The sequence below is a fragment of the Asticcacaulis sp. P4_H10 genome (genome assembly GCF_056400965.1).
Genome location: NZ_JBFUKH010000001.1, coordinates 400,133 through 455,205 on the forward strand (window position 1 = coordinate 400,133; position 55,073 = coordinate 455,205).

Below are 55,073 nucleotides of genomic sequence, written 5' to 3' on the forward strand. Positions count from 1 at the left end.
TCGAGATGCCCGTTGCATCAGCCGGGATGGTGATCGATGGTTGGACCTCGTAGCCATCGACGGTGACCAGGCGGCCCTGGTCGTCGCGGGCGAAATTGCCGGCGCGGGTATAGGCGGTTTCGCCAGACGGCATCAGGATTTGAAAGTAGCCCTTGCCTTCGACGGCGAGGTCGTAGGGGTTGCTGGTCAGGGTCGGCGTGCCCTGGCCCATGATACGGTAGACGCTGCCGGTCTTGACGCCGGCGCCGATCTGGATGCCGGTCGGCACGACCGTGCCCGAATCCGAAGACTGGGCGCCCATGCGTTCGATGTTTTCGTATAGCAGGTCCTGGAATTCGGCGCGCTGCTTCTTGAAGCCGATCGTATTCATGTTGGCGATGTTGTTCGAGATGACCTCGACGTTCATCTGCTGGGCGGCCATGCCGGTGGTGGCGGTGCGTAGAGCTCTCATGGATTACTTCCTCAAGCTACTTTTCCCAGACGCTCGACGGCGGTCCGGTTCAGTTCGTTTTGCTTCTCAATGATCGACGCGACGCTCGAATAGGCGCGGTTGATCTCGACGAGTTTGGTGATTTCGATCATCGGATTGACATTGGACGATTCCAGCATGCCCTGCTGGACGCGGGCGTCGGTCGCCGGAATCATACCGCCGGTGCGCAGCGTATAGGTGCCGTCGCCCTCTTTTTTCATGTTCGACAGGCTGTCCGGACGGACGACCTGCAGCTTGCCAACGCGCAAAGGCTGGCCCTGGACCATCTGGCTCAGGATGCCGTCGGCTGAGATGGTGACTTCGCCGTTCTTGGGGTCGATAGTGATCGGGCCGCCGTCGCCCTGAACCTGATAGCCCGACTGGGTTTGCAGCGTGCCATCGGGGCCCGGCAGGAAGGCGCCGTCACGGGTATAGGCAGTGCCGCGCGGCGTCTGGACAGTGAAGAAGGCGCCATCGCCGGCGATGGCAACGTCGAAGCTGCCGCCAGTCTGTGTCAGGGTGCCCTGGCGGAAGTCGCGGCCCAGGCCATTGTCATAGGCAAAATTGGCCGGGGTCTTGATCGGGTCGTTCTTGGCCGGTTCACCGTATTCGTTGGTGATCAGCAACTGTTCGAACTTGAAGCCGGTCGTGTTCATATTGGCCAGGTTGTTGGCCGACACGTCCAGCTCCCGTCGAAGGGTGATCTGGCGCGACAAGGCGATGTAGCTGGCATTGTCCATAGGGGCGGCCTGACGAAAGGGCGAATGGGTGGTCGTTAACCATACCGGTGCAATCGCCGTGCCAGTTGGCGTGAAATTCTTATCTAATTGAATAATCGATGTAAAAGTGGAAATCGCCTCAAACTTGAAACCGCCCGACGCGGCAAAAAATGCCGCCCTGACAAGCAATCGTTAACCATGTTTGCGGAATATGGCTCTTGAAGCGGCTGGCGCTCCATGCCCCCGTTAAGATTTGTTCAATATTTGCGCCTAGGCTCGATGGCCTCAGGTTGCGCAGCAGTCGTCAGGTGATAGGTTTTGGCCAAGACCAAGGACAAGAAGAAGGAGGCCGAAGCGCCTCCGGTGGATGGCGGCGGCGAGGGCGAAGGTGAAGCGCCCAAGAAGAAAGGCCTGCCCATCATGCTCATCGCCATTGCCGGCGGCGCAGTCCTGTTGCTGGGCGGTGGTGGGGCCGCGGCCTACTTCATGTTCCTGAAGCCAAAGCCGGCCGCCGAAGCCGGCGCGCATGGCGCAGAGGCGGGCAAGAAGGACGCCCACGGCAAGGACAAGAAAGACGCGCATGGCAAGGACAAGAAGGAAGGCGGCGGTCACGGTGGCGGCGGTGAAAAGGTCGATCCAAAGACCCAGCCGGTCATCGCCGAAGGTCCGGAGGGCGTCACCTACTTCACCCTGCCGGACGTCGTCGCCAATATCGAAAGCCCGGATGGGCGCGCTTCCTATCTCAAGATGAAGCTGACCTTCGAAGTGGGCGACGAGGAAACCGTCGAACTGCTCAAGGAAAGCATGCCGCGCATCAACGACATCCTGCAGGGCTTCATGGGTGAGCTGCGCCCCGAAGACCTGTCGTCGTCGGCCGGCGACTATCAACTGCGCCTGGAAATCCTGCGCCGCATCAACCTGATCCTCGCCCCGCACAAGATCAATGCGGTCCTGATCGAAGAAAAGCTGATCACTTAATGTTTGCAGGACGCGTTTTGTCATGACCGGAGAAGTCGATCAGGAAGCCATGATGGCTCAGTGGGAAGCGGAACTTGCCGCTGAAGCTGAGGCCGCGACGGGTGGGGGAGGACAGGACGGCGGTGATCTGGCGGCCGAATGGGAAGCCATGGTCGGCGGCGGGACCATGGGCGAGCGCTTCAACATGCCCCACGGGGCGGAGCGTATCCTCAACCAGGATGAAATCGACAGCCTGCTCGGCTTCGACCTGTCGGAAGACGACTACAATGAGCGCTCGGGCATCCGGGCGATCATCAACTCGGCCATGGTGTCCTATGAACGCCTGCCGATGCTGGAAATCGTCTTCGACCGCCTTGTGCGCCTGATGACGACCAGTTTGCGTAACTTCACGTCCGACAACGTCGAAGTCTCGCTCGACAACATCTCGTCGATCCGCTTCGGCGATTATCTGAACTCGATCCCGCTGCCGGCCATCCTGGCCGTGTTCCGTGCCGAAGAGCTGGATAACTATGGCCTGCTGACGGTCGATTCCAACCTGATCTATTCGATCGTCGACGTGCTGCTGGGCGGCCGTCGCGGCACGGCGGCGCTGCGCATCGAAGGCCGCCCCTACACGACGATCGAACGCGTGCTGGTGCAACGGATGGTCGAGGTCGTGCTCAATGACGCCAAGGCGGCGTTCGAGCCGCTGACCCCGGTCAATTTCAACCTCGACCGCCTGGAAACCAATCCGCGCTTTGCAGCCATCGCGCGTCCCGCCAACGCCGCGATCCTGGTCAAGCTGCGCATCGACATGGAAGACCGCGGCGGTCGCGTCGAACTGCTTCTGCCCTATGCGACGCTGGAACCGATCCGCAAGATGCTGCTGCAGCAGTTCATGGGTGAGAAGTTCGGCCGCGACAATATCTGGGAAAGCCACCTTGCGACCGAGCTGTGGACAACGCAGATGGAAGTCCGCGCCGTTCTCGACGAACAGCAGATGCCTTTGTCTCAGGTCTTGAATTTCAAGGTCGGAGAGACGATCCTGTTGAATGCAAACGCTGATTCTCCCGTGCAGTTGCGCTGCGGCGCGATTCCGCTGACAACGGGCCGCATGGGACGTAAGGGCCATTCGATCGCCGTGCGCGTCGAACAGCCTCTGGCGTCAACAACCAAACGCCGTCTGGCCCAGATGCGCAAGAAGTAGCGCCGGAAATCAAAGGGGAAGATGAACTTCACAGGCCTGATCATGGACGGTGTCCTCGTCGCGCTGCTGCTGGCAGCGCTGGCGTTTGGCATGCGCCTGAACACGCGCCTGAAAACCCTGCGTGCCGGCCAGGAGGAGTTCGCCCGCGCCGTCGCTGAACTCGATAGCGCCGCCATCCGCGCCTATCAGTCGTTGAAGGAACTGCGCTCAGAGGCCGACGACAGCCAGGAACTGCTGCACGGTCGTATCGTGGCGGCGCGCGACCTCATGCAAAAACTGGAAACCCAGGTCGGCCGCGCCGAACGGGCCGCGCGTGAGATCGACAGCGGCATGGACGCGCTGTCGGCCCTGCAAGGCCGCGCCGAACAGACGGCCAAGCGGCTGGAAAGCGCACCGAGGCCCACACCTGTGGTGCCGCCCCGTCCGGCACCGCCTGTCGAAGCGGCCAGAGACATTGCCAGAGATCCGGCGCGTGAACCCATCCGTCGCCAGCCGAAACTGGAAGAAGACGCCGACTATAATCCCGCCTGGTCGGCCGCGCCCAAGACGCCGACCGTGGCGCGCGGTGCCGCAACGCCGGAAAAACGCGATCCGTTCGAACGCGATGTCATCAGCTTCCGGTCACCGGCGGCATCGGCCTCCTCAGATAGGGGCGGACAACGCAAGAGCCTTCTTCCGGACCTGCCCGACGAGGACGAAGCCGAGATGCTCGACAAGGTCCAGATGTCCGAACTGGTCGTCGCCAATCTGAACGAAATGATCCGGACCCTGACCCTGCCGCCCCGGCGGGTTTTGTCGGTTGAAGATGATCTGTTCGGCGAAGAGAATTAAAGCGATATGCCAAAAAGTGCCGAGAAGCGTTTTTTGGGGTTTTGGGCTTGGATATCGCTGCAAAACAAAAACTAGATAACAGACATTAATCTCTGTTAACGCGATATTTAGCAAAAAGCCGCAAACAAGGGACACGCGTCACCTCTTACGCCCGGACCCGAGTTGAGTATGGCCAACCTTCCTCGCATTCTCCCGATTGTCTTCGTCGCCGTGGGCGGCGTGCTGGCCATGAAGGCCATCACCAGCCTGGAGCTGGTGCCCAGTGCGTTCCAGGCCGCCGAAGCGTTCGCGGCCGAGCAGAAGACGCCCGCCGAAAAGGCGAAGCCCAAGGCTGCGCCAGCCGCCAAGTCTAAGGGCGAAGCGGAAAACGCCGACGATCCGACCGAAAGCTACGCCATGGACTCGGTCCTGAAGGCCGCCGATGCCGGGACCAAGGCCAAGGATGCGGCGGTAGCTGCGCCCGCTGCACCGATCTGCGCCACGTCCGTCAAGGACCTTGCGGCGCAGGCCGGCATTTCGCCGAACGAACTCAACATTCTGCAAAGCCTCGGCACGCGCCGCGCCGAACTCGACCAGCGCGAGGCGCAGATCAATTCGCGCGGTCAACTGATCGACGCCGCCGACGCCAAACTCGACGCCCGTATTACCCAGCTGCAAAACCTCAAGGGCCAGATCCAGGGCCTGATCGACCAGGCCAACAAGACGTCGAGCGCAGACACGGTTCGCATGGTCAAGGTTTACGAGTCGATGAAGCCTAAGGACGCGGCCGCCGTTCTGACGGCCATGAGTGATCCGGTCCGCCTGCCGATCGCCGCCGGCATGAAGGACCGGTCGCTGGCAGCCATACTCGGCGCCATGTCGCCGGATGCCGCGCGCGACTTGACCGAAAAGCTGTCGCAGCGCATGAAGGCGGCGGACTCGCTCCAGGAGAAGCTGAACAAGGCGACCGCGAGCGGCGGCGTCACCAAGGGCGCAGAGGCTACGCCGCCAGCTGCGACACCCGTCAAAAAAGGGTAACGCAAAACCTCTATCTTGCCGGACTTGTGAATTGAGCGTGTAGACCTTTTAGGGCCATGTGACTCTTGATTGTCTATGGGGGGATCTCAACCGGCACGGAGGTCGCCATGGCATATCAGTTTACGGCGCGTGAAGAGTTTCTCGTCAATACGCAGACCGAAGGCTTTCAGAGCTACGGCGATGTCACAGCACTGAACAACGGCGGCTTTATTGGGGTCTGGGTGGACTGGAGTGACACCCCGGCTGGCACATATGCCAACGTCCGGGCGCAGATTTTCGACGCTTCGGGCGCGAAGACAGGCGGTGAATTCCTTGTCAACACCGGGACGCAGAACAGTCAGACCGAACCGCGGGTAACCGTTCTCAGCAACGGTAATTTCGTTGTCAGCTGGCAGGATGCCCTCGACCCATACGGACAAGACCTCGATGTCAAGGCACAGATATTTACGCGATCCGGCGCCAAGGTCGGGGGCGAGTTTCTGGTCAATTCCATAACCTATGAAGCACAGGCAGATCCAAGTATCACGGCATTGGCCAATGGCGGCTTCGTCGTCACCTGGCAGGATCTGAGCGAGACGCAGTTCGAGGAATACAACTGGATCATCAAGGCGCAGATATTCTCGGCCGACGGCGTCAAGGTCGGCGATGAGTTCAAGGTCAATACCTGGAACACATCCTTTGAGATCAATCCGGACGTCACTGCCCTTGAAGACGGTGGATTTGTCATAACGTGGAGCGACGACAGCGGTCCCGCAGAGGAGTACGGCGATATCCAGGCGCGGATATTTTCCGCAACCGGCGCGCCGGCCGGCAATCAATTCCGGCTCAACACTTCGGTATATGAAACACAAGCCACGCCCAGCATTGCCGGGCTGGCCGGCGGTGGCTTTGTCGCGATCTGGCAGGACTGGGGCGTGGAGACGGGCGGGGTTTATGGCCCCGGCATCGTAGCGGAAATGTTCGCTGCGGACGGGACCAGGGTCGGCGTACCGATCCTCGTAAGCGCCGATTTTCCCGGATATCAGGCGTTGTCCGACGTCGCCGCCTTGGAAAACGGCGGATTTGTCGTCACCTGGGAGGATTCCAGCGGCCAGGTCGGTGACACCGACGGATCCGCCATCCTTGCCAAGGTGTTCGACGTGGACGGCAACCCGGTCGGTGAGGAGTTCCTGGTCAACCAAACTGCCGGGGGCGGGCAGTTCGCCCCGGCCGTCACCGCTCTCAAGGGCGGAGGATTCGTCATCGAATGGACTGACTACAGCGGTAGTCTGGGCGACAGCAGCAATTCCTCGATCAAGGCGCGGATATTCGCACCGGACCCGACCGAAGACGCCGACTTTCTGACCGGCACGCCGGGCGCCGACTCGATCGAAGCCCTCGGCGGCGACGATACGGTCGATGGCGCCAATGGCCACGATATCCTTCGGGGCGGCGACGGAGCGGACAGTCTCTTTGGCGGCCTGCTCAATGACCTGCTGGTCGGTGATGACGGCAACGATTCGCTCTATGGCGGCGCGGATATCGACACGCTGCGCGGTGAAGACGGCGACGATCTCCTGTCAGGCGGTGCCGGGGGCGATTCCCTGAACGGCGGAACGGGCAACGATACGCTTCTTGGTGGAGAACGCTGGGACTCGCTGGTTGGCGGGCAGGGCAATGACTGGCTGGACGGCGGTCTCGACAACGACCAGATGTTCGGCTTGGCTGGTGACGACACCTATGTCGTCGATCATGTCGGCGACCGGGTCTACGAAGTGCCGGACGAAGGCAATGACACTGTGCGCTCTTCGATTGATTTTGCCCTCACGCCGAATGTCGAAACCCTGGTCCTGACGGGCACAGCAGACCTCAGTGGCACGGGCAATGGCCTGAATAACAACCTGAATGGCAACAGCGGCAACAATGTCCTGTCCGGCGGGCTTGGCAATGACAGCCTCTATGGCTGGGACAGCAATGACAGTCTGTCGGGCGGCAACGACCACGACCGCCTGTCCGGCGGCAATGGTAACGATACGCTGACAGGTGGCCACGGCCAGGACGTGCTGGGCGGCGGCGCGGGTGCGGATGCCTTCGTCTTCTCATCGGTCGCGGTCAATGGCCACGACCACGTCGTCGATTTCGTCCATGGCACGGACCGCCTGCTGTTTACTGGCGCAGATTACGGCTTCGCCGCCGGGCATGTCCTGACGGCGGCGGAGTTCATCGCAGGCAGCATGGCGGTCGGCGCATCGGCGCAGTTCGTCTGGGACGCCGCCGGACAGCGCCTTTACTGGGACGCTGACGGCGATGGCGCCGGTGCGGCTTTTGAACTGGCCCTCATCAGCAATGGCGCGGTCGTGACGAAAGATGATCTGGTCTTCACATAGTCGGTGGCGGGCCTGCCGGCTCTTCGAGCCGGATGTTACGCGATTGCGGCGTCAACAATTGGCAGCCCTATGCCGGCCGGGCTGGGCATCGTCGTCCCAGCCGGTCGGCTCAAGCCGCAAGTTCTAAGCCTGGCGGGCGGCCGTGTGGAACAGCCAGGCCGACAGCAGCCAGACGGCGATGAAACAGGCATCCAATGGCACGGTGAAATAGCCGGACAGGACAGCGGTTGCTGAAACCAGGCCTTGCGCGACCGCCATGACGACCAGGGTGATGGCCATGCCGTTTGGCCTCAACCGCGCCAGGAGCGCACCGGCGCCGCCGATCGCCAGCACGCCGGCGTACATCATGTTAGCGGGGTTGTCCTCGGATCCAATGATACCCACCGCCAGGTTCATCCAGACGAGTACGAAGCCCGCGGCCAGAGCCAGGCCGAAACCCAGCCGGTAGAAGAGGTTGCGCGACATCCGCGTCGCGACTTCCAGCAGGCCGCAGACCGTCAGCAGCATCACGCCGAACAGCATAAAGTCGAACAGGTCCCAGACGACTTCCTTCGTAAATTGCATGGCAATCAGTGGCGTCAGCCACAGTGCTGCTGCCGCTGCCCAGACCGCGATTTTCCAGCGGTCGCGTCCGTTTTTTACATTTTCCATTGTCATGGCCTCCAGCATGAATGAGGCCTTATCCCTAGCGCGGCGGCAAATGAGCGCCATGAGCGCCGTGTGAGCAATCGATGAAACCGTCACATACGGTTTTTATGCAATCCATTAACCTCCATTAAACGCCAATTAGGCATGTTCGGCGGTGATGAGTCGTGCCCGCAAACCCTCTTCGGACGGCAAGGTCCCCAAAACCGGTGAAGACTCCGGCGGGCTCGATGCTGCGCGTCACAAGTTCAAAAGCCCCCAACCGGCGCAGCATAAGTCGCTGGGACGGGCGCTTGGCGCGACGGCGGCGCTAGTCGCGGCCGCCAGTTTCAGTGTCGCCGGTTTGGCGATCGGTGATCCGCTCAATCTCAATATTGCGCCGCGCACCGAAGTCGATATCCGCACCGGCCGCAACGCCCAGTCGGGCCGCATCGAAATCTACGGCAGTGTCGGCTCAAAAGCGTCCGTCCGCCGCCAGGACGGCCAGATCGTCATCCGCCTGCCGGGCAACCTCAAGCCAGATCTCGGCGACATCCGCGCCAATCCGCCGATCGGCATTGCCGGTGTGGACGTCAAGAGCGATGCCCGCGCCACCGAGCTGTGGCTGAAGGTCGTCGATGGCTATGAGACGCGCTTTGGCCGGGCCGATGGCGCCGTCTTCGTGCAGATCGATCCGGACAAGGCAAAGCAGGACCTGCGCCAGCAGGCCAAGTCGGGCTCGGTCAGCGTCAGCTTGCAGGATATCCTGGCCGCCGACGCCAAAAAAGACGAAAAGCCCGCCGCCGAAGCCGCCAAGCCCGCCCCCCAGGTGCTGGTCGAGGTCGCCAATAACGAAGGCGGCCGTGACATCGCCTTCGGCTTCCCTGGCCCGGTTGCCGCAGCCGTCTTCCGGCGTGGCGAGTCGGTATGGATCGTTTTCGACGGCGAGGCCGATCTGCGCCTGCCGTCGGAGCTGAAGGACGGCGCCATCGTCCAGGACGTGCAGTGGACGCGCAATGACGGCTTTACGGCCATGCGGCTCAAGGCGCCTTCGACCGGAAGTCTGTCGGTCAACAGCGACGGCATGACCTGGCGCGTGCGGCTGGGCGGCAAGGCGCTGGAGAACCATGCGGCGCAAGGATCGATCATCCGCGATGATTCAACCGGTGTTTCCGGCCTGAATGTCAATATGGCCGGCGTGACACGCGTTGCCTGGATCCGCGACCCAAGTGTCGGCGACCGCATGGCCATCGTCACTGCTCGCGGTCCGGTCAAGAACATGGCGGTTGCGCGCCAGACCCTTCAGGCGACCCTGTCATCGACCGCCCAGGGCGTGATGGTCGAGCGCATGACACCCGACATCAAGGTGACGGTCGACGGCGACCTGGTTGAAATCTCGCGGCCCGACGGTCTGACCCTGTCGCCGCTCGACCCCAATGCCAAGCCCGACGATTCAAGGCTGGAATACAAGAACGCCCTGTTCGCCAGCCTGATGAACCCCGACTGGTCGGCAAAGCCCGAGGAAGGTTTCTTGCCGCGTTACAGCGCTCTTCAGGTTCTGGCTGCCGACGAGGCGCAACTGGGGGCGGCGGGTCCGAACACGGCGCGCCTGGCCCTGGCGCGTTTCCTGGTGGGGCAAGGACTGAACTACGAAGCCCAGGGTGTGCTCAACATGCTGACGCGGCAGAACCCGCGTTCGCTGGATGACCCGCAGGTCCGAGGCTTGCGCGTCGCCACCAAGATGCTGACCGGGCGCTATGACGACGCCAAGGCCGATCTCGGCTCGCCGCAACTGTCGGCCGATCCTGCGGCACGCCTGTGGGAAGCCTACGGTGAATACAAGGCCGGTAACTTCGCCGATGCCGTCAAGGATTTTCAGGCGGGCCTGAAGGCGATGGACCAGTTTCCGGTCGAATGGCGCATGAAATTCGGCGCCGCCTATGCTGACGCATCGATGCGCCAGAAGGACCTGAAGACCGCCGACAAGATGATCGTCTATGCCGTCAACCAGGCCGGCACGCCATTGCAGAAGCTGGACGCCTATGCGGTCTACGCCCGGATCATCGAGGCCTCGGGCGACAAGCGCCGCGCGCTCAATGTCTTCGATGCCGTGTCGCGTGCCTCGGACGACGCCATCGCTGCGCCGGCCATGATGAACGCCGCCCGGCTGAAGTACGAACTGGGCAAGGCCAGGGCGGATGAGACGCTCAAGGCGCTCGACTCGTTGCGCTTCCGCTGGCGCGGCGACGGCACCGAGCTTCAGGTCATCGGCAGTATGGGCCAGATCTATCTCAGCCAGGGACGCTACCGCGATGCGCTTCAGGTCCTGCGCACTGCCGGCAAGCAGTTCGGTAGCGACCCGCAGGCGGTGCAGATCCAGGACACGCTCAACCAGTCCTTCCGTAATCTCTTCCTGGGCGGCATGGCCGATGGCCTGCAGCCGGTCGAAGCCCTGGGCCTGTTCAACGACTTCCGCGAACTGACGCCCGTCGGCACCGACGGCGACCAGATGGTGCGCAAGATCGTGCGCCGGCTGGTCGATGTCGACCTGCTGACCCAGGCAGCCGACCTGCTGCAATACCAGATCGACAACCGCCTGGATGGCGTGGCGAAGTCGGCCGTTGCCGCCGACCTTGCCGCCATCCACCTGATGAACCGCACACCTGAGAAGGCGCTCCAGGCGCTGTGGAAGACGCGCACGACGCTGCTGCCCAAGACGATTGCGACCGAGCGCCGGGTGCTTGAGGCGCGCGCCTTGCTGCAACTGGGCAAACCCGGCGAGGCCCTGGAGGTGCTCGGCAAGGACGCATCACCTGATGCCGACGACGTGCGCGCCGATATTTACTGGGCGCAGCAGGACTGGACAAAGGCCGCCGCCATCCTTGAGCGTCGCCTGGGCGACCGGTTCAAGAAGGATGCGGCCCTGAGCCTGAGCGATGAAGGCAGGGTGATCCGTGCGGGTGTCGCCTACAGCCTGCTCAAGGACGAGAAGGGCCTGACCCGGATGTCGGACCGCTGGTTGAAGTTTGCCAGCACGGCCTCGTCGCCTGACGCGCTGCGCGTGGCGCTGGCGCCGCTCGATGGTGGCGACCTGACCGGTCGCGACTTTGCCGCCGCCGCTGCCGCAACCGACAGTTTCGCCGGATGGGTCTCGGGCATGAAAAAGCGTTTCCGTGAGAAGGGCGCGCCTGCGCCCGCCGCACCGGCTGCAACCAAGGCGTAATCACATCTTTGTTATCATTGTCCGGTTTCGCTTTAGGCGGGGCGCGGGTCGATGTATTATATCTTTGTTCCCAAGAGATACGACGGGAACTTTGAACAGAAAGACACTGATCGTTTAGTTGAATTGAGCATAGCCGCAAGAGAATGCGCGGCGTCCCAGTCGAAATCTCGGCTACAGCCCATATTTGCTTTACACGCGATCAAGCCTCCGGAAATCTGACCTTAAGACCCTCTCGTTAAGAGAGCGCGCATCTTCCTGCGTTATCTTCCACCCCAAACGCAAAGAGGAGCGGACCGCCAAACGGTCCGCGTGAGGGCATCTATGAATACCAATATGAAAATCCCGTTTCGCTTTCCGGCCAAGCTCGGCAGCATCGCCGTGACCGCCGGCATCCTGCTCGTCGCCGGCGTCGGCCTGATGTCGTGCGGCCAGACCATCCAGCCCGGCAATGTCGGCGTCAAGATACGCACGCTTGGCCCCAGCGCCGGCGTCGACCAGACGTCGCTGCCGTCCGGCTGGCACATCAATATGATCGGCGAACGTATTGTTGAATTTCCGGCCATCCAGCGCACGTACACTTACACAGCCGAAACGGATGAACGCGGCCGCGAGAATGAGGAAATCAAGTTCTCGGACAACAACGCCTTGCCGATGACGGCCGACGTGCAGTTGGTCATGCGCATCGATCCGTCGAAGGCGCCGGTGCTCTACAAGCGCTATCGCCTGACCTTCGACCAGATGTTCGAAGGTCCGATCCGCAATGATGTGCGCTCGGCGATTGCGGCGGAGACTGAACTGGTCAGTGTCGAATACCTCTACCGCGGTGGTCGCCAAACCGTGATCCAGAAAGCTCTGGCGCGCGTCAACCGCAAGTGGGAGCCGCAAGGCGTCAACATCAGCCAGCTCGACTGGATCGGCACCATCCGCTATCCGCAGGTTATCCTCGACTCGATCCAGGCCAAGACCAAGGCGGATGCTGATGCTTCCGCGGCTCAGGCCCAGGTCGCCGTCGCCAAGGCCCAGGCTGATGCCAAGATCGAAGAGGCACGAGGCCAGGCTGAGGCCAACCGGCTGCTGGCCCAGTCGATCGCGTCCAGCCCACAGGTCGTGCAGTTACGCGCCATCGAAAAGTGGGACGGCAAGCTGCCAACCACGACCGGCGGCGCGGTGCCGTTCATCGACGTCGGCAGCCGCTAACACTACGCGAAGAGGAGGGGCCTTGCGCCCCTCCTCTTTTGCGATAGTCTCCCTCAAAACGAACAAGGAGGGGATTTATGAAGCTGTCGATCGATTTTGCCTTTGCGGGCTTCGATATCATCAAGAAAAATCCGGTGGCGGTGCTGCTGTGGGGCGTCGCCGCCATGGTGTTCGGCCTGTTGGGTTCCGTGCTGATGGTCGCCATGGCCGGCCCGGCCATCATGGCGCTTCAGGCCCATGGACAGACGCCGGCAGCGGATCCGTCGCAAGTCTTTGGGCAGCTAGGGGCAATGGCGCCCGGCTGGCTCCTGGCGATGGTCATCGGGCTGTTGTCCGCCGCCATTATCCAGTGCGCCGTTTTCCGCAGCCAGTTGCGTCCCAGCGAGGGCGGCTTTGGTTTCATGAAGCTGGGGGGCGATGAAGTCCGGCAGGTCGTCGTGACGATTCTGTATTTCCTGGCCTTGATGGTGTTCTATTTGCTGTTTGCCATTGTGATCGGCATACTTGCCGTCATGACCCGTCTTCTCGGCCAGGCGAGTGGCATTGCCACGGTCATCGTTGTGATCGGCGCCATTGTGGCCTTCGCCTACATAGTAAGCCGCTGGTCGCTTGTCCTGGTGCAGAGTTATGATGAGAAGAAGATCAATGTTTTCGGCAGCTTGAAACTGACCAAGGGGGCCGGCTGGACGCTGTTTTTTGGCTATTTCCTGCTTGGTCTTGTCCTGATCATCGCAATGATCCTCATCTATGCCATTCTGTTCGGCATAACCATGGGCGCCAGCCTGGGCAATGGTGGAGACCTGGTCTCGGCTTTCCAGAAGATGACCCAGCCGGACATGAGTTCGGTCGCGTCGCTCTTCACCGCGTCATTTATCATCCAGACCCTGGTGAGCGGGCTGGTGTCCGGCATGGTCTATGCCTTGATGTACGGCGCTTCGGTCTCCGCCTACCAGACGCTGACAGCGAAAAATGCCAGCAAGGCGGACCTGTTCTAAGAGCGATATGGCGAAAAGTGTGAGCGCATGCTGGGCGCTCAAAAGAGCCGTGGCGGGGCAAACTGCCACGGCTTTTTTGTGCCTGCCATTCACGAAGCGTCAGTTGCACAGCCTGCCATTGGCGCAGAAACGCTGTGCATTCACGTAATCCGCCTGACGGTGCGGACAGCCTCTGACATCTCTCTCTCATCGCCGCGGCACACGCCGCTCGCCATCGGAGACTTTCAAGATGTTCAGATCCATCGCCATTGCCATAGCACTGACCTGCGCCGCCACTGCTGCCCATGCCGCCACCGCTGCAGAGGCTGCCAGGCTGACCGTCGCCTGTGACAACCTCCAGCCCAAGGGCGCGATTCTGGCCGCCCTCTACAGCAATGCCGACGACTATGCCGCCAATAAGAATGCCCGGTTCGCGCGCGCTGAGGTCACTGGCGCCCAGGCGACCCTGACCTTCGCCGACCTGCCCGAAGGCGAATACGCTATCAAGATGTTCCATGACTTGAACAACGACGGGCAGATGAACACCAACCCGTTCGGTATGCCGACCGAGCCGTTTGCCTTCTCCAACAATGCCGTCGGCAATATGGGACCGGCCAAGTGGGACGCAGCGCATTTTGCCGTGACCGCGCCGGTCACCACCCAAAACATCAAGTTCTGAGGCGCACGACCATGACCGACATGTCCCGCCGTAATGTCCTGAGCGCTGCCGCCGGCTTTGGCGCCTTGGCCTGCGCGCCGAAATCCTGGGCCGCCGCTGCCGCCGACTGGCGGCCCGCCTTTAGCAATGCCCCAGCCGAAGGTTACGCCGACAGCGCCATGACGCGCCTGCATGGCAGCATGCCGAAGGGGCTGACAGGCCAGCTTTATCGCAATGGTCCGTCGTGGTTCCGTTATGGCGACGACGTCACTGGCCACTGGTTCGACGGCGACGGCATGGTCCAGCGCTATGCCCTGACAGAGAACGGCGTCCGCCATAGCGGCCGCTTTGTCGATACGCTCAAGCGCCGGGTCGAGCAAAAGGCGCAGCGCATAATCATGCCGGGCTTCGGTACCAAAGGGGCGCCGGATGCACCGGTCACGGGGGCAGACGACGTCAATCCGGCCAACACTTCGGTCATGCGCGTCGGCGACGAACTATGGGCGCTGTGGGAAGCGGGCTCGCCCTATCGGCTGGACCCGGTCACGCTGGAAACGCGCGGACCGAAGACCTTCCGCGACGACCTGAAGGGTATGGCGTTTCTGGCACACCCCAAGGTCGAACCGTCGGGCAGGATCTGGAGCGCTGCATTTATGGGCGCCAAGGCCTGGGTCTGGCAACTGGACGCGCGCGGTGGCATGGAGCGCGGCGAACTTATCGACCTGCCACAGGCTGGCTATGCCCACGACTGGGCGGTGACCGAACGCCACCTGATCTTTCCAATGCAGCCGTGGGTACAAAACGGCAGGGGCGGGGCCTTTGCCGACAACATGACCTGGAAGCCCGAACAAGGGTTGCAGATACTGGTGGTCGACAAGGCGGATTTCAGCAGGCGCCGCATCTATGAACTGCCGGCGGCCTTCTATTTCCACACCGGCGACGCCTGGGAGGACGTCAATGGTACCATTCATTTCGATGTCTGCCTGAGCGACTCTCCGGTATTTGCCATCACCGGGGCGCGTGACATCGTCCATGGTCAGTATGGCAAAGATCCGTCGAGCGAACTGGTCCTCGTCAGCCTGCGCGTCGACGGCAAGGCCGACCTACACAGGACCGGCGCTTCGGCCGAGTTTCCGCAGACCGATCGCCGCCGCCAGGGCCTGCGCCGCGACAAGGTGGTCCACGTCCATGGGGAAGTCCCCGGCCGGCCGGGCGCGCGTGCCGTCGCGGTCACCGACTGGAAAACCGGCAAGCGGCAGGTGCACGATTTCGGCGTGGACGTCGTCGTCGAAGAGGCTCTGTTTGTCGCAAGGCCTGGCGGAACAGAAGAACTGGACGGCTGGCTGGTCGGCACGGCGCTCGATCTGAGGGCGGGCAGGACACAGTTGCATGTCTTCGACGCGCGCCATGTCGAGGATGGTCCGGTCGCCAGCTGGCAGGGGCAGCACGCCACGCCGCTCGGGTTCCACGGAACCTTTGTGCAGGGGTAGGGCGGGACGGCGGGCGTGACATTTGGCGTAATCGCGCATCCTTGCTAAGCTCGGCTGAGGGAGACAGCTATGACCATTATCGACCGCCGTTCAGTCATTGCCGGAACGCTTGCTCTGGCCGGGGGAGGCATGTCGTCCGCGGCTTCGGCCAGGTCGCCGGTCCCGGTCATTTTTCATACCGATATCGGCGGTGACGTCGATGACACCTGGGCCTTGCTGCTCCTGCTGCGCCGGCCAGAGCTCGATCTCAAGCTGGTCGTGACCGAAGGCAGCAATGCCGTCTATCGTGGCCGCCTGACGGCGAGGCTGCTGAGCCTGGCTGGGCGGACGGACGTCAAGCTGGCCATCGGCCCGGACGGGCGCGACGACAAGGCGGCACAAAGCGACTGGGTGGGCGGCTATCGGTTGAGCGACTACCCGCAGCCGGCCTCGACCGACGGCGCGCAGGCAATCATCGATGTGATTTCCACATCCAGAATACCCGTGACCGTCATCACGGTCGGGCCGGCGACGACCCTGGCGGATGCTTTGAGGCGCCGCCCCGACATCGCCCGCAAGGCCCGGTTTGTCGGCATGGAAGGTGCGGTTCGCGTCGGCTATGGCGGCGCGTTGAAGCCCGAGCCGGAATACAATGTCCGGGTCGATCCGGCGGCATTACAGACTGTTTTTGACGCCGACTGGCTGGACTGCGCCATCACGCCGCTCGATACCTGTGGCCTCGTCGTGCTCGATGGCGAGGATTATCGCCAGGTGTTCACCAGCCGCGATCCGTTTGCCATGGCTTGCGTCGACAACACGCGTGTCTGGCTACCGAACGCCCCGTGGATGCCGAAGGATTTCGATGTCGCACGGCGAAGCTCTACCCAGTTCGACGCTGTCGCCGTGGTCATGGCCTATGATGAAAGCGACCTGGTCATGGAGCGCTTGACGCTAACCGTGAAACCGGACGGCATGACTGTGATCGATCCCGCGGGCCGCCCGGTCCGGGTCGCGTCGGGATGGAAGGATCTTGGCGGTTTCAAACAAAGGATGGTTGACGACCTGACCCGCCACCCGGCCTAGGGTCTGCGCAGCACGCTTTCGACCACGGCCCGGTAGATCAGGATGACGATGGCGATAAAGATCAATTGTACGACGTCGCCAAGATAAAGCAGCCGGGGATCGAAGGTAAAGCCGTCGATCCCGCCTGGCGTTATCAGGATCAGCAGGGTGACACCGACCGCGTAGGAAAAGCCGCCGACCGCCATCACGCCGACGATCACCATCGTCACGGCGGTGGCAGTGCGCAGCTGTTCGACCTGCGACGGATTGACGGGATGGGGCCGCGCCTTGTTGCCCATGGGGTAGAAGATGACGCCTTGCTCGTTCTTGCCGAACAGCGGCTTCAAAAACGCATCCATGCCGCTACCCTCCTCCGATAGGCGCCCGGAAACTTTCGACCAGCGCTCCTACGACCAGATGCCAGCCGTCGATCAATACCCAGAAGATCAGCTTGAACGGCAAGGATACAACAACCGGCGGCAACATCATCATCCCCATACTCATCAGCACGCTGGCGACGACAAGGTCGATCACCAGGAAGGGGACAAAGAGCAGAAAGCCGATCTGGAAGGCTTTTTTAAGTTCGGAGATCATGAAGGCCGGCGTAACGACACGCACTGGCAGCTCCATCTGGTCCTTCGGCATATGCAACTTCGACAGGCGCACGAACAGGCCGAGGTCCTTCTGGTCGACCTGGGCCAGCATAAAGCCTTTCAGCGGAATGCTCGACGCCTCGAAGGCCTGCGGCAGCTCCATCTCCTGGTCCATCAAGGGCCGGATGCCTTCGTTGTAGGCGCGCTCATAGGTGGGCGCCATGACGACGGCCGACAGGAACAGCGATAGGGCGATGATGACCGCGTTAGGCGGGCTTTGCTGCAGGCCGAGCGCGGTCCGCAGCAGCGACAGGACGACGACGATGCGGATAAACGATGTCGTCATGATCATGATCGACGGCGCCAGCGACAGCACGGTCATCAGCCCGATCAGTTGCACGACGCGCGCCGACAGGCTGCCGCCGTTGCCGAGATTGACGTTCAGTTCCTGGGCGAAAACCTGATAGGGAAAGATCATCATTGCGAAGCCGACGATAAAGACCGCCAGGATGATCAGGTTCTGCTTTAAGGTTTTGGGGCGCTTCGTCGCCGTCTCAGAACAGGTCGTCATTGGCATCCTGTGCTTTAAGCGGGCGGGGTGAGGTGCGGGCGCGCGGCGTTTCGACAATCGGCTCTACCGCGACAGGCGGCTTGGCGCGCGGTTCGATCAGCTCACGGCCATCACCCAGCAGGATCAGCCGTTCTTCTTCGTCGAGCCGGACCAGCACCAGACGGCGGGCGGGGTCGAGCACCAGGGTCTCGACAACCTGAAGCCTGCGGCGGCCACGCGGCGCCTGCAGACGGCCCATAAGCTGCGGTGCATAGCGTCTCAGGCCCCAGGCAAGCGCGAGGATCATGCCCAGCACGATGGCCAGGGCAAAGACCGCCCGCAATAATCCCATCCAGTCCATCACGCCACCGAACCTGTTTCTATCGCATTAGTGCGCCTCTTGGTTAACGGCCCGTTTACCGGCAAGCCTTTGTTAACCAAAAGGTGGGCATTATTTGCCCCATACAGGCGAATTGTCCCTCTTAGCTTGAGTCGGGCGAACGCAAACAGAGAAAGGGCCGTCATGGCTTCGGGCTTGAATCTTCTCGACGCGCTCCAGAACCGCATGAGCTGGCTGAGCGGGCGGCAGAAGCTGGTGGCGGAAAACGTCGCCAACGCCTCGACGCCAGGCTACAAGCCGCGCGACCTGGCGGCCCAGAATTTCGATATCATGCTGAAAGGGCAGGTGGAAGGCGGCGGCCAGCTCGGTATGGCGACGACCAATGCTGGACACATGCAGATCGACGGTTTCAAGCCCAATTCGGCGCGCGAAGTGACGGCGCTCGACTCGGAAACCACCATGGACGGCAATTCCGTGGTGCTCGAAGAACAGATGTTGAAGATGGCCGAAAGCCGTATGCAGTTCGATGCTGCCGTGGGTTTCTATCAGAAGTCGATGGCCATGGTGCGCATGGCAATGAAGGCCCCGGGAAGATAGCACAGTAACTGCTCTCAACCGCGCGGCGCGCTTAGACGCCTGCTGCGCTCAAGGAGCTAAGCGTTAGCGCAAGGATAAATTATGGTAAAGCCGATTATCCATTCCGATCAGACCATGGCGGTCGCGGCCTCTGCGCTCAAGGCGCAGCAGGCGCGCATGCGCATCATCGCGGAAAACATCGCCAATTCGGACTCGACCAGCCGTGTGAAAGGGGGTGACCCTTACAGGCGTCAGCAGCCCGTCTTCACTGCCGCACCCGTCGATGGCGCGACCGGCGTGAAGTTGGCCCAGGTCGTGCCCGACAGGTCTGAATTCACCATGGAATACGATCCGGCGCATCCGGCGGCCAATGCCGAAGGCTACGTCAAGAAGCCGAACGTCAATTCGCTGATCGAAACCATGGACATGCGCGAGGCGCAGCGCGCCTATGAGGCCAACCTCAACGTCATCGATACGGCGCGCGCCATGAAGACCAAGACCTTAGACATTCTGCAAAAGTAAGAGCTAACCCATGGATGCCCTTATCGCCGCCCGCGCCTATGGCGCCGCCATCAAGCAACAGGCCGCCGCCATCAACGATGACGGCGCGCAAAGCACGCAAGGTCCCGACTTCGGCAAGATGCTGCAAGGGGCGCTGGAGCAGACCTACAAGTCGACCCAGGGCGCTGAAAGCATGATGGCCGGACAGCAGGCCGGCCGGGTCGAGCTGATCGACGCCGTCACAGCCGTGGCCTCCGCCGAGACGCAGTTGCAGAGCGTCATCGCCATTCGCGACCAAGTTATAAGTGCGTACCAGGAAATCATGCGTATGCCGATCTAGCTAACGCCTTGAAATTGGCGATCTGCGTCGCAGTCGTCGCTTGGCTGTATAAGAATACAGCCGGCGCTAGCCAGCTAGCATCTCATCCAATTTGAAGGCGCTAGGGCTTCCTAGATTTTTCCTTCCCCGTTCACGGGGAAGGTGGCGGAGCGAAGCGGCGACGGAAGGGGGGAGGCCCCCGATTGCCCCAAGCACAAGACGGCCCATCTTCACTCGCTTCCCGCAAAGAATCTCTCCATCCTTAATGCGGCATTAACCGTGCGCAGGGCATTTTTCGCCGGGTATGCCCGGCAGGTTTTGCCGGGTTCAGTAGACCAGGATTTTAAGTGATGATGAACGGTGGTGAGGTTCTGGCTTTCGGACGGGATGCTATCTGGCTAACGATCCAGCTGTGCACACCCATTCTCCTGGTCGGTCTTGTCGTCGGCGTGGCGATCGGCCTGTTCCAGGCCTTGACCCAGATCCAGGAACAGACCCTTGTCTATGCCCCGAAGATCATCGCCATCTTCGTCGCCCTGCTGCTCTTCCTGCCGATGATGGGCGCGCTGATGACGACCTTCATGCACCAGATCATGAACCGTATCGCGAGTATGTAGTTATGATGTTCGCGGCGCCCATGCTGCGTCTGGCGCCCCTGGCGGCTACGCCCGGCAGCGAGGTCGCGTCCGTTTTCGGAACGTCCGCCGAGCTGTGGGCCGTCGGCCTGACATTCCTGAGGCTGGCCAGCCTGATCATGCTGATGCCGGGGCTTGGCGACCAGGCCGTGTCGCCGCGTTACCGCCTGAGCTTCGCTGTGGTCATGGCCATCGTGGTTGCGCCCATTGTCCGCCACACCATGCCGCCCATGCCGCTGACCATAGGCGGCATGACGGGACAGGTCCTGCACGAAGTCATTATCGGCCTGATGCTGGGCACCCTAATGCGCGTGCTGATGTACTCGCTTGTGACCACCGGTGAAATCATGTCGTTGCAGACGACCCTGTCCTTCGCCCAGACCGCCAACCCGGCCCAGGCCCAGCCTTCCACCAGCATCGGCACCTTCATGGCAATGCTGGGACTGGTCCTGATCTACGCGACCAACCTGCACCACCTGTTCATCCGCGCCATGGTCGATTCCTTCACTGTCTTTCCGGCCACCAAGCCGGTCATGGTCGGCGACGCGGCCACGCTGATGATTCAGACCGTGTCGCGCAGCTTCGTCCTGTCGATGCAGATGGCGGCGCCGCTGATCGCCTTCGGACTGATCTTCAACGTCGCCGTCGGCTTTATTGGCCGCATGATGCCCAATTTTCCGATCTTCTTTGCCGCCACGCCGCTCAGCGTGCTGCTTGGCCTGTCGCTCATTGCGCTCAGCCTCGGCTCGATCGGCATGCTCTTCATCGACCACTATTCCGACTTCCTCTCCATATTCCTGAGGCGCGGTAATGGCTGAAGGTGGCGATCAGGAGGACAAAACAGAAGAAGCCTCGGGGCGCAAACTCCAGCAGGCGCGGGAAAAGGGTGACGTTGCCAAGTCGACGGACCTGCCGCAGGCGATGTCGCTGATCGGTGCGGTCGCGGTCCTGGCCTTCGCCGGTCCGTCGATATGCATGAACCTGGCGCGGGACCTGATCCCGTTCATCGCCCATCCGCAACAACTGTTGAACTCCCTGGAGGGCGACGGTGGCGTGACCATCATGCGCGACCTGCTGATAAGCGTGCTGCCCATCATCATCATGGTCATGAGCGGCGCCCTGTTCCTGGGGGTCGCCGGCAACGTCATGCAGACCGGCTTCATGTTCACGCCATCGAAGCTGAAGCCGAATTTCGCCATCCTCAACCCCCTGGGAGGGGTGGGTAAGCTGTTCGGGCCCGATGCCATGATCCAGTTCGGCAAGACCCTGCTGAAGCTGATCATTACCGGCGTCATCGTCTGGAATATTCTGAAGGACCGGCTGCTGGGCATCGTCAACCTGACGGGGGTGTCGCCGACCCTTTTGCTGCCCTACTGCCGCGACATTCTCTACACCCTGGCGATATCGGTGTGCATCTTCCTGTTTGTCGGCGGCGGCGCTGACTACATGCTGCAACGCTTCCGCTTCATGCAGAAAATGAAAATGTCGAAGGAAGAGCAGAAGGAAGAATACAAGCAGACCGAAGGCGATCCGCACATCAAGGGCAAGCTGCGCCAGCTGCGTATGGAAAAGGGCCGCCGGCGCATGATGGCCAATGTCGCCAGCGCCACCGTGGTCGTCACCAACCCGACCCACTACGCCGTCGCGCTGCGCTATGAGGCTAGCGAAACGGCTGCGCCGGTCTGCGTCGCCAAGGGCGTCGACGCCCTGGCCCTCAGGATCCGCGAAGAGGCCGGCAAGCACGAGGTGCCTATCGTCGAAGACCCGCCCCTGGCACGCGCGCTCTACGCCGCCATCGACGTCGACGAGGTTATTCCGGACGAACATTTCGCCGCGGTCGCCAAGCTGATTGGCTTCGTTATGACCCGGAAACGGCGAGGATTCTAACTAATCCTTTCTTGACGCGCGCGATTTCTCCAAATGCGCTAAACTCGTTAGCGATTCGCCGCGTCCTTGTACCGTGAGGTTAACCGTTTTGTCCGCACGACCGATCACCCCCATCGACCAGCCCGAGGTCGCTTCTGCCAACTGGCGCGACCGCTTTACCGTGGCGCGCTTCCGTGAAGCGGTGAATGTCTGGACACTGAGCATTGTCTCGGCCGTCGTCGTCTGTGCCTGCGCGGCCGTGTGGCTGGTCGCCGGTCATCTGCCCGCGGGCCTGCTGCTGGCCATCTTCCTGATGACCTTTGCGATCGTCATCTTCCTTAGCATGTTCGCCTTTTCGAGCGACACCGAGATGCTGACCAATGAAGGCTTCCGCGCCGCCGACCTGGTCGGCTCGCTGGAGGAAGCCGCTGCGGTTGCCGGCTACGATGGCCACATCATCGCTGCCAACACCGCCTGGACCGAAGCCGGCGGAGCTTTGAAACGCCTGCCGCAGGGCGACGAAGCCCCGTCGCTGTTTGTCGCGATGCGCGAGGCCAAGGCCAACGGCATGGGCCGCGCCCTGGTCAAGCTGGGCGGCTTCGATTTTGAAATGGTCGTGTCGCGCCTCGGCGACGACCTGGTGCTGGTGCGTGCCGGTTCGCAGGGCGTGCTGGGCCAGGGCGTCATGCTTAAGCACGAAGGCAGGATTGCCGCTGATGCGCCCCAGGATGAGCCGCCAGCCGAAGCCGCACAGGAATCGCTGGCCGAAGCCAGGCTCGATACCTTTGCCGAGGCGGCACCCTTTGGTGCGGCCCTGGTCATGGGGCCAGATGTCTTTTCGGCGACCATCAGCGAATTCAACCGTGTCTTCGCGCAACTGACAGAGCAAAATCCGGATAGCCTGACCGGCAGGAGCTTCGGCGAACTGGTCCACGACAATTCGCGCGCCGACCTGATCGAGCGCCTGGCTGTCAGCCGTGACGGCGGCAAGACCGGGCCGTTCGACGTGTCGTTGCGCACCAAGGCCGACCGCCCGATCCAGATCTACGTTTCGCCGGTGGCGGGTGGTTTTACCCTCTATCTCTTCGACGTCTCCGAACAGAAGAAGCTCGAGACCACCCTGATCCAGGCGCAGAAGATGCAGGCCATCGGCCAAGTCGCCGGCGGCATGGCGCACGATTTCAACAACCTCCTGACCGGCTTCAAGTTCCGCAACGACCAACTGCTGCTCAACCACCCGCTGGGTGATCCGTCCTATGAGGACCTGAACGGCATCCGCCAGATTATTGCCCGCGCCGAGGACCTGGTGCGCAATCTGCTGGCCTTCGCCCGCAAGCAGACCGTCAAGCGCGTGACGCTCAATGTCGGCGAAATGGTCTCTGAAGCCGAAGTCCTGCTGCGCCGCCTGGTGCGCGAAGACGTCAAGCTGGAGACCGAATACGGCCGCAACCTGCCCAATGTCCATGTCGACAAGGGGCAGATGGAAATGGTCATGATGAACCTGGTCGTCAACGCCCGTGACGCCATGCGCGCGCAGGGCGGCGGCAAGGTCATGATCCGCACGGCGCCGTTGAGCCAGGCCGAGGCCAAGTCGCGCGGCTGGCCCGAAGCGCCGGCGCAAGGGGCGGCCTTGATCGAGGTCAGCGACACCGGCCCGGGCATCCCGCCGGACATCATTGCGCAGGTTTTCGAGCCCTTCTTTACGACCAAGCCTTTAGGCGAAGGGACGGGCCTTGGTCTGTCGACCGTCCACGGCATTATCAACCAGGCCGGCGGCCATATCCTGATCGATTCCAAGATCGGTCAGGGCGCGACCTTCCGCATCTTCCTGCCGGTGTGGATCGAGACCGAAAAGGAACTGGCGACGCCGAAGCCGGTCGTCAATGCCAAGCCGGTGCCTAAAGACCTGTCGGGTGTCGGTCGCATCCTGTTTGTCGAGGACGAGCAGATCGTGCGCGGTATCGCTGCCCACCTGCTGCGTCAGCGCGGCTACGAGGTGCTGGAGGCCGAGGACGGTGAACAGGCGCTCGAGATTATCGAGGCGGAGAATGGCCGCTTCGACCTGCTGATCTCGGACGTCATCATGCCGGGCCTCGATGGGCCGTCGATGCTGAAACGCGCCCGGCCGCTGATCGGCAATGTGCCTGTGATGTTCATCTCGGGCTATGCCGAGTCGGAATTCTCGGACCTGCTGGAAGAAGAAAAGAACGTCTCGTTCCTGCCCAAGCCGCTCGACATAAAAACCTTAGCGGAGAGAGTCAAAGAGCAACTCGCCGCCTAGGAAAGCCTTGAAATTGGCGATCTGCGTCGCAGTCGTCGCTTGCGGGTATTTCATATACCCGCTGCGCTAGCCGGCTAGCATCTCATCCAATTTGAAGGCTTTCCCCGAGCCAGCACTGGTAGGTTGGAATATTTTCCTTCCTTGTTCACGGGGAAGGTGGACGCGAAGCGGACGGAAGGGGGAAAGCTATTTTTCAGCAATCGCCTGAAGTCGCCGGATCACGCTATCCTTCTCGACGCTTAAGCCCTTGTACTCCAGTTGCTCCGGCGTCAGCGCGTTGACCTGATCGATCAGCGCTTGCGCAATGGCTGGCCCCTCGGCGTGGCTGTCCAGCGCCTCGAGCGGATCTATGTAGATGCGGATGGTGAACAGGATCGCGCCGGACTGTGGCAGTTTGCGTAGGGTCTGGCGCTCGGTGCGCAGATAGACGTGCTCGGCGATCTCGCCCTCGCCGAAACGGCGGCCGCCATTGCCGGCTTCGGGGTGATGCAGCACATCATCGCCATACAGCGACCAGTTCCAGCGCATGACCGGCGTGTCAGCCTTCAGATTGTCGAACATGCGCTCGATCATCATGGCGTTGCGCGTGCCGGCGTTGAAGTCCGGCACCGGACCATGAACATCGTGCATAGGCTTCCCAAGCTTGTCCGACAGACGCCACGACGACGGAAAGGCAAGCGCCCCGGCCGTCACCGTCCAACCGTCGTCACGCTTTTGCAGGATGACCAGATCTTCCTGCACCAGTCCTGACGCCAGCAGCAGGCGCGGCATCAACGGATCATCCAGCCGGAGACGGCGAAAGGCCGGTACGACATCGATCTGCGGACCCATGCGGTGATAGATGTCGGGATAACGCTCTGGCAAATGGTCGGCCAGCAGCATCAACGCTTCGTCCTGCGCATCCTCGCTGCCGGGCAGGGCAGCGAAGACCTCACGCGGCACGCGCGTCATCAGCCGGTCTTTTTCGTCGAGATAGGCCCGCAGATTCCCGTCGCATTCGATCCAGTCAGCGAGATCGAGCGGTTTCAGGCCGATCGTGAACAGTTTGGACGAGCCGTCATAGGGCGTATGCATAGAGACCGACTAACACAGAATCAAACGATGCGCTCGCGGCGCGCCGCTTCGGCGACCAGAACGACGACAGCCCCCGCCGTATAGAAGAAGAGGTCCTTGACGTCGAATACACCGCCAAGCGTAAAGCGCACCAGTGCGCTGTCCGACAGGCCCAGCAGATCGCGGATGTGGAAGAATTGTCCAAGTTCGATGGCAAAGGCGATGCCGAGCGCGGTCAGCGCGGCGGGCAAGGGCCGCCACGGTAGGATGGTCCGCAAACCGAGGTAAACCAGGATGACCGCCAGGGCATCGCCGACATGCGGCCGGATCAGTGGATCATTGAGAAAGATGGCGATCGCTAACTCAATGCCGAACAGCACGGCAGTCGCCAGCGCATATCCCCAGCGAAACCTCATAGTCCCCCCTACAAACAAAAAATGCGGCGCCCGAGGACACCGCATTTTCCAATTTCGCTTGTCGCTTACTTCTTAAGGAAGCCACCGAACTTGTTGTTGAAGCGCGAAACGCGGCCAGCGCGGTCGAGCATCGTGCCCGTGCCGCCGGTCCAGGCCGGGTGCGTGCGCGGGTCGATATCGAGGTTCAGCACGGCGTTTTCCTTGCCGTAGGTCGAACGCGTCTTGTAGGTCGTGCCGTCGGTCAGGGTGACGGTGATCCAGTGATAATCGGGGTGGCCTTCTTTTTTCATTTTCGCGATCCTTCACGTCAGCCAGCAAGTGCGGACGCCGAATTGTAGGGGCTGTGGTCAGCGGAAGCGGCGCTATTACATGAAGGCGCGTTACCATGCAAGGGAATTGCACTGGAAGTCCTTTGCCGTGCGACGAAGAGACCGGTTTCAATTCCCGTGCTGATCCTCTAAAGCACGCCAATGTCCGACAATACCCCTTCAAACGATATCCAGGACCGCCCAAGCACAGGCGCCGAGCTGGCCGGCCAGATCCGTCACGCCGCCGGTCGCCGCGAAAAGACGCGTGACCTGCGCCCGCTGATCCGCCTGTGGCCGTACCTGAAGCGTCAGGCCGTCGACGGCGTCCTGATGCTGGTCTTCCTGGTCATTTCGGCGACAACCACACCGGCCATGACCTTCGTCGCGCGTGAGCTGATCGACAGTGGTTTCGGCTCCGGCAATATCGAGCAACTGAACAAGTGGTTTCTGATTCTCGGGGGCGTTGCGCTGCTGATGGCGGTCGCCACGGCACTGCGTTATTTCTTCATTACGCGCCTCGGTGAGCGTGTGGTCGCCGATATGCGCGAAGACGTTTTCGCCCATATTCTTAAGCTTGACCCGGCCTACTTCCTCAAGATCCGGACCGGTGAAGTGGTTTCGCGCCTGACTGCCGATATCCAGATCATCGAGTCGCTGGTGGCGGCCTCGATCTCCATCGCCCTGCGCAACCTTTTGATGTTCGTGCTGGGCCTGATCATGATGATGGTGGTCAGCCCGAAACTGACTATGATGGTGCTGGCCATTTTCCCGCTGGTGCTGGTGCCGCTGATCGTCTTTGGCCGCCAGGTGGGCAAGGTCACGCGCGAGACCCAGGACCGCTTTGCCCGTGCCGTAGGCTTCGCTACCGAGTCATTGGACGCCCTTGAGACCGTGCAGGCCTTTGTCCGCGAGCGCTTCACGCAGAACCGTTTCAACGAGAGCGTCGAGGACGCCTATAACAAGTCGGTGAGCCGCATCGCTACCCGCGCCACCATGACGGCGATGGTCATCTCGCTGGTTTTCGGCGGCACGGCGGTCGTGCTGTGGCTGGGGGCGCAGGACGTCATGGCCGGCAAGATGTCGAACGGCGTGCTGATCCAGTTCGTCATGCTGGCCGTCTTCACCGCCGGCTCGGTCGCCAACCTGAATGAAACCTGGGGCGACGTGCAAAAGGCCGCCGGCGCCATGAGCCGCATCGATGAACTGCTGGGCTCCGAGCCGCTGATCAAGGCGCCTGTGAGCCCCGCAATCCTGCCTGAACCGCGCGGCGAAATCACCTTTTCAGGCGTACAATTTGCCTATCCGTCGCGGCCGGACCAACTGGTGCTCAACGACTTTTCACTGCACGTCCGCCCTGGCGAGACGGTTGCCCTGGTCGGACCGTCAGGCGCCGGCAAGTCGACCGTCTTCAAGCTGTTGCTGCGCTACTATGATTTCGAAAACGGCGTGATTGCGCTGGACGGCGTCGATATCCGCACCGCCGATCCGAAAGACGTCCGGGACCGTCTGTCGCTGGTGGCACAGGATACGGCGCTGTTCTCCGGTTCGCCCGAAGACAATATCCGCTTTGGCCGTGAAGATGCCTCGGATACCGAGGTCCGCCTCGCCGCAGCCAAGGCGCAGGCGCTTCAGTTTATCGAAGCCCTGCCGGAAGGCTTCAAGCAGCCTCTGGGCGAACGCGCCAAATCGCTGTCCGGCGGCCAGAAGCAGCGCCTGTCGATCGCGCGGGCTTTGGTGCGCGATTCGGCTGTTCTCCTGCTCGATGAAGCGACCTCGGCGCTTGATGCCGAGAACGAACGGCTGGTGCAGGCGGCGCTCAACGAAGCCATGCGCGAACGCACGACCCTGGTCATCGCGCATCGCCTGGCGACTGTGCTCAAGGCCGACCGCATCGTCGTCATGGACGCAGGCCGCGTGGTCGACAGTGGCACCCACGCGGAATTGATGGCGCGGGACGGCTTGTATCAGCGGCTCGCATCGCTACAGTTTGATCATGGCACCATCGAAACGTGACGCAGAGTTTGAACGTGGTTGCGAGCTGATAGGGTCTATATTTGACGACGGCGCGCAGTTGGGCGCTCAGTTATTGCTGGACCTTTATCGTGCTGGTTATCGCAAAGCGGGATGGGAATTGGCGGAGTGGTATCACAGTCAGGTCTTGACGGGCTTGTCTGATGCGGAAGTCGTTAGACTGAAGATCGAAGATGTCGAGAAAAATCAAAACCCTGGCGCAGCTCTCGATCTGTACTACTATGGGTGGGATAAGAAATTTCCTGAATTGCTTTCGGTGACGCGCATGCGACAGCTTTTCGAGTCCCTGCGTGAAAACAGCACCGAAATTGGCGAGATATTGGACGGGGGCGAGTTCAGCTAGCGCCGTTCTGGTATCTTTGCGGTTTAAACGTTAGGTTGGCAGCAGCCGGAGCTGCGCCATGACCCATGCCTTGCCACCCCTGATCGAAGCCATCGTCGCCGATGATGAGGAGGCCGTCTCCGGTCTGCTTCGCGATCAGCCGGGGCTGACGAACCTGACGATCAGCGAGGAGATCTTTGTTCCCGCCATCGTCCATCAGCTTTACGCCGGGGACACCGCATTGCACGTTGCTGCGGCTGGTTTTCGTGACACGATAATCGCGCAATTGCTGGCCACAGGCGCCAGCGCCACGGTGCGCAACCGGCGTGGCGCGCAGCCGCTGCATTATGCCGCCGATACCAATCACCACGCGCCGGATGCCCAGGCTGCGACGATCACGGTCCTGCTGAAAGCGGGTGCGGATCCGAATGCCCTCGACAAGAGCGGGACAGCGCCGCTGCATCGTGCCGTGCGGACGCGTGGCAGCGCTGCTGTCAAATGCCTGCTGGACGGCGGCGCTGATCCGAACCTCAAAAATGGCAGCGAATCGACGCCGCTGCATCTGGCGTTGCACACCACAGGTCGGGGCGGCACCGGCACGCCGGACGCAAAAGCGCAGCAAGCCGAAATCATCCGGCTGCTGGTGCAGGCCGGGGCCAATCCCGATGCGCGCGACGCCAAGGGCGTAACGCCGCGCGATCTCAGTCTTTAACCGGCAAATAGCCCGGTCGGCAGGCCGGTATGGCCGCGCAGCAGGGCCTTGGGCACTTCGAACAACGTCCCGGCCTGCGGATCATCGGCGCCGACTGGCGGCTGGGCGGCGGTCGTGACGAACATGCGGTCGAGGTTCGGACCGGCAAAGGTCATGCTGGTGCTTTGTTTGGCCGGAATCGGAATGACGAAATCGACCGTACCGTCGGCCTTGAAGCGCGTTACCCGACCGCCATTATAATGTGAAATCCAGATGCCGCCCTGGGCATCTGTCGACACGCCGTCCGGCAGGCCGACGCCTGGGCCAAACTTCGTGAAGACGCGCTTGTTCGACAGCGATCCGTCCGCCGCAACATCGAACTGGTAGGAAATGCCTTCCGAGGTTTCGTTGTGGTACATGCGCGTGCCGTCGGCATTGAAGCCCGGGCCGTTGGTGCACAGATATGGCGCATCGACCTTGTGCAGGCTCAGGTCCGGATCGATACGATAGAGCGCCGCCGTCTTCTTGTTGAACGGCATGTGCATGGTGCCGGTCCACAGCCGGCCCTTGGGATCGACCTTGGCGTCGTTCAGGCGGTTGTCGGTTTGGTCGGCTTCGATCTCGAACAGGGGGGTCAGTTTGAACGGGTCGAGCGTCAGACTGTGGACCGTACGCAGGATGGCAACGAGAAAACCGCCGGACTTGCGCAGGACAACCCAGTCGATCAGGTCCGGCATGTCCCAACTTTTGACGCCGAAAGAATCCGCCCCATCAAGCGTGATACCGATGCCAAGCGCATTCAGCTTCTTGCCGCGAATATCGACCCAGTAGAGCGTGCTGTCGCGTGCCGACCACAGGGGGCCTTCGCCCAGGATGGCCCCCGACTTTGAGCGGGGCGAGGGCGCCAGGACTTTGTCGGCGTGGGCGGTAAGGGGGGCGGCGGCCAGGGCGGCCAGTCCGGCCCCGATGGCTGTGCGGCGTGTGATGGTCATGATGGTCTCCCTCTATATTTTTGCGGGGAGTGTGCCTCACAGAGCGGCGCTGTCAATCGGAATGCGGGTATGGGAGATCGATTTGAACGCAGTCATTATTCCTGATTTATTGAATTGATTCCGGGCCGAAGCCATGCCAATCATCGCCGCGTTAACCATTCGGCAGGGGCAAAGCGATGCGTAAAGCAGTAGTGGTATGGGCGACATTGGGTTTGGTTATGGCCGGGCAGGCTGTGGCGGCGGACAAGCCGTCCTATCTTGACCAACTGGCGCCCACGACGGAAAAGCTCAAGCTGGAGGGCCGCAAGGGCTCAAGCCTGCTGCGTCCCGGCTATGCAGTCGGCGAATATACCGGCGAGGCCAAGGCAACCAAGAGCAGCGCCCAGGGGCTTGGCGTTTTCACCAGCGACAAATTCAAGACCAGCTTTACCGTCAACGCGCCCAGCCTCGGCGCGGGTGTGACAGCGGATTGTGCCGGCGGGCAGGGGCGGATCGGCCTCGGCTGGATTACCTTCAAGAAGGACAAGCTGTCCTATGTCTGCGTCTATGGCGGCACGGCGCCGGCCGGCGGAGAATTCGACCTGGCGTTGGGCGAGGGCGGCAAGCTGCTCAATCGCCTGGCCCAGCCCCAGCGCGCCGGTGAGTTCCATTACGGCAAGACTGTCCTGCGGGTGCGGACGGAACTGCTGGGCGGGCTGACGCTCAGCAACGGCACGACGTCGGACTACCTAATCACGCGCGAAGACGGCACGCCGATCGCCGCGATCAAGAAGACCAGCATGCAGCCGACCTTCTATCTGCCGAAGACGCCAGGGCCCGAGCGGGATGCCGCGGCTGTGCTGGCGCTCAGCCTGTTTTACTTCAACGATCCCGGAAATAAATTCTAAGCTCTATCGGGACCTACTTGGCAAGTTTCAGCTTTTCGAGAAGCTGCGGGTAGATTTCCGGGTTGCCGCAGACGATTTCGCCCGTGTTCATCGGCGAGTCGTCGCTGTCGATGTCGGTAATCTTGCCACCCGCTTCCTGGATCATCAGGATGCCGGCCGCCATGTCCCAAGGCTTGAGGCCGCGTTCCCAGTAACCGTCGAACTGGCCGGCAGCGACATAGGCGAGGTCCAGCGAACAGGCGCCGTTGCGGCGGATGCCGGCGGTGCGTTGCATGATCTGGTGCAGTTCCTTCAATGCCTGCGCGTGGCCGGACTTGCCGACGAAGGGCAGGCCGGTGCCGATCAGGCTTTCGTCGAACGACTTGCGTTGCGAAACGCGCAGACGGCGGTCGTTCTGATAGGCGCCCTTGCCCTTTTCCGCCCAATAGAGGTCGTTGAGGATGGGGTTGAAGGTGACGCCGGCGACGATTTCCCCATCTCGCTCCAGGGCGACCGTACAGGCAAAGTGCGGAATGCCGTGCATGAAGTTGGTCGTGCCGTCGATCGGGTCGACGATCCAGCGGTGCGTCTTGTCGGTGCCTTCGACAACACCCTGTTCTTCACCCAGGAAGCCATAGCCGGGGCGGACGCGCATAAGTTCTTCGAACATGGCCGCCTCGACGCGCTTGTCGGCGGCGGTGACGAAATCGCCCGGGCCTTTCTTGGAGACCTGAAGCTCGGTGACCTCGCCGAAGTCGCGCGAGATGCCTTTGCAGGCCTTGCGCACGGCGCCAACCATAACCTGGATAAGCGAAGATTGAAGAACGGTCATGGGAGCGTGTCCGTGTCAGGCGCCAGGGGCGCATTACCAAAAAGAGTCAAACCTGGGCGAAGAACGGCTTCGAACCCAGGTTTGGAATTACTGAAATCAACCACATCTCCAAAGCCGCTTGCGGCAGCGGAGATGTGAAACGCCTTAGTCGGCGCGCTTCATGTATTCGCCGGTCTCGGTCGAGACGACGATACGTTCGCCCACGCCCATGAACGGCGGGATCATGACGCGCATGCCGTTCGATGCCTTGGCGGGCTTGTAGGAGGAAGACGCGGTCTGGCCCTTGATGGTCGGCTCGGTTTCCATGACTTCGAGGACCACGGTGTCCGGCAGGCTCATGCCGATCGGCTTTTCGTCGTGCGATTCGATGACGACAATCATGCCGTCATGCAGAAAGCGGACCTGGTCTTCGCCGACCCATTCCTTGGACAGGCTGATCTGTTCGTAGTTTTCCTGATCCATGAACACCAGCATATCGCCGTCTTCGTAGAGGAACGAATGGTCGCGCTGCTCCAGAACGGCGCGCTCGACCGTATCGTCCGAACGGAAGCGCTCGTTGAGCTTGGTGCCGGTGACCAGGTTCTTCATTTCGACCTGGGCGAACGCGCCGCCCTTGCCAGGCTTGACATGTTCGGTCTTCACAACCGCCCACAGGCCGTTCTGGTATTCCAGGATCATGCCCGGCTTAATGGTGTTGGCGTTGATTTTCATGAATATGACTTGTCAAAGAAGGAAGTAAGTTGGCCGCGTTACTACTGGTAACGGCCTCGGAAGGCAAGGGGACTTTGCGGCGAGGAGGTTAGCGCCTATAGTCCCGCACCAAGGGGAGGCAGGCATGCGATCATATCCTGTAATCTGTGCTTTGGCCGTTCTGGCCTTGAGCGGTTGTTCGGACAAGGAGGACGGTCCGGAGCGTCCGATCAAGGCAACCTCGGAGAGGTGGGTGGCGGACCAGGCGGAAGACAAGCCGTCGGGCAAGGCCGCTGAGGTCGCGAGCGCCAATAAGATCGACTGCCTGAAGCCGGTAAATGTCGGCGACACCTATCAGTCGCTGGCCGTTGCTTACGGCAATAACGCGCAACTGGGCATGATCCCCGGCGCGGAAGGCACAGAAAGCAGGGGGCTCCTGCTTTACGCCACGGTGCCGTCGCGCAAACTCTATATCAGCTTCTGGGATGCGGGGATGCGGCACATCTCGCGCATTGAACCGGCGGATCGCGCCGTCGCCTGGACCGGTCCTGAAGGTATCCATGTCGGCTCGACGCTCGACTATATTGAGAAGGTCAACGGCAAGCCCTTTACCATCAGCGGTTTCGGCTGGGACTACGGCGGCTATGCGGTCGACTTCAAGGGCGGCCGGCTGGAACACCTCGGCGGCGGCTGTGCAATCGCGCTGCGCTTCGACAGCGATATCCTGCCCGAAGGTGTCAGCGGTGACGGCGTCATGGTCGAATCGAACGATCCGCGTCTGAAGGATGCCAAGCCCAGGGTCGTTGAAATGTCATTCGGCTGGCCGTTGCCGGCCGGCGTCACGCCTGCGGAATAATGGAGTGAAAATGCGCAATCTTCGTCTGCTGGTTTTAGGCGCGGCGTCGCTTCTGGTCCTGGCGTCGTGCACCGAGCCGGAATCGACGCAGGATCAAACGGACGCGTCGAGCGAGGCTGCGCCGGAGCCGCGCGTTTCTGACCAACCCCTGACCTGCACCTATCCAGTCAAGCCGGACGCGACAGCCGAAAGCCTGATAGCGGAATATGGCGAGCGCGCCGTCACCGGCCTGCTCAGCATGCCGGACAATGCGGTGGTCAATGGTGTTGTGCTGTTCCGCGACAAGCCCGACGAGCGCATCGAGGTCATTTTCCGCGACAAGGAGATGACCAAGGTGGCCGAGGTGCGTCTGGGCGAGGACGCCACCGCCTGGCGCGGTCCGGATGGGGTTCGCAAGGGCGCGACGATTGCCGAGGTGCAGACCGCCAACGGTCCGTTCCTGATGTCGGGCTTCCGCTTCGACTGGGGCGGCGAGGTCATCGACTGGCGTGGTGGCAAGCTGGAGACGCTTGACGGTGGCTGTGCGTTGAAATTGCGGCTGCAACTGCCGGCCGGCGCCAAGGCGTCATCGGACGAAGAAATCGAGTCGAACGACGAACGATTGAACGGCCTCGATCCGACCGTGGCGGACATGGCCATCACCTGGAAGAAGAAGGCGCTGTTTGGCGGCTAGGCAATTGCCTGCAACAACGCCTTTACACCCGCCGCCGGGCCGTCGGGATGGTTCCAGACCGCGCCGGACACGGCGACAAAGTCCGCGCCGGCCTTGGCGACTTCGCCGGCGTTATCGGCGGTAATCCCGCCAATGGCGACGCACGGCGCTTCCATGACCTGCTGCCAGATTGACAGGGTCTCAAGCTCGGCCATGTGCTCGACTGTCTTGGTCGAGGTCGGATAGAAGGCGCCGAACGCGACGTAGTCGGCGCCGGCTTCGGCGGCGTCCATGGCCAGGTGGCGGCTGTTGTGGCAGGTGACGCCGATCATCGCGTTTGGTCCCAGGATACGGCGGGCGTCGCGATAGGCCATGTCCGACTGGCCGACATGGACGCCATCGAGACCAAGCTCCTTTGCCAGTTCGACAAAGTCGTTCATCAGCACGGCGGTGCCGTGTCGCTGCGCAATCGGCGCCAAAACCTTTGCCGCCTTGCGTATTTCGTCCAGCGGCACGTCCTTGAGCCGGATCTGCAACGCGGCCACTTCACCAGCCGACAAGGCGGCGTCGAGGTCCCGCGCGAAAGCATCCAGGTCAGGAATGCTGGGCGGCGTGATGAGATAAAGGCGGCAGGCGTGGGCGGCTAAGGACATAATGCCGGAGTGCCTCATGCGCGCGGGCGGGTCAAGCAAAACCGCCCACTGAATCTTATGTCAAATTTACCCTGATGGGGTGGGTTCACATTGTTTTGTCGTAACGTGAGCGCCTAAATTTTGACCATCTGATCGCCGAAGATGCGTCGGAGTTTAAAGGAGAATACCCATGACCATGACCAAAACAAAGTGGGCGGCTGGGGCGGCCATGGCTTTGGTGGTTGCAGCCGGATCGGCCGTACCCGCCATGGCGCAGGATACGGATTATGACGGCTATTGCTACACCAGGCAAAACAACGCCAAAACGACCGGCACAGTCGTTGGGGCGGTCGCTGGTGGTGCCCTGGGCAGTCAGGTGTCGAAGAATGAGCGCGGCCTCGGTACGGTCGCCGGCGCTGTCATTGGCGGCGTTGTCGGCCGCAATATCGGCAAGAACAGCGTCAAGTGCCTGAACGGGGAGTACTACTCCTATCAGAACGGCTACTACTCGCCGTCGTCGGCTCCGGAAGGCTACGACGTCGCCTATTTCCGCGACCGCCCGAATTCCAGCACCTACACCACGACCTATTACGACCGTGAGGCGCGTTCGACCTCACCGTATGACCGTTACGCCTATAACAGCAGCTACAACAACAATAGCAGCAGCTATGGCCAAAGCGGCAATAACAGCAACCGCTACAGCTCGACGACCTATCGCAACGAAGGCTTCCGCGACGAACGCGGCACCTGGCGCGAAGGCCGCCCTGTTGCCTTCGGCTGGAAGGATGAAAGCGGCCGCTGGCACGAAGGCCAGGTCCAGGCCTATGGCTACAAGGACAGCAATGGCCGCTGGCGCGAAACCAGCTCGGCGACCGCCTACAACAACGGCAACTAAGCCGCTGCTAGAGCCACCTTTGAGAAAAGCCCTCCGGTTCGACCGGGGGGCTTTTTTATCTGGTCGACGTGAGCATGAGGCGGCGGCAGCACACTCTATTACGATTCAGGGGGCAGGGTGCTTTTTTAAGTGGCGCTAACGCTTCGTTCTTTCAGCGCGACCTTGCTGCGAATGACTTGCATTTGAATCGGAGCTGTGATACTTGATACGCATTCGCATTATCAAGTTCGTGGCTGTCAGGGTTTTACGTGTACGTCTGTAATTGTAACGCTATTCGCGAACGCCAGGTGCATCAGGCCATTGCGTGCGGTGCATCGACGCCCAAGGCTATTTTCGCGCATGCCGGATGCCAGGCGCAATGCGCCAAGTGCGTCTGTGAAATGCGCCAGATCATCGATGAGGCGCAGGTCGCCCTGAAGATGGCTGCCGAGTAATCGCGCGCTTGCGAATAAAACCTATTTTCATTCGCATAAGTTTTTGTTTTATAGAGAATTTTCCACTTCACTTCGCCGCGCCCCGGCGGTATGAGTCACCTGATTTTCTTTTCAGGAGGCCGTCATGCAGGGCAACCCCGACATAATCAAGCTGCTCAACAAGGTTCTGACCAATGAGCTGACGGCGGTAAACCAGTACTTCCTGCATGCGCGCATGCTGGAAAACTGGGGCCTCTATCACCTCGGCCGCATCGTCTACAAAGAGTCGATTGAGGAGATGAAGCACGCCGACCTCCTCATCAAGCGCATCCTGTTCCTCGACGGCCTGCCGAACCTGCAGGACCTGAACAAGCTGCGCATCGGTGAGACGGTCGCCGAGACCCTGGCTTCGGACCTCAATGTCGAAACCGGCGGCCATGCGCTGCTGGTCGATGGCGTCAAGTTCTGCGACGACCAGAAAGACTATGTCAGCCGCGAGCTTCTGCGCAAGATCCTCGAAGACACCGAGCACCATATCGACTTCCTGGAAACCCAGCTGAACCTGATCCGCCTGATGGGCGAGGCCAACTACATCCAAAGCGGCATGAAGGAAATCGAAGGCGAGGGGTAGATATTCTACCCGCGCAGGCGGTTTTGACGAAAGCTGACCGAAAAGCGCTTCACTCTTTTCGGAATGCGCTCTAACGTGCCGGGCGAAGTTTTCGTTTTTCGTCAACGAAAACAAATAATGCAGGCAGGGTATTGGGCGGTATTACGCGCAGACAGCTAAGCCTTGGTCTGGCCGCCGCCTTGCCGGCAGCCGGCTTGCTGGGCTGTGGCCGCAAGCCGGAATCGCAACAGGAAGGCACGCCGCAATGGGCCGTGTCCGGACGGTGGCGCAACAGCCTGGACAAGGGACGCGATCCGTTCCGGCATCCGCTGGAGATGATCGACTTTTTCGAAATCCAGCCGCGCGACGTGGTCATCGATATCTGGCCGGGCGCCGGCTATATGACCGATATTCTGGGGCCTTACCTGACGCGCGGAAAGGGCCGGTATATCGCGGCTCTGTTCCCGGCAATGGGCGGCGCGCAAAGTGCTACGGGGACGCTCAGCGAGAAGTATCGTGAGCGCTTCTCCAGCAACAAGAAGCTTTACGGTGGTATCGAGTTCAGTGAATTCGGTCCGGAAAGTTCTGCCCTGACCGAAGCCGAAAGCGTCGACGTCGTCCTGATGCTGCTGGTCGTGCACGACCTGATGGCGGCGGGGATCGCCGAAAAGGCCTTTGCCGACGCTTTCGCCGCGCTGAGGCCCGGAGGGCTTCTGGCCATCGAACAGCACCGCGCCGATATCGGCAATGTCCAGGATCCGGGCGCGACCAACGGCTACGTCCAGGAACCGTTCGTCAAGCAACTGGCGTTCGAAGCCGGCTTCGCTTTTGACGCCGGCAGCGAGATCAATGCCAATCCAAAGGATGACAAGGATCATCCCTTTGGAGTATGGACGTTACCTCCGCAACGTTTGACGGCGGCGCGCGGACAGCCGCCAAACCCGGAATTTGACGGGGCTCTTTACGAATCGATTGGGGAAAGCGACCGTATGACGCTGAAGTTCAGGAAACCGCAATGAGCCGGATTGCAGCGCTGTCGCAGAGTGCCCCCCTTATGTCGATCCCCGAGTCGGAGGCGCCGGAAGGCGGCACCGGCGAATGGTATCGCGGCGCTGGCGGCCTGCGCCTGCGTCTTGGTTACTGGGAGTGCCGGGGACGCCCGCGCGGCACGGTCTTCGTCAGCCCTGGCCGCTCCGAACCGATCGAGAAATATTACGAGGTCGTCCGTGACCTGCTGGCGCGCGATGTCTGCGTCGTCGTCCATGACTGGCGCGGCCAGGGGCTGTCGGCGCGCCTGCTGCCGGACCGGCTTAAATGTCACGCCCGCGCGTCGGACGAATTCCTCGACGACTATCAGCGCCTGCTCGATTCGTTCGAGGACCGGGCGCCCAAGCCGTGGATCATGCTGGGTCATTCGATGGGCGGGGCGCTCAATCTCGCCACCCTGATCAAGGGCGAAACACGCATCGAAGGCGGGTTGTTCATCAACCCGATGCTGCGCGTCAAGACCGGGCGCCACGCCCTGTGGGCCGTGCATCTCCAGACAAACTGGTACGTCAATCATGGCCGCGGCACCGACTATGTGCCCGAGCTTTTCGACGATCCGTTCGAGCATACCTATGAGAATGACGCGCTGACGCATGACACGACGCGCTACAATACCTGGCGCGAGCAATTGTTTGCCTGTCCGCACCTGGCAGTCGGGTCGCCGACCTGGGGCTGGCTGTCGTTCGCGCTCAAGCTGGGTGAGACCATCCTCAAGGACAAGAACAAGGTCGCCAAGAAGGTTAAGACCCCGCTGACCATCCTGTGCTCCGGCGACGACCACCTGATCGCCAAGCAGCCGTCCAAGGCCTTTGCCAAGAAGCTGGGCAAGGCGAGCTATGTCGAGGTTGCTGGTGCCGAGCACGAAATCCTGATCGAGGCCGAGGAATATCGCCGCGAAGCCTTTGCCGAGATCGACAAGCTGCTGGATTTTGTCGCACCGCGCGGCGCTGCGCGGTCGCCAAACCCTGCCAAGGTCCCGGATGAGGCTTTGGACAAGGTCGCCATAGCTGCGACGGATGCCGCGGCTATGGATGACGAGCATCTGCCAGAGGTGGAGCCGGATTTGCCGCCCGAAGAGGGCGCCGAAAAGCGCGCCTGATCTTATTGAAGCCGCCGCAGTGTAAATAATGCTCAGGTCGCGGCGGGGCGCAGATGCGTCAGGGCTTGATCGATCAGATCGCGCGAGCTGGCCGCGATCACCTGTCCGGCTTCGGCTGGCACATCTTCGCCGCGCCAGTTGGTCACGGAACCACCGGCGTTTTCGATCACCGGGATGATGGCTTCGATATCCCAGGGCTTCAGGCCGGTCTCGAGCGCGATGTCCATTGTCCCTTGGGCCACCATGGCAAAGGCATAGGCGTCGCAGCCGTAGCGCGCCAGCTTTGTCGCCTTGCGCAGGGCATTGTAGGCGTCGCTCTCGATGCCTAGGAAAAGGTACGGGTCGGTTGTGCCGATGACCGCTTCGTTCAGATTGGCGCAGGCGCGGACCTTTAGTGGCTTCTGGCCATTGGGCGTAACCAGTTTTGAGCCGAGCGGCGAACCGATAAAGACTTCTTTCAATACCGGCTGGGCGATCAGTCCCAGCACCGGCCGGCCGAGATAACGGAGGCCGATCAGCGTCGTCCACAGCGGCAGGCCCGAAATGAAGGCGCGCGTACCGTCGACGGGATCGAGCACCCAGACGAAGTCGCCTTGCGCGTTTTCCTCGCCGTATTCCTCGCCGATAATCCCATGGTCGGGGAAATGCTGGTTGATTAACGCACGAATGGCGCGTTCGGCGCCCTTGTCGGCCTCGGTGACCGGATCGAAGCTGGACATGTGGGCCAGCTTGTTATCCTCGCCCAGGCCCCGCAGACGGAAATGGGGCAGGGCAGCCTTGGCGGCGGCGGCGGCGAGGTCGAGCGCGAAGGCTTCGAGACGGGCGTAGTCGGGCTGCAAAATCATAGAGACCCGCATACCGTCTCACGACATGCGGGTCTATACGAAATCGGTGGCGTGCGCTGGCGGTGGTAATCCCGCGAGCCCGCCGGCGCTTGTGCCACTTTTCTGGTCGCGCTTTTAACCCAAAAACCGCTTTACACGTTTTGGAAAGCGCTCGGCCTTAAGCGGCTTGCTCGGAATCGCCGTTTAGCGACTTGGCGAGGTCAAGCAGGCGGCGGCGCGGACGCTCCGACAGGCGGTAATAGGCCTGGATGAGGTCGAGCGTTTCCTTGCGCGAAAACACTTCGATGCCTTCGTTCTGGACGGCGGCGACTTCGGTCTTGTCGTCGGTCAGGCCATCGTAGAAATAGTTGATCGGGGTTTCCAGCGCCTTGGCCAGTTGGAAGAGACGGGCGGCCGAGATGCGGTTCGCGCCGCATTCGTATTTCTGGATCTGCTGGAAGCGGATGCCGACGGCCAGGGCCAGCTGCTGCTGGGTCAGGCCCAGGAGGCGGCGGCGGCGGCGCAGGCGTTTACCGAGGTGCAGGTCGATGTCAGTGGCCATGGTGTTCAAAACCCCTTGTTCGTGTGTCGCGGGCGTCTCGTTGTGAGACGGCTCGCCTCTCAGGTTTCAAACGCCGTGCCAAAGGCGTTATAAAAGCGGCGCTATGCACTTCTCCGGTGAATTATGACCGGAGGCTGGCGCACACCACCTCCTGAAAGAACAAAGATATTCAACCACATATACGCTGAGAGAAGCCTGACGGTTCACTTCAACCCCGGTTCATGTAGCTGAATTGAAAATGAACAAAAAAGGCGCCGGTTGTGCCGGCGCCTTACGTCACGAATCCTGTTCTGGACCGATCAGAGACTGTTGATATTGTCCGCGCTGAAGGCGCTTTGCAGGCGCTGGAGCTGGCTGATGACGGGATTGATGGCGCTTTCCGGCTCGGCATCGACGAACATGCGCTTGTCCATGTGCGAGATACGCTCATAGAGGCGATTGGAACGGTCGAGCAGGTTCAGCAGGCCGCCCGGCAGGGTGTCGGCCTTGTCAGCGGCTTCGGCGCTTAAAGGGGAGATGCGGTACTTTTCATCGCAGGCGTCCGACGCTTCCATATCGCCTTCGCGTACGGCGCGCTGGACTAGGAGCCACGAAGCGATCTGCATCAGGCGGGTCGTCAGGCGCATGCTTTCGCCGGCATAGACCAGGGCGTCTTCGCGGTTCAGGAGGCGCGAGTCGCGGCGGCCGTCGCCATCGAGGTACGAGGCCGTCTCTTCGACCAGGGCCATGCCTTCCTTGAACGTCCGGTCAAACAGGTCGCTGGAGGCAAAGTCACGCACGATGTGGGTACGCGAGGTCTGGGGCGAGGCGGAACTATCGGACATACTTAAGGAGCCTTATGCTGAATTCGTGTCGGCGCGGTTGTCATTCTGACCCCGCGTGCCCCACATCCATGGGAAAGGGCGGTGTGTCATCGGTCGAACCTGTCCAGACTTTCCGTGCAACGGCCATGCCACCCAATTTGGCCGCCTGCGAAGTCAGACAGGGTTAGTAATCCTTAACTTCCCTTAAAAGAGAATAAAGCATCGGCTGCCGAGCGACGATTTTTTTTACGTTCGACGACATCGCGCGCGCGGCGGATTTCGCCTTCGAGCAGTGTGATGCGTTCCTCCAGGTCCTCGACGCTGTACGGGTCGAGATCCTCACGCATAAGGCCGCTCAGCGCCGCGGCGCCCTTGGCCGGTGTTTGCAGGGACATCGGCAGTTCGTCGTCAATCATGAGCAACCCTTTCTCCCGTCAGGAGTCAATCACGCTGGACATTCCGGCCCGTTCCGGCCATTCGTCCTTAACCTTATGAAACGCCTCTTGCGCGAAGAAATCAAGGAAAACGAATCACCATGAAGGCTGTATCGATCACAGGCAGCGGTGAACATCCTGCCGATCTGAGACTGGCGGATGTGCCAAAACCGGATTTGCAACAAGGTTTTGCGTTGGTGCGCACGCACTTTGCCGGCGTCAACCGTCCCGATATCCTGCAAAGGCGCGGACTGTATCCGCCCCCGTCGGGGGCGTCTCCCATCCTGGGCCTTGAGGTGTCGGGCACGATCGAGGCCATTCATCCGTCTACGCCCTATGGGGCGGCGTGGAAGGTCGGTGACGAGGTCTGCGCCCTGGTCAATGGTGGCGGCTACGCTGAATATGTCGCTGTCGATATCCGCCACCTTCTGCCGGTGCCGAAGGGGCTGAGCCTGGAGGCAGCCGGTGCGCTTCCTGAAACTGTACTGACGGTCTACGCCAATCTGATGGAGCACGGGGCGCTGAAGGCCGGCGAGACGGTCCTGGTCCACGGCGCGAATTCCGGCATCGGGTCGATGACGGTGCAGATGGGTAAGGCGTTTGGCGCAAAAGTGATCGCCACGGCGCGCGGGGCTGGCAAGTGTGCCTTCGCCAAGGGCCTTGGCGCGGATCTGGTCATCGACACCGAGGCCGGCGATTTTGTTAGCCCGGTCAAGGAATTTGGCGGGGCCGACGTCGTGCTCGACATCATCGCTGGCGATTTTACGGCGAAGAACCTGCTGTGCCTGAACCCTAGGGGCCGGATCGTCCAGGTCGGCACCAGCCGTCAGGCCGAAGTTTCAATAGACCTGCGCCGTATCATGCAGAAACAGGCAACGCTCACCGGTTCGATGCTCAGGCCGCGCTCAGGCGACGAAAAGGCGCGGCTGACCGATGCCGTCCGTGAGCAGGTCTGGCCGCTGGTCGAGGCGGGAAGCATCAAGCCGATCATCGACAAGGTGTTCGACTTTGCTGATGTCGCTGCGGCGCACGCCTATATGGATTCCGGCGCGCATAAGGGGAAGGTCATTCTACGAATTTGAACACCGTTCACTTTTATCCTTGCGGCTGGCGAAATTCGTGCCAATACTTGAACATAGTTCAAATTTGGATATGAGATGAATCTGCTGCGCATTGTTGCTCTGTCTTCCGGCCTGCTGGCGGTTGCGGCTGGCGGCATTGCCTTTCACGCCATGGCGGCACCTGCGCCGTCGCCCTTTGCGTCGGCCCAGGACGCCACGGCCTTTGCCGTTGAGAATGGCTGCCTGACCTGGCTGCGCGAGGGCGGTACGGTTGAAGACTATGTCGGCCGTCACGCGCGGACAATCGATCAGTCGGGCAAGCCCGCTCAGAAGATCTATGGTGGCGGCCGCGTGACCGTGCGCGCAGACGGACGAAGTGGCTGCTATGTTCGCGCCGAAAGCGGAGATGGCGCGAAGCTGCGCGATACGGTTATCAACACCCTGGCATCGGCCGGCATGCGTACCGAGCCGTTTGCCGACTACGGCCAGCACCTGAAAAGCCGTGACTGGTCGTTCGTCCAGGAAAGCCACTGCTTCCGTATGTACGGCAAGGTCTATATCGCCCTGATTTCCAGCTCGGCCAATGGCGCCCGCACGCCCTTGCAGGTGACGATCACACCGGACATTGATGGCGAGGCGGCGAAGAAAGGGCTGTGCGTAGTCTAGGCTGAGTTCCCTTTAGAATAGCCCTCGGAATCCTTTCCTCTTTTCTTCCGTCACAAATCATCCTATACCATGGCCAACCCCCGCGCCCGGCTGCAAAAGCCGGGCGTAGCCATTTCTGGGCCGCTCTAAACGGCTCCAAAACCAAGGATAGACACCATGTCAGACATCCTGATGCCTAAGGCCACCGCTGTGTGGCTGGTCGACAATACAAGCCTGAGCTTCGAGCAGATCGCCGATTTCTGCGGCCTGCACCTGCTGGAAGTCAAAGGCATTGCCGATGGCGAAGTGGCGCGCGACATCCGCGGCGCCGACCCGATCGCCAATGGCCAGCTGACCCGCGAAGAGCTGGACAAGGCTGAAGGCAAGCCGACCTACCGCATGGCCGCGCAAAAGAGCCGTCACGCCGAGTTGCTGAAGCCGACAAAAAAGGCGCCGCGCTACACGCCCGTGTCGCGCCGTCAGGACCGCCCCGACGCCATCGCCTGGTTCGTCAAGAACCACCCGGAAGTCACCGACGCGCAGATTTCCAAGCTGCTGGGCACGACGAAGTCGACTATCGAGCAGGTCCGTTCGCGCGGCCACTGGAACACAGTCAACATCAAGCCGGTCGATCCGGTCACGCTTGGCCTGGTATCGCAGATTGAACTCGATGGCGTGGTCCGCAAGGCGGCCGAAGCCAAGCGCAAGCAGGCTGAGAAGCTGGGCATCCCGCTGGATGACCCGTCGCTGAAGCCGGCGCAAACCGTCGTGCCGGTCGAGGACGAAGACGACAATCCTTACGCGCGCAAGAGCGATCTGTCAGCCGAAGATGTCTTCGGCGGCGGCGCCTTCACCAATCGCGAAGAAGAGGACGACGAGGACTAATCCTCAGCGTCTTTGTCGTGCTTTCTGTCCAAAACTGCTTCAGACTTTTTGGAAAGCGCTCGCTGGGACTAAAAAAAGGCCCGCCGGGAAACCGGCGGGCTATTTTAGTTGGGGTTCTGGGTCTCAGGGGAGTCACGCCTTGAGGTCGAGCAGTCGGCCGGTCATGTCCAGGGATGTCTTTACGACGGACACACTGGCCTCGAATGCGGTACGCGCTTCCATTTGTTCTACGAAGTCGCTGACCACATCCCGTCCCTGGCTGGCATTTGACACTGTCTGGATCGCTGCGCGGTCGAACCGCGCTGAGGCGTTAATTACGCCGCTGATACCTGAAATAAGTGCCGACATGGGTCACCGGAACTGAACTGAAACTCTACTCAGGTGACGATGCGCCCTGAAGTTTAAGGTGGGGTAGACAAAGACGGTTAAAATAAAAAACCAATGTGGAGGGGACTATCCTCGATCAAACCGTCAGAAAGCTCCGACAGCCTGTAAACACTACGACTCCCTTGGCGCTCGCCCTGCGAAGCCCGAGAGCAGGCTGGGCGGAGTCATAAAATTTTTATCGTTTCTTTCTTACGCGAAGTACCCCATGTCCGAGGTCGCGAAGTTGCCAATCCTGGGCAGAATGGTCGACAACTCGCTGCCGGAGGCACCGAACCAGCGCGCCAGCGTCCCGGCCATTTGGTCGACGGCCGTCGATGGCAGCAGGCGCCCTTGGCCGACCTGATCGTCGGACGTCACCGAAACGTGCGGGGCTGTACCGTAGAATCGTCCGCCGCGCACCGCCCCCCCAAGGACGAAGTGGTGCGAACCCCAGCCGTGATCCGAGCCGTTGCCGTTCGAGGTCAGGGTGCGGCCGAAATCCGACGCTGTAAAGGTCGTCACCTTGTCGGCCACGCCCATTTCGACAGTTGCTTCATAGAAGGATGACAAGGCTTCGTCGACCGATGCGAGCAGGCCGGGATGCGCCTCCATCAGTTGGTCATGGGTATCGAACCCACCTAATGACACAAAGAAGACCTGCCGTTTCGAGCCGAGTGCGTTGCGCGCACCGATCAGACGCGCCACGATCTTCAGCTGATCAGCCAGGCTGTTCTTCTTGCCGTCGGTATCGAACGAGGTCGTCAGATTGACCGGATTGAGCGCCGTATTGACGATGCCTTCCATGGTGATCGAGCGCTGGGTGACGCGGGTGAATTCGTTCTCAAGCACGTGCGTCCGCGTCTGAGTGATCAGGGTCTTGAGCACATCGGACGCTTGGGCCGAGTTGAAGCTCCAGCCCTTCGAGGCCCAGATCGGGATCGCGCCGGTGGGGCCGATCTGGTACTGCAGCGCGTTATTGCCCGAGACGAAGACGGCATTGCCCGACGCGGAAATGCAGGACAGCAGGCTGTTGGCATTGCTTGACAGGGCCAGGTCGCCCAGGCGCCCGCCCCAGCCGACCGTCGCGCCCTCGGCGCCAAGCGCCTGCCAGACGGATTGCTGATCGTTGTGCGAGAACAGCTTCGGCGGCAGCGGCGTGCCGCCGGCCGTGAACTGCGCCTTGGTCAGCGGCACGACCAGAGGTCCGACATTGAGCTGGACGGCCGCCTTGCCCGCATTGAACAGGGCGGCGACCTTGGGCATCGTCGGCGCCAGGCCATAGGAAATGTTGTCAGTCAGGGTTTGTGACACGACGGGCGTCAGGGACAGCAGTTCGTCGCGGCCGTAGGCGATGCCGCCGCGCGTCCGGCCGGCGCCGCCGCCACGAATGTTGCTGTACAGGTCGTAATTGGCGGTGTCGCGCGGAACGACGGTGTTGTGGCAGTCACTGCCGCCATAGAGGAAGACGCAGACCAGCGCCTTGTAATCGCTGGCGTCAAAAGCGGCGGCTTCACCGACCGCGGCGAGGTTCAGCGCCATGGGAGCAGCGGCGCCCATGGCTGCCATGGCGGCGGCGCGCTTCATGAAGGCGCGGCGGTTCAGGTCGGGGATGTTGTTCCGGTGCATGTGCTTCCCCTACTTCTGGATAAGGTATTCAGGACAGGCCATGATCAGCAGCACGGCATTGTAGATGCGGTCGAGCTTGGCCGCGTCCGGCGAAGCCACCGTTATGGTTTGCGCATCCAGCGCGCCCTGGATAAGGGCGATGGTCGTCTCAGATACCTGGTTGGCGCTGAGATAGAGGTTCAGCCAGTCGAGCAGTTCGCGCGAATTGTGGGCGATGCCGAGGACAGCCGAATAGCTCGGCTTTACGTCGGTATAGCCGTCCTTCATGACCGAGGTCAGGAAGTTGATATAGCCGGCGGTCGTCGATTCATTGTGGATCTGGAATTCCGGCGCCACGTCGCCGGCAGTTGCCAGCGCGGTCTGGGGCGGAATATAGCCCGGCCGGAAATAGTTGAACACCGAGGGCGAGCGCAGCGGGCTTTGGCCGAGGCCCCAGTCGCCGTTCGACACGTCATAGATCTCCCATTTGCCCGTGGCGCTGGTGACCGTAAAGGTCCGCGACCACTGGGCCCAGCGGACGATCGGCTCGCGCAGCTTGCCGGCACGGGTATTGGTCGGCAGGGTGCGCGCCTCGGTATCCATCAGGATGGCGCGCCATACGGCCTTCATGTCGCCGCGCACGCCCGCGCCGTTATTGGCAAACGCCGCCGCGACCCGGCCGACATAGGCCGGCGATGGGTTTGAGGTCACCAGGCGCTGGATCATCTGATAGGCGACGAAGGGGCCGGTATTGGCGTGGTTGAACAGGGTATCGAGCGCGGTCTTCAGCGCTTCCACACCCGGCGTATTGGCGGGGATGGTGACGCCCAGGAAGGTCGCCGCCAGGGTCGAGTGCTTGGACGCATCCAGCTTCATGCGGTCGCGCGTGAATTCGGTCGAGGGCACCTTATAGGTCAGCCACGGCACAGTCTGCCACGTCACACGGTCGTAGCTCCAGTCATAGCCGGTGAAGACGCGCGCCAGGTTGGTAATGTCGCTCTGGCCATAGGTTTCCTTGGGCTTGCCTGCGCCATCGAGTTTGAGCGTCCCGTCGGCATTCAGTTCATACAGGCCGATCGTGAAGAGCTGCATGATTTCGCGGGCATAGTTTTCGTCCGGCACGCGGCCCGTCGAGGGGTCTTCCTTCTGGTTGCCCTTGGTGTTGAGATAAAAGCCCATGGCCGGGTTGAGGGTGATTTCCTCAAGCAGGGTGCGGAAGTTGCCGAAGGCGTGGGTGTTCAGGACGTCCCAGTAGCCTGACATGACATAGGGCGGCCAAAAGCCATCGATAGGGTTGGTGGACACCACCATCATTTCCGACAGGGCCAGGGCGCAGCGTTTGCGCAACTGGTCCGACCCAGTCATCATCATGCGCCACGACATCCAGTCGGCAGCGATGGGGTTGAAGTACTTGTCCTTCTCATCCGGCACGTGCCAGTTGCGCGAATTGAGCCAGTCCGTTCCCGTCTGGCTCTGGACGCCCGCGAACTGCTGGGTCAGCCAGGCGTCGTAACCCAGTGTCCGCACGTTGGTGATATCGGCGGGGGAGGCTGCGAACTGCGCCTGAAGCAGGAAGCGCGCGGCTTCGGTATTCGTGTAATTCAATGTGGGCGGAGGCGGTGGGGGCGGAGAGGCCGTGCCGCCTCCGGATGAGGAGCCGCCTCCACCGCCACAGGCGGTGAGACCGGCTGAGAGGACGGCAAGTCCGCTTGCAGCGCCAAGGCGCGGGTTAGGCGTGTAATCGTTTACACTTTCAGCGGTTTTGCACGCTGATGGCTCTTTGGTTTCGCCCCGCACCCCTGCACTCCCTATTTTTTTTATTTGATATAGGTAACATAAAAATCCGGCTTGGCCAGACCATTTGACACGAGCTCTCTTAACGGAAGCGAAAAAAGCTGTTTTATTGCAACGGTTAAGCCGGGTTAGGGTTGTTTTCGACTTCGCAAACCAAAGCCGTACCAAAGTCTGAAAATGAAACCGCCCGGCGCTTTTGAGGCGACCGGGCGGCTAATAATGCGAGTTTTTCGGGAAGCGTCAGGCGCGGAGTGTGGCGCCCGCCTTACCGGCCGCAGCGATGACCTTGCCGGCGACGGCTTCGATTTCCGGTTCGGTCAGGGTCTTGTCTACCGGTTGCAGGGTGACTTCGATCGCCAGCGACTTTTGGCCATCGGGGACGCCCTGGCCGCGATAGACGTCGAAGATGCGGGCGTCGGCGATCAAAAGCTTGTCGGCGCCCTTGACGGCTTTGACGACGTCGGCGGCCGCGACCGCTTCATCGGCCAGGAAGGCGAAATCGCGCGTCAACGGCATGAAGCTCGACAGCGTCAGGGCGCCTTTCGACTTGCCCGACTTGGCCTTGGGCGAAGGCAGGTTGTCGATGCGGACTTCAAAGCCGACATAGGCGCCGTCGAGATCCATGGCCTTGAGGACAGCCGGATGCAGTTCGCCGAACTCGGCGACGATCTGCTTCGGGCCCAGTTGCAGGCGAGCGGAACGGCCCGGGTGCCAATGACCGGCATTCGAGCCTTGCACCAGTTGCAGCGAAGCGACCGGCGCGCCCATGGCGTCGAGCAGGCTGAACAGATCGGCCTTGAGCGCGAACAGGGCGTCTTCGCCGGTGTTCTGCCAATGGCGAGCCTTGGACGGCGCGCGGATGGCGGCGACGGTCGGCTTCTGGTCGTTGGGTTCGAGGCCCTGATAGATCGGGCCGATCTCGAACAGCTGCGCGCCATGCAGGCCGCGCGCGGCGTTACGGCCCGCAGCTTCGAGCAGGTTGCTAAGCGCCGTCGGGCGCATGCAGTTCAGTTCCGAGGCGATCGGATTGGCCAGCAGCAGAGTATCGTCGCCACCTCCGAACAGCTTGGCCCAGTCCTGACGCATGAACGACCAGGTGACGGCTTCGCTGTAACCAAGCGCGGCCAGGGCACGGCGGCCTGCGCGGGCCTTGGCCTGTTGGGCGGTCAGCACGCCACCTGGGCGCGGCTGCACGACCGGCAGGGGCGTGGCCGGGATGGCGTTGAAGCCGTGGATACGCGCGACTTCTTCGACCAGATCGGCCTTGCCTTCGACATCGCGGCGCCACGACGGCACGGTGACGTCATAGCCCGACCCTTGCGCGTCGAGCGCAAAGCCGAGTGCACGGAGGATGCGCTTGATGTCGTCATTCGAGACAATCAGGCCGGTCAGTTGGCGGACATAGGCCGGATCGAAGCTGACGTTCGGACGACGGGCCGGGGCCTGGCCATCGACGACGACTTCGGAAGCTTCGCCGCCGCACAGGTCCAGGATCAGTTGCGTCGCCAGTTCCAGGCCTGGCACGACGAATTCCGGATCGACGCCGCGCGCAAAGCGATATTGCGCGTCCGACGTGATGCCGGTGGTGCGGCCGGTCTGGGCGGTGCGGATCGGATCGAACCAGGCACTTTCCAGGAACAGGTCGGTCGTGCTGTCGTCAACGCCGGTCGACTCGCCGCCCATGACGCCGCCGATACCGATCGGGCGTTCGCCATTGGCGTCGGAAATGACCGACATGTCCGGCGTCAGGCTGTAGGTCTTGCCGTCGAGCGCGATCAGTTGCTCGTGCGTGTGGGCATCTTCACCCTCGGCCTTTGGATTGTCATGGCCGAGGCGGGCGATGATCTGCGTGCCGACGAGCTTTGACATGTCGTAGACGTGCAGCGGCCGGGCGCGATCGAACGACAGATAGTTGGTGATATCGACCAGGGTCGAGATCGGCTTCAGGCCAATGGCCTTCAGCTTGTCCTGGAGCCACTTCGGCGATGGGCCGTTCTTGACACCGCGGATGACGCGGCCGGAGAAGATGGCGCAGGCGTCGCCGTCGGCCTTGACCGTGATCGGGCAGGGGAAGGCGCCCTTGATCGGGGTGATGGCCTTTTCTTCGAAGGTGCCAAGGCCGGCGGCGGCCAGGTCGCGGGCAATGCCGTGGACGCCCAGCCAGTCGGGGCGGTTCGGCGTGACTTCGAAGTCGATGACCGGCTCGGCGCCGAAAACCTCGGCGGCCGGCGTTCCCACTTCCAGTTTGTCGGAAAGGTCTAGGATGCCATCAGCGTCGCTGTCGAGTTCCAGTTCGGCGCCGGAACACATCATGCCGTTGGAGACGACGCCGCGAACGGGCTTTTCGACCAGGGTGACGCCGAGGCCCGGGACATAGGCGCCGATCGGGGCATAGATGGTCGTCATGCCGGCGCGGGCATTGGGCGCGCCGCAGACGATTTCCTTGCGGCCATCGACGGTGTCGACCTGCAGGACTTGCAGTTTGTCGGCGTTCGGGTGGCGGGCGGCTTCGATGACCTTGGCGACCGAGAAGGGCTTGAGCGCCTTTGCCGGATCGTGGATGTCCTCGACCTCGAGGCCAGCCATGGTCATGGCGGCGGCGACCTGATTGATATCGGCCGAGGTGTTGAGGTGGTCTTTAAGCCAGGAGAGAGAGAATTTCATTTCCGATTTCTTTGTATCGAGGTCCAGGAGGCTGTGCCTCCTGGTCTTTTCTTAGCTCAAACCACTCGCGGAGTTCGGCGCGGCAAAGGCACTAAAGCCATAGTGCGAAAGCCAACGCGTATCGGCGGCGAACATGTCGCGCAGGTCCGGCACGCCGTACTTCAGCATGGCCAGACGATCGACGCCCATGCCCCAGGCAAAGCCCTGCCATTCGTCGGGATCGACGCCGCAGGCCTTGAGCACGTTCGGGTGGACCATGCCGCAGCCGAGGATTTCGAGCCAGGAGTCGCCCTGGCCGACCTTCAACTCGCCCTTTTCCCACGAACAGCGCACATCCATTTCAGCCGACGGTTCGGTGAAAGGGAAATGGTGCGGGCGAAACTGGGTGACGACCTCATTTGTTTCAAAGAAACGCGAAATGAACGTTTCGAGCACCCACTTCAGGTGGCCCATATGGGCGCCCTTGTCGATGACCAGACCTTCGATCTGATGGAACATGGGCGTGTGTGTCTGGTCCGAGTCACAGCGGAAGACGCGCCCCGGCACGATCAGGCGGAAGGGCGGCTTATCCGCGATCATCGAGCGGATTTGCACCGGCGAGGTGTGGGTGCGCAGCAGCTTGCGCACACCGTTTTCGTCGGGGTTGAAGAAGAAGGTGTCGTGCATTTCGCGCGCAGGGTGCTTCTCGGGGAAGTTCAGCGCGGTGAAGTTATGGAAATCGTCCTCGATGTCCGGACCTTCGGCGACTTCGAAGCCCATGTCGGCGAAGATGGCGACCATCTCGTCCATGACCTGGAGCGTCGGGTGGACGCCGCCCTTGGCGCGCGGCGCCGACGGCAGGCTGAGATCGATGCGCTCGGCGGACAGGCGAGCAGCCAGGTGGGCGGCTTCGAGTTCGCCCTTCTTGCTGTCGAGCACGGCCTGGATCTGGTCGCGGATGGCGTTGATGGCGGCACCGGTCGACTTGCGTTCTTCCGGCGGCAGGGAGCCAAGAGTCTTCAGGAGGCCCGAGATGCGGCCGGTCTTGCCCAGCGCCGACACGCGCACGGCATCAAGCGCGGCAAGGTCGGACGCCGAGGCGATTTCGGCTGAGATTTCGGCGGACAGGGTATCGTATTCGGTCATGATCGCACTTCACAGGTGAGTGCGCTCATTTAGGGCAAAGCGACCGTCGGATAAAGGGGAAAGTGCTTCACACCTTGAGCCGTGCCGCACCGAAGGCCGCCGGGTCGGACTGCGACGGGCGACCGTCCTCGATATGACCGGCCAGACGCACGGTGAAGCCGTCTGATGACAGGCTGAGGTCATACCAGTTATGGCTTTGCGCGAGGTCGAGCGCGAGCTTTGCTGTCTGGCGCGCCGCCAGCTCCAGCGTCTGTGGCACCCGGCCATAGGCTTCGTCGGTTATGCGCAGGGACAGTGGAGCGTCGGTCGCGTTGGTGGCCTCAAGGCCTTCCGGTCCCCAGGCGCAGGTAAATCTGGGCGTGCCTTCGTAGCGGCGATGGAAGCCGCTGGGGCCGGCGACCCACAGACGGGTGCTTCCCTTGGCGGTATGGACGGCGGATTTGCCGGCCGCGACGGTATAGCGATAGGGAATGGCTTGCGGCAGGTCGAGGTCGTAGACGTGGAAGACGGCCGCGCCGCTGCCTTGGCTGTTGTTGACGAAGGTCAGGTGGCCGTCCGCCGACAGGCTGCAATCCAGTTGATAGGGGCCAGCACGGCGCGGTCGTTGGCCCTTTTCCTGAATGGGTGCAATCATCGTATCGGGTGTCTTGGGCTTGGTCGCAAGGCCCAGCTTATGCGCACGTTCCGCCAAAGCTGCTGTCTTGGGCAGGTGCGCGAAAAAGGGCTGGTCGTTCGGCATCTTGAAGTCGAAGCACGAGGTCAGGTCGCCGCAAACAGTGCGCCGCCAAGCCGAAATGTTCGGCTCCCGGACGCCGAAGCGCGTTTCGAGAAAGCGAATGACCGAGGTGTGGTCGAAGACCTCCGAAGCGACATAGCCGCCTTTCGACCAGGGCGAAACCACATACATCGGCACGCGCGGGCCCAGGCCATAGGGGCGGTTCTTATACTTATCGTTACCCTGGTGATATTCCGCCTCGGCGCCCTCGGCGAAACCGAACGACTTGCCATCGTTGCCGATCGACGGCGGGGCGGGTGGCGGCACGTGGTCGAAATAGCCGTCATTCTCATCGAAGTTGATCAGGAAAACGGTCTTCGCCCAGACCTCGGGATTGCTGGTCAGGACGTCGAGTACGCGGGCGGTATAGTCCGCGCCCTGTGCAGGCGACGACGTCGAGGGGTGTTCGGAGCCTTCGGCCGTCCCGACGATCCACGACACCTGCGGCAGCTTATTGGCCAGCACGTCCTCTTTCAGCTTGTCGAGATCGCGCGTGCGGATCGAGCGGCGCGCCAGATCCATCAGCTTTTCCGACGTCGCCTTGTCGGCGGCGCGATAGGTGCGGAAACCAGCCAGTGGGTTGTCGGTGAAGTTGTCCTTCATGTCCTGATAGATCTGCCAGTTGATGCCGGCGGCGCTCAGGCGTTCGGGGTAGGTCGTCCAGTCATAGCCACCATGCCCCTTAGGGTCGCCACCCAGATCGTCATAGCTGTTGTCGATCACCGGTCCGTTCGGGCCTGTGTTCGTGCCGGTCCAGTGGAAGGTGCGGTTCGGATTGGTGCCGGCATGAAGCGCACAAAAATAGGCGTCGCACAGGGTAAAGGCCTCGGCCAAGGCGTACTGGAAGGGCAGGTCGGCGCGGCTGAAATAGCCCATGGCGTGGTTGTGCTTGGCGTCGGGCCAGTTTCCCATCCGCCCAAGGTCCCAGGCGTCCTGGGCATCCTTGAAGCTGTGCGGCGTACCTTCAACGCGCATCAGCCGAAAATCCTCGGCGGTATTGAGCGGGAAGGGCGCGATCAGGCTGGCGGGCCGGTCTTCGCGCGGCTGGGCAAAGACGGTGCGGCTTCTGTCGGGCGCGGGAATGGCAAAACGGTCGCCGAAGCCCTGTACGCCGTTCATCGTGCCAAAATAGTGGTCGAAGCTGCGGTTCTCCTGCATCAGGATGACGATGTGTTCGACGTCCTTGATCGTGCCGGTACGGACGCGTGCGGGGATATCCAGCGCCCGGGCAATGGCCGGCGGCAGTCCGCCGAGCGAAGCGGCGAGGGCGGCACTGATAAACTGGCGGCGGCTGGTCATCGGAAACTCCCCTATCCCCGATCTCTATCCGCCTATCGTAACAGTTTTACGGCAATGAAAAAGCCCCGCCTCAAGCTGAAGCGGGGCTCATATTTTCAATTCCTGAAAGGAATTAAGCAGCCAGGGCCGTACGGACCTTTGCAGCGATAGCGCTGAAGCCAGCAGCATCGTTCATGGCGATGTCGGACAGAACCTTGCGGTCCATGTCGACGCCAGCCACGTTCAGGCCGTGGATGAACTGCGAGTAGGTGAAGCCTTCCTGGCGCGCAGCAGCGTTGATGCGTTGGATCCACAGGGCGCGGAAGTTACGCTTCTTGTTGCGGCGGTCGCGATAGGCGTATTGACCGGCTCTGTCGACGGCCGCCTTCGCGGTACGGATGGTGTTCTTGCGACGGCCATAGAAACCCTTGGCGAGCTTCAGAACCTTCTTGTGACGGGCGTGAGAAACTACGCCTCTTTTAACGCGGGCCATTGTTCAGTGCTCCCTTACGCGTACGGCATGTAGGATTTGATCTTCTTCGCGTCGGCATCCGACAGAACCACGGTACCGCGGTTCGTACGGATGTACTTGGCGTTGTGCGAGATCAAACGGTGACGCTTACCGGCGACGCCGGCCTTCACCTTGCCAGAGGCAGTAATGCGGAAGCGCTTTTTGGCGCCCGACTTGGTCTTCAATTTGGGCATTTTTCAGCGGTCCTTGCGAACCGTCCTCTATATAGAGCGAAACCTGCCAAGGCATGCCATGGGCCCGGCCGGTTATGAGAACGGCGGCTGTTACAGGAAAAGTGTTTGGGTGGCAAGTGCGAATCCGATCGTGGAGAGGATTCGACAAATCAGAAATCTCGGTTATTGGTTATGATATGGATAGTACCGAATCCACACCAATTACCGAAGCACCTGCGCGGGTCGGCGCCATCGACATCCTGCGTGCGCTGACCATGGTGTTGATGATCTTCGTCAACGACCTGTGGTCATTGAAGGATATACCGGCGTGGCTGGGCCACGTCGAGTCCGGCGTCGACGGCATGGGGCTGGCGGATTCGGTCTTCCCGGCGTTTCTTTTCATTGTCGGCCTGTCGCTGCCGTTCGCCATCGAGGCGCGGCGACGGAAAGGCGAGAGAACGGCTACGCTGATCCTGCATGTGCTCGGCCGGTCACTGGCGCTTCTGGTCATGGGAGTCTTCCTGGTCAATGGCGAAACGATCAACAGCGCCGCGACGGGTCTGTCGCGCGGGGCGTGGAACGTCTTGAGCTGCGTGTCTTTCATTCTGATCTGGAACAGCTATCCGAAATCGATGTCGATTTCGCTGCAGCGCGGCTTGAAGCTGGTCGGCGTCGCTGTCCTGGCAATTATGGCGTTTGTGTATCGGGGGGGAGACGGAGACTTTCTCT

General features: G+C 61.5%; 58 protein-coding genes (2 of these 58 running past the window's edge). 33 read left to right on the plus strand and 25 right to left on the minus strand.

Annotated elements, in window-relative coordinates:
- Both flgG and flgF read right to left on the minus strand, forming a co-directional pair.
- Positions 1–451, minus strand: partial view of a flagellar basal-body rod protein FlgG gene (gene flgG / locus AC1DON_RS01785; RefSeq protein WP_476933013.1) — the 5' portion only. 341 nt of this gene lie to the left of the window's left edge; the window shows 451 of its 792 coding nt (coding positions 1–451); the start codon lies at positions 449–451; the stop codon falls past the left edge of the window.
- Between the two features lie 11 nt (positions 452–462).
- A complete protein-coding gene (gene flgF, locus AC1DON_RS01790) occupies positions 463–1,209 on the minus strand; it encodes a flagellar basal-body rod protein FlgF (protein ID WP_476933014.1) in 747 nt (248 codons plus the stop codon).
- A 297-nt stretch (positions 1,210–1,506) separates the two neighbouring features.
- On the opposite strand from flgF, the gene AC1DON_RS01795 reads away from it, so the two are divergent.
- From AC1DON_RS01795 to AC1DON_RS01815, 5 genes are all read left to right on the plus strand, one after another.
- Positions 1,507–2,166, plus strand: coding sequence for a flagellar basal body-associated FliL family protein (locus tag AC1DON_RS01795; RefSeq protein ID WP_476933015.1), 660 nt, complete (start codon positions 1,507–1,509; stop codon positions 2,164–2,166).
- A 148-nt stretch (positions 2,167–2,314) separates the two neighbouring features.
- The gene (gene fliM / locus AC1DON_RS01800) at positions 2,315–3,352 is read left to right on the plus strand and encodes a flagellar motor switch protein FliM (RefSeq protein WP_476933471.1); all 1,038 of its coding nucleotides are present in this window, start codon (positions 2,315–2,317) and stop codon (positions 3,350–3,352) included.
- Between the two features lie 21 nt (positions 3,353–3,373).
- A complete protein-coding gene (locus AC1DON_RS01805) occupies positions 3,374–4,183 on the plus strand; it encodes a DUF6468 domain-containing protein (RefSeq protein ID WP_476933016.1) in 810 nt (269 codons plus the stop codon).
- 168 nt (positions 4,184–4,351) lie between these two features.
- Positions 4,352–5,200 carry a MotE family protein gene (locus AC1DON_RS01810; protein ID WP_476933017.1) on the plus strand — a complete coding sequence of 283 codons (849 nt, stop codon included), beginning with the start codon at positions 4,352–4,354 and terminating at the stop codon, positions 5,198–5,200.
- A gap of 107 nt (positions 5,201–5,307) precedes the next feature.
- Complete coding sequence (locus tag AC1DON_RS01815) at positions 5,308–7,566, plus strand: calcium-binding protein (protein ID WP_476933018.1); 2,259 nt, start codon at positions 5,308–5,310, stop codon at positions 7,564–7,566.
- 123 nt (positions 7,567–7,689) lie between these two features.
- Here the strand turns inward: AC1DON_RS01815 and AC1DON_RS01820 are convergent, their stop codons facing one another.
- Positions 7,690–8,217: a hypothetical protein gene (locus tag AC1DON_RS01820; protein WP_476933019.1), complete on the minus strand. Its 528-nt coding sequence runs from the start codon at positions 8,215–8,217 to the stop codon at positions 7,690–7,692.
- 154 nt (positions 8,218–8,371) lie between these two features.
- Here AC1DON_RS01820 and AC1DON_RS01825 point away from each other — a divergent pair, with 154 nt between their 5' ends.
- The 6 genes from AC1DON_RS01825 (at position 8,372) to AC1DON_RS01850 (ending at position 16,794) form a co-directional block, all read left to right on the plus strand.
- A complete protein-coding gene (locus AC1DON_RS01825) occupies positions 8,372–11,413 on the plus strand; it encodes a tetratricopeptide repeat protein (RefSeq protein ID WP_476933020.1) in 3,042 nt (1,013 codons plus the stop codon).
- A gap of 333 nt (positions 11,414–11,746) precedes the next feature.
- Positions 11,747–12,610: an SPFH domain-containing protein gene (locus AC1DON_RS01830; protein WP_476933021.1), complete on the plus strand. Its 864-nt coding sequence runs from the start codon at positions 11,747–11,749 to the stop codon at positions 12,608–12,610.
- A 77-nt stretch (positions 12,611–12,687) separates the two neighbouring features.
- Positions 12,688–13,605 (plus strand): hypothetical protein, encoded by a 918-nt coding sequence (locus AC1DON_RS01835; RefSeq protein WP_476933022.1) that lies wholly within the window; start codon positions 12,688–12,690, stop codon positions 13,603–13,605.
- A 229-nt stretch (positions 13,606–13,834) separates the two neighbouring features.
- Complete coding sequence (locus AC1DON_RS01840) at positions 13,835–14,263, plus strand: DUF2141 domain-containing protein (RefSeq protein WP_476933023.1); 429 nt, start codon at positions 13,835–13,837, stop codon at positions 14,261–14,263.
- Positions 14,264–14,274: 11 nt separating this feature from the next.
- A complete protein-coding gene (locus AC1DON_RS01845) occupies positions 14,275–15,732 on the plus strand; it encodes a carotenoid oxygenase family protein (protein ID WP_476933024.1) in 1,458 nt (485 codons plus the stop codon).
- A 69-nt stretch (positions 15,733–15,801) separates the two neighbouring features.
- The gene (locus tag AC1DON_RS01850) at positions 15,802–16,794 is read left to right on the plus strand and encodes a nucleoside hydrolase (RefSeq protein WP_476933025.1); all 993 of its coding nucleotides are present in this window, start codon (positions 15,802–15,804) and stop codon (positions 16,792–16,794) included.
- On the opposite strand, the gene AC1DON_RS01855 is transcribed toward AC1DON_RS01850, so the two are convergent.
- From AC1DON_RS01855 to AC1DON_RS01865, 3 genes are all read right to left on the minus strand, one after another.
- On the minus strand, positions 16,791–17,132 hold the full coding sequence (locus AC1DON_RS01855) for a hypothetical protein (protein ID WP_476933026.1): 342 nt from the start codon (positions 17,130–17,132) through the stop codon (positions 16,791–16,793). The genes AC1DON_RS01850 and AC1DON_RS01855 overlap by 4 nt on opposite strands.
- Positions 17,133–17,136: 4 nt before the next feature.
- Positions 17,137–17,847 (minus strand): flagellar type III secretion system pore protein FliP, encoded by a 711-nt coding sequence (fliP, locus tag AC1DON_RS01860; RefSeq protein ID WP_476933472.1) that lies wholly within the window; start codon positions 17,845–17,847, stop codon positions 17,137–17,139.
- A 73-nt stretch (positions 17,848–17,920) separates the two neighbouring features.
- Complete coding sequence (locus AC1DON_RS01865) at positions 17,921–18,277, minus strand: FliO/MopB family protein (RefSeq protein ID WP_476933473.1); 357 nt, start codon at positions 18,275–18,277, stop codon at positions 17,921–17,923.
- Positions 18,278–18,439: 162 nt separating this feature from the next.
- Here AC1DON_RS01865 and flgB point away from each other — a divergent pair, with 162 nt between their 5' ends.
- From flgB to cckA, 7 genes are all read left to right on the plus strand, one after another.
- A complete protein-coding gene (gene flgB, locus AC1DON_RS01870) occupies positions 18,440–18,853 on the plus strand; it encodes a flagellar basal body rod protein FlgB (RefSeq protein WP_476933027.1) in 414 nt (137 codons plus the stop codon).
- 81 nt (positions 18,854–18,934) lie between these two features.
- A complete protein-coding gene (gene flgC / locus AC1DON_RS01875; RefSeq protein WP_476933028.1) occupies positions 18,935–19,354 on the plus strand; it encodes a flagellar basal body rod protein FlgC in 420 nt (139 codons plus the stop codon).
- A 10-nt stretch (positions 19,355–19,364) separates the two neighbouring features.
- Positions 19,365–19,673 carry a flagellar hook-basal body complex protein FliE gene (gene fliE, locus AC1DON_RS01880; protein WP_476933029.1) on the plus strand — a complete coding sequence of 103 codons (309 nt, stop codon included), beginning with the start codon at positions 19,365–19,367 and terminating at the stop codon, positions 19,671–19,673.
- A gap of 329 nt (positions 19,674–20,002) precedes the next feature.
- Positions 20,003–20,269, plus strand: a complete 267-nt coding sequence (gene fliQ / locus AC1DON_RS01885) for a flagellar biosynthesis protein FliQ (RefSeq protein WP_476933474.1) — start codon at positions 20,003–20,005, stop codon at positions 20,267–20,269.
- Positions 20,270–20,289: 20 nt separating this feature from the next.
- Entirely contained in the window at positions 20,290–21,105 is an 816-nt protein-coding gene (fliR, locus tag AC1DON_RS01890; protein ID WP_476933475.1) for a flagellar biosynthetic protein FliR, read from the plus strand.
- Positions 21,098–22,174, plus strand: coding sequence for a flagellar biosynthesis protein FlhB (gene flhB / locus AC1DON_RS01895; RefSeq protein WP_476933030.1), 1,077 nt, complete (start codon positions 21,098–21,100; stop codon positions 22,172–22,174). The genes fliR and flhB overlap by 8 nt, the downstream gene beginning before the upstream one ends.
- 88 nt (positions 22,175–22,262) lie before the next feature.
- Positions 22,263–24,434, plus strand: a complete 2,172-nt coding sequence (gene cckA, locus AC1DON_RS01900; protein WP_476933031.1) for a cell cycle histidine kinase CckA — start codon at positions 22,263–22,265, stop codon at positions 24,432–24,434.
- Positions 24,435–24,620: 186 nt separating this feature from the next.
- On the opposite strand, the gene AC1DON_RS01905 is transcribed toward cckA, so the two are convergent.
- The 3 genes from AC1DON_RS01905 to rpmE all read right to left on the minus strand — a co-directional run bounded on the left by AC1DON_RS01905 (position 24,621) and on the right by rpmE (position 26,193).
- Entirely contained in the window at positions 24,621–25,508 is an 888-nt protein-coding gene (locus tag AC1DON_RS01905) for a heme-dependent oxidative N-demethylase family protein (protein WP_476933032.1), read from the minus strand.
- Between the two features lie 20 nt (positions 25,509–25,528).
- The gene (locus tag AC1DON_RS01910) at positions 25,529–25,903 is read right to left on the minus strand and encodes a ribosomal maturation YjgA family protein (protein WP_476933033.1); all 375 of its coding nucleotides are present in this window, start codon (positions 25,901–25,903) and stop codon (positions 25,529–25,531) included.
- 65 nt (positions 25,904–25,968) lie between these two features.
- A complete protein-coding gene (gene rpmE, locus AC1DON_RS01915; RefSeq protein ID WP_476933034.1) occupies positions 25,969–26,193 on the minus strand; it encodes a 50S ribosomal protein L31 in 225 nt (74 codons plus the stop codon).
- A 180-nt stretch (positions 26,194–26,373) separates the two neighbouring features.
- Here rpmE and AC1DON_RS01920 point away from each other — a divergent pair, with 180 nt between their 5' ends.
- Genes AC1DON_RS01920 through AC1DON_RS01930 form a run of 3 tightly spaced genes read left to right on the plus strand, consistent with a single transcriptional unit; the run spans position 26,374 to position 29,276 of the window.
- Positions 26,374–28,224, plus strand: coding sequence for an ABC transporter transmembrane domain-containing protein (locus AC1DON_RS01920; RefSeq protein WP_476933035.1), 1,851 nt, complete (start codon positions 26,374–26,376; stop codon positions 28,222–28,224).
- Entirely contained in the window at positions 28,205–28,585 is a 381-nt protein-coding gene (locus tag AC1DON_RS01925) for a hypothetical protein (protein WP_476933036.1), read from the plus strand. The genes AC1DON_RS01920 and AC1DON_RS01925 overlap by 20 nt, the downstream gene beginning before the upstream one ends.
- 58 nt (positions 28,586–28,643) lie before the next feature.
- On the plus strand, positions 28,644–29,276 hold the full coding sequence (locus AC1DON_RS01930) for an ankyrin repeat domain-containing protein (RefSeq protein ID WP_476933037.1): 633 nt from the start codon (positions 28,644–28,646) through the stop codon (positions 29,274–29,276).
- Here AC1DON_RS01930 and AC1DON_RS01935 read toward each other — a convergent pair.
- The gene (locus AC1DON_RS01935; protein WP_476933038.1) at positions 29,273–30,247 is read right to left on the minus strand and encodes an SMP-30/gluconolactonase/LRE family protein; all 975 of its coding nucleotides are present in this window, start codon (positions 30,245–30,247) and stop codon (positions 29,273–29,275) included. The two genes, AC1DON_RS01930 and AC1DON_RS01935, sit on opposite strands and share 4 nt — an antisense overlap.
- Positions 30,248–30,423: 176 nt before the next feature.
- On the opposite strand from AC1DON_RS01935, the gene AC1DON_RS01940 reads away from it, so the two are divergent.
- Positions 30,424–31,134 carry a hypothetical protein gene (locus AC1DON_RS01940; RefSeq protein WP_476933039.1) on the plus strand — a complete coding sequence of 237 codons (711 nt, stop codon included), beginning with the start codon at positions 30,424–30,426 and terminating at the stop codon, positions 31,132–31,134.
- 13 nt (positions 31,135–31,147) lie between these two features.
- Here AC1DON_RS01940 and AC1DON_RS01945 read toward each other — a convergent pair whose 3' ends face one another.
- Positions 31,148–31,945, minus strand: coding sequence for an inositol monophosphatase family protein (locus AC1DON_RS01945; RefSeq protein ID WP_476933040.1), 798 nt, complete (start codon positions 31,943–31,945; stop codon positions 31,148–31,150).
- 144 nt (positions 31,946–32,089) lie between these two features.
- On the minus strand, positions 32,090–32,656 hold the full coding sequence (gene efp / locus AC1DON_RS01950) for an elongation factor P (protein ID WP_476933041.1): 567 nt from the start codon (positions 32,654–32,656) through the stop codon (positions 32,090–32,092).
- Positions 32,657–32,780: 124 nt separating this feature from the next.
- On the opposite strand from efp, the gene AC1DON_RS01955 reads away from it, so the two are divergent.
- Both AC1DON_RS01955 and AC1DON_RS01960 read left to right on the plus strand, forming a co-directional pair.
- The gene (locus AC1DON_RS01955) at positions 32,781–33,491 is read left to right on the plus strand and encodes a hypothetical protein (RefSeq protein WP_476933042.1); all 711 of its coding nucleotides are present in this window, start codon (positions 32,781–32,783) and stop codon (positions 33,489–33,491) included.
- 10 nt (positions 33,492–33,501) lie between these two features.
- On the plus strand, positions 33,502–34,164 hold the full coding sequence (locus tag AC1DON_RS01960; RefSeq protein ID WP_476933043.1) for a hypothetical protein: 663 nt from the start codon (positions 33,502–33,504) through the stop codon (positions 34,162–34,164).
- Here the strand turns inward: AC1DON_RS01960 and thiE are convergent.
- Entirely contained in the window at positions 34,161–34,796 is a 636-nt protein-coding gene (gene thiE / locus AC1DON_RS01965) for a thiamine phosphate synthase (RefSeq protein WP_476933044.1), read from the minus strand. The two genes, AC1DON_RS01960 and thiE, sit on opposite strands and share 4 nt — an antisense overlap.
- Positions 34,797–34,965: 169 nt before the next feature.
- Between thiE and AC1DON_RS01970 the strand changes: the two genes are divergently transcribed.
- From AC1DON_RS01970 to AC1DON_RS01990, 5 genes are all read left to right on the plus strand, one after another.
- Positions 34,966–35,670, plus strand: coding sequence for a glycine zipper 2TM domain-containing protein (locus AC1DON_RS01970; protein ID WP_476933045.1), 705 nt, complete (start codon positions 34,966–34,968; stop codon positions 35,668–35,670).
- A gap of 248 nt (positions 35,671–35,918) precedes the next feature.
- Positions 35,919–36,104 carry a (2Fe-2S)-binding protein gene (locus AC1DON_RS01975; RefSeq protein ID WP_476933046.1) on the plus strand — a complete coding sequence of 62 codons (186 nt, stop codon included), beginning with the start codon at positions 35,919–35,921 and terminating at the stop codon, positions 36,102–36,104.
- A 124-nt stretch (positions 36,105–36,228) separates the two neighbouring features.
- A complete protein-coding gene (bfr, locus tag AC1DON_RS01980) occupies positions 36,229–36,714 on the plus strand; it encodes a bacterioferritin (RefSeq protein WP_209715005.1) in 486 nt (161 codons plus the stop codon).
- Between the two features lie 131 nt (positions 36,715–36,845).
- A complete protein-coding gene (locus tag AC1DON_RS01985; RefSeq protein WP_476933047.1) occupies positions 36,846–37,712 on the plus strand; it encodes a class I SAM-dependent methyltransferase in 867 nt (288 codons plus the stop codon).
- Positions 37,709–38,839, plus strand: a complete 1,131-nt coding sequence (locus AC1DON_RS01990) for an alpha/beta fold hydrolase (protein ID WP_476933048.1) — start codon at positions 37,709–37,711, stop codon at positions 38,837–38,839. Before AC1DON_RS01985 ends, AC1DON_RS01990 begins: the two co-directional genes overlap by 4 nt.
- Positions 38,840–38,871: 32 nt before the next feature.
- Here the strand turns inward: AC1DON_RS01990 and hisN are convergent, their stop codons facing one another.
- From hisN to AC1DON_RS02010, 4 genes are all read right to left on the minus strand, one after another.
- Positions 38,872–39,684, minus strand: a complete 813-nt coding sequence (gene hisN / locus AC1DON_RS01995) for a histidinol-phosphatase (RefSeq protein ID WP_476933049.1) — start codon at positions 39,682–39,684, stop codon at positions 38,872–38,874.
- A gap of 157 nt (positions 39,685–39,841) precedes the next feature.
- Positions 39,842–40,225, minus strand: a complete 384-nt coding sequence (locus AC1DON_RS02000; RefSeq protein ID WP_476933050.1) for a helix-turn-helix domain-containing protein — start codon at positions 40,223–40,225, stop codon at positions 39,842–39,844.
- A gap of 299 nt (positions 40,226–40,524) precedes the next feature.
- Positions 40,525–41,049 carry a protease adaptor protein RcdA gene (gene rcdA / locus AC1DON_RS02005; protein ID WP_476933051.1) on the minus strand — a complete coding sequence of 175 codons (525 nt, stop codon included), beginning with the start codon at positions 41,047–41,049 and terminating at the stop codon, positions 40,525–40,527.
- A 173-nt stretch (positions 41,050–41,222) separates the two neighbouring features.
- Positions 41,223–41,444, minus strand: a complete 222-nt coding sequence (locus AC1DON_RS02010; RefSeq protein ID WP_476933052.1) for a DUF1192 domain-containing protein — start codon at positions 41,442–41,444, stop codon at positions 41,223–41,225.
- 119 nt (positions 41,445–41,563) lie between these two features.
- Here AC1DON_RS02010 and AC1DON_RS02015 point away from each other — a divergent pair, with 119 nt between their 5' ends.
- The 3 genes from AC1DON_RS02015 (at position 41,564) to AC1DON_RS02025 (ending at position 44,053) form a co-directional block, all read left to right on the plus strand.
- Positions 41,564–42,544 carry an NAD(P)H-quinone oxidoreductase gene (locus AC1DON_RS02015; RefSeq protein WP_476933053.1) on the plus strand — a complete coding sequence of 327 codons (981 nt, stop codon included), beginning with the start codon at positions 41,564–41,566 and terminating at the stop codon, positions 42,542–42,544.
- Between the two features lie 75 nt (positions 42,545–42,619).
- The gene (locus tag AC1DON_RS02020) at positions 42,620–43,189 is read left to right on the plus strand and encodes a hypothetical protein (RefSeq protein WP_476933054.1); all 570 of its coding nucleotides are present in this window, start codon (positions 42,620–42,622) and stop codon (positions 43,187–43,189) included.
- Positions 43,190–43,345: 156 nt separating this feature from the next.
- Positions 43,346–44,053: a DUF1013 domain-containing protein gene (locus tag AC1DON_RS02025; protein ID WP_476933055.1), complete on the plus strand. Its 708-nt coding sequence runs from the start codon at positions 43,346–43,348 to the stop codon at positions 44,051–44,053.
- Positions 44,054–44,185: 132 nt separating this feature from the next.
- Here AC1DON_RS02025 and AC1DON_RS02030 read toward each other — a convergent pair whose 3' ends face one another.
- The 8 genes from AC1DON_RS02030 to rpmI form a co-directional block, all read right to left on the minus strand.
- The gene (locus AC1DON_RS02030; protein ID WP_476933056.1) at positions 44,186–44,401 is read right to left on the minus strand and encodes a flagellar basal body rod protein; all 216 of its coding nucleotides are present in this window, start codon (positions 44,399–44,401) and stop codon (positions 44,186–44,188) included.
- 228 nt (positions 44,402–44,629) lie between these two features.
- The gene (locus AC1DON_RS02035) at positions 44,630–46,045 is read right to left on the minus strand and encodes a DUF1501 domain-containing protein (protein ID WP_476933057.1); all 1,416 of its coding nucleotides are present in this window, start codon (positions 46,043–46,045) and stop codon (positions 44,630–44,632) included.
- Between the two features lie 9 nt (positions 46,046–46,054).
- Positions 46,055–47,629, minus strand: coding sequence for a DUF1800 domain-containing protein (locus AC1DON_RS02040; RefSeq protein ID WP_476933058.1), 1,575 nt, complete (start codon positions 47,627–47,629; stop codon positions 46,055–46,057).
- A 429-nt stretch (positions 47,630–48,058) separates the two neighbouring features.
- On the minus strand, positions 48,059–50,482 hold the full coding sequence (gene pheT / locus AC1DON_RS02045; RefSeq protein WP_476933059.1) for a phenylalanine--tRNA ligase subunit beta: 2,424 nt from the start codon (positions 50,480–50,482) through the stop codon (positions 48,059–48,061).
- A 51-nt stretch (positions 50,483–50,533) separates the two neighbouring features.
- The gene (gene pheS, locus AC1DON_RS02050; protein WP_476933060.1) at positions 50,534–51,607 is read right to left on the minus strand and encodes a phenylalanine--tRNA ligase subunit alpha; all 1,074 of its coding nucleotides are present in this window, start codon (positions 51,605–51,607) and stop codon (positions 50,534–50,536) included.
- A gap of 67 nt (positions 51,608–51,674) precedes the next feature.
- Complete coding sequence (locus tag AC1DON_RS02055) at positions 51,675–53,681, minus strand: phosphocholine-specific phospholipase C (RefSeq protein ID WP_476933061.1); 2,007 nt, start codon at positions 53,679–53,681, stop codon at positions 51,675–51,677.
- A gap of 112 nt (positions 53,682–53,793) precedes the next feature.
- The gene (rplT, locus tag AC1DON_RS02060) at positions 53,794–54,153 is read right to left on the minus strand and encodes a 50S ribosomal protein L20 (RefSeq protein ID WP_476933062.1); all 360 of its coding nucleotides are present in this window, start codon (positions 54,151–54,153) and stop codon (positions 53,794–53,796) included.
- Positions 54,154–54,167: 14 nt separating this feature from the next.
- Complete coding sequence (rpmI, locus tag AC1DON_RS02065) at positions 54,168–54,365, minus strand: 50S ribosomal protein L35 (RefSeq protein ID WP_192621006.1); 198 nt, start codon at positions 54,363–54,365, stop codon at positions 54,168–54,170.
- A 176-nt stretch (positions 54,366–54,541) separates the two neighbouring features.
- Between rpmI and AC1DON_RS02070 the strand changes: the two genes are divergently transcribed.
- Positions 54,542–55,073, plus strand: partial view of a heparan-alpha-glucosaminide N-acetyltransferase domain-containing protein gene (locus AC1DON_RS02070; protein WP_476933063.1) — the beginning only. Its footprint extends 671 nt past the window's final position; 532 of the gene's 1,203 nt are visible here — the first part of the coding sequence; its start codon is at positions 54,542–54,544; the stop codon falls past the right edge of the window.

Coding starts and splice junctions, on each gene's coding strand:
- flgF (WP_476933014.1), bottom strand. CDS start 1,209: ATGGACAATGCCAGCTACATCGCCTTGTCGCGCCAGATCACCCTTCGA.
- fliM (WP_476933471.1), top strand. CDS start 2,315: ATGGTCGGCGGCGGGACCATGGGCGAGCGCTTCAACATGCCCCACGGG.
- AC1DON_RS01805 (WP_476933016.1), top strand. CDS start 3,374: ATGAACTTCACAGGCCTGATCATGGACGGTGTCCTCGTCGCGCTGCTG.
- AC1DON_RS01810 (WP_476933017.1), top strand. CDS start 4,352: ATGGCCAACCTTCCTCGCATTCTCCCGATTGTCTTCGTCGCCGTGGGC.
- AC1DON_RS01815 (WP_476933018.1), top strand. CDS start 5,308: ATGGCATATCAGTTTACGGCGCGTGAAGAGTTTCTCGTCAATACGCAG.
- AC1DON_RS01820 (WP_476933019.1), bottom strand. CDS start 8,217: ATGGAAAATGTAAAAAACGGACGCGACCGCTGGAAAATCGCGGTCTGG.
- AC1DON_RS01825 (WP_476933020.1), top strand. CDS start 8,372: ATGAGTCGTGCCCGCAAACCCTCTTCGGACGGCAAGGTCCCCAAAACC.
- AC1DON_RS01830 (WP_476933021.1), top strand. CDS start 11,747: ATGAAAATCCCGTTTCGCTTTCCGGCCAAGCTCGGCAGCATCGCCGTG.
- AC1DON_RS01835 (WP_476933022.1), top strand. CDS start 12,688: ATGAAGCTGTCGATCGATTTTGCCTTTGCGGGCTTCGATATCATCAAG.
- AC1DON_RS01840 (WP_476933023.1), top strand. CDS start 13,835: ATGTTCAGATCCATCGCCATTGCCATAGCACTGACCTGCGCCGCCACT.
- AC1DON_RS01845 (WP_476933024.1), top strand. CDS start 14,275: ATGACCGACATGTCCCGCCGTAATGTCCTGAGCGCTGCCGCCGGCTTT.
- AC1DON_RS01850 (WP_476933025.1), top strand. CDS start 15,802: ATGACCATTATCGACCGCCGTTCAGTCATTGCCGGAACGCTTGCTCTG.
- AC1DON_RS01855 (WP_476933026.1), bottom strand. CDS start 17,132: ATGGATGCGTTTTTGAAGCCGCTGTTCGGCAAGAACGAGCAAGGCGTC.
- fliP (WP_476933472.1), bottom strand. CDS start 17,847: ATGATGATCTTTCCCTATCAGGTTTTCGCCCAGGAACTGAACGTCAAT.
- AC1DON_RS01865 (WP_476933473.1), bottom strand. CDS start 18,277: ATGGACTGGATGGGATTATTGCGGGCGGTCTTTGCCCTGGCCATCGTG.
- flgB (WP_476933027.1), top strand. CDS start 18,440: ATGGCTTCGGGCTTGAATCTTCTCGACGCGCTCCAGAACCGCATGAGC.
- flgC (WP_476933028.1), top strand. CDS start 18,935: ATGGTAAAGCCGATTATCCATTCCGATCAGACCATGGCGGTCGCGGCC.
- fliE (WP_476933029.1), top strand. CDS start 19,365: ATGGATGCCCTTATCGCCGCCCGCGCCTATGGCGCCGCCATCAAGCAA.
- fliQ (WP_476933474.1), top strand. CDS start 20,003: ATGATGAACGGTGGTGAGGTTCTGGCTTTCGGACGGGATGCTATCTGG.
- fliR (WP_476933475.1), top strand. CDS start 20,290: ATGCTGCGTCTGGCGCCCCTGGCGGCTACGCCCGGCAGCGAGGTCGCG.
- flhB (WP_476933030.1), top strand. CDS start 21,098: ATGGCTGAAGGTGGCGATCAGGAGGACAAAACAGAAGAAGCCTCGGGG.
- AC1DON_RS01905 (WP_476933032.1), bottom strand. CDS start 25,508: ATGCATACGCCCTATGACGGCTCGTCCAAACTGTTCACGATCGGCCTG.
- AC1DON_RS01910 (WP_476933033.1), bottom strand. CDS start 25,903: ATGAGGTTTCGCTGGGGATATGCGCTGGCGACTGCCGTGCTGTTCGGC.
- rpmE (WP_476933034.1), bottom strand. CDS start 26,193: ATGAAAAAAGAAGGCCACCCCGATTATCACTGGATCACCGTCACCCTG.
- AC1DON_RS01920 (WP_476933035.1), top strand. CDS start 26,374: ATGTCCGACAATACCCCTTCAAACGATATCCAGGACCGCCCAAGCACA.
- AC1DON_RS01925 (WP_476933036.1), top strand. CDS start 28,205: ATGGCACCATCGAAACGTGACGCAGAGTTTGAACGTGGTTGCGAGCTG.
- AC1DON_RS01930 (WP_476933037.1), top strand. CDS start 28,644: ATGACCCATGCCTTGCCACCCCTGATCGAAGCCATCGTCGCCGATGAT.
- AC1DON_RS01935 (WP_476933038.1), bottom strand. CDS start 30,247: ATGACCATCACACGCCGCACAGCCATCGGGGCCGGACTGGCCGCCCTG.
- AC1DON_RS01940 (WP_476933039.1), top strand. CDS start 30,424: ATGCGTAAAGCAGTAGTGGTATGGGCGACATTGGGTTTGGTTATGGCC.
- AC1DON_RS01945 (WP_476933040.1), bottom strand. CDS start 31,945: ATGACCGTTCTTCAATCTTCGCTTATCCAGGTTATGGTTGGCGCCGTG.
- efp (WP_476933041.1), bottom strand. CDS start 32,656: ATGAAAATCAACGCCAACACCATTAAGCCGGGCATGATCCTGGAATAC.
- AC1DON_RS01955 (WP_476933042.1), top strand. CDS start 32,781: ATGCGATCATATCCTGTAATCTGTGCTTTGGCCGTTCTGGCCTTGAGC.
- AC1DON_RS01960 (WP_476933043.1), top strand. CDS start 33,502: ATGCGCAATCTTCGTCTGCTGGTTTTAGGCGCGGCGTCGCTTCTGGTC.
- thiE (WP_476933044.1), bottom strand. CDS start 34,796: ATGTCCTTAGCCGCCCACGCCTGCCGCCTTTATCTCATCACGCCGCCC.
- AC1DON_RS01970 (WP_476933045.1), top strand. CDS start 34,966: ATGACCATGACCAAAACAAAGTGGGCGGCTGGGGCGGCCATGGCTTTG.
- bfr (WP_209715005.1), top strand. CDS start 36,229: ATGCAGGGCAACCCCGACATAATCAAGCTGCTCAACAAGGTTCTGACC.
- AC1DON_RS01990 (WP_476933048.1), top strand. CDS start 37,709: ATGAGCCGGATTGCAGCGCTGTCGCAGAGTGCCCCCCTTATGTCGATC.
- hisN (WP_476933049.1), bottom strand. CDS start 39,684: ATGATTTTGCAGCCCGACTACGCCCGTCTCGAAGCCTTCGCGCTCGAC.
- AC1DON_RS02000 (WP_476933050.1), bottom strand. CDS start 40,225: ATGGCCACTGACATCGACCTGCACCTCGGTAAACGCCTGCGCCGCCGC.
- rcdA (WP_476933051.1), bottom strand. CDS start 41,049: ATGTCCGATAGTTCCGCCTCGCCCCAGACCTCGCGTACCCACATCGTG.
- AC1DON_RS02010 (WP_476933052.1), bottom strand. CDS start 41,444: ATGATTGACGACGAACTGCCGATGTCCCTGCAAACACCGGCCAAGGGC.
- AC1DON_RS02015 (WP_476933053.1), top strand. CDS start 41,564: ATGAAGGCTGTATCGATCACAGGCAGCGGTGAACATCCTGCCGATCTG.
- AC1DON_RS02020 (WP_476933054.1), top strand. CDS start 42,620: ATGAATCTGCTGCGCATTGTTGCTCTGTCTTCCGGCCTGCTGGCGGTT.
- AC1DON_RS02025 (WP_476933055.1), top strand. CDS start 43,346: ATGTCAGACATCCTGATGCCTAAGGCCACCGCTGTGTGGCTGGTCGAC.
- AC1DON_RS02030 (WP_476933056.1), bottom strand. CDS start 44,401: ATGTCGGCACTTATTTCAGGTATCAGCGGCGTAATTAACGCCTCAGCG.
- AC1DON_RS02035 (WP_476933057.1), bottom strand. CDS start 46,045: ATGCACCGGAACAACATCCCCGACCTGAACCGCCGCGCCTTCATGAAG.
- pheT (WP_476933059.1), bottom strand. CDS start 50,482: ATGAAATTCTCTCTCTCCTGGCTTAAAGACCACCTCAACACCTCGGCC.
- pheS (WP_476933060.1), bottom strand. CDS start 51,607: ATGACCGAATACGATACCCTGTCCGCCGAAATCTCAGCCGAAATCGCC.
- AC1DON_RS02055 (WP_476933061.1), bottom strand. CDS start 53,681: ATGACCAGCCGCCGCCAGTTTATCAGTGCCGCCCTCGCCGCTTCGCTC.
- rplT (WP_476933062.1), bottom strand. CDS start 54,153: ATGGCCCGCGTTAAAAGAGGCGTAGTTTCTCACGCCCGTCACAAGAAG.
- rpmI (WP_192621006.1), bottom strand. CDS start 54,365: ATGCCCAAATTGAAGACCAAGTCGGGCGCCAAAAAGCGCTTCCGCATT.